At 72.6% G+C, this 56,138-nt stretch carries 51 protein-coding genes (2 of these 51 cut by a window edge); 19 read left to right on the top strand and 32 right to left on the bottom strand.

Going from position 1 to position 56,138, the window contains the following annotated elements; all coding sequences use genetic code 11:
• Positions 1 to 378, bottom strand: partial view of a hypothetical protein gene (locus tag ACIP5W_RS03735; protein ID WP_401466199.1) — the 5' portion only. 114 nt of this gene lie to the left of the window's left edge; only the first 378 of its 492 coding nucleotides appear in the window; the start codon lies at positions 376 to 378; the stop codon falls past the left edge of the window.
• A gap of 123 nt (positions 379 to 501) precedes the next feature.
• On the opposite strand from ACIP5W_RS03735, the gene rpmF reads away from it, so the two are divergent.
• Both rpmF and ACIP5W_RS03725 read left to right on the top strand, forming a co-directional pair.
• The gene (rpmF, locus tag ACIP5W_RS03730; protein ID WP_401466196.1) at positions 502 to 672 is read left to right on the top strand and encodes a 50S ribosomal protein L32; all 171 of its coding nucleotides are present in this window, start codon (positions 502 to 504) and stop codon (positions 670 to 672) included.
• Positions 673 to 780: 108 nt separating this feature from the next.
• Positions 781 to 1,797, top strand: coding sequence for an LLM class flavin-dependent oxidoreductase (locus tag ACIP5W_RS03725; protein WP_401466193.1), 1,017 nt, complete (start codon positions 781 to 783; stop codon positions 1,795 to 1,797).
• A gap of 63 nt (positions 1,798 to 1,860) precedes the next feature.
• On the opposite strand, the gene ACIP5W_RS03720 is transcribed toward ACIP5W_RS03725, so the two are convergent.
• The 5 genes from ACIP5W_RS03720 to ACIP5W_RS03700 form a co-directional block, all read right to left on the bottom strand.
• Entirely contained in the window at positions 1,861 to 2,733 is an 873-nt protein-coding gene (locus ACIP5W_RS03720; protein ID WP_401466190.1) for a lysophospholipid acyltransferase family protein, read from the bottom strand.
• Entirely contained in the window at positions 2,733 to 3,506 is a 774-nt protein-coding gene (locus ACIP5W_RS03715; protein WP_401466187.1) for a GNAT family N-acetyltransferase, read from the bottom strand. Before ACIP5W_RS03715 ends, ACIP5W_RS03720 begins: the two co-directional genes overlap by 1 nt.
• A 274-nt stretch (positions 3,507 to 3,780) precedes the next feature.
• Positions 3,781 to 4,530: a succinate dehydrogenase/fumarate reductase iron-sulfur subunit gene (locus tag ACIP5W_RS03710; RefSeq protein WP_401466184.1), complete on the bottom strand. Its 750-nt coding sequence runs from the start codon at positions 4,528 to 4,530 to the stop codon at positions 3,781 to 3,783.
• On the bottom strand, positions 4,527 to 6,476 hold the full coding sequence (locus ACIP5W_RS03705) for a fumarate reductase/succinate dehydrogenase flavoprotein subunit (RefSeq protein ID WP_401466181.1): 1,950 nt from the start codon (positions 6,474 to 6,476) through the stop codon (positions 4,527 to 4,529). Before ACIP5W_RS03705 ends, ACIP5W_RS03710 begins: the two co-directional genes overlap by 4 nt.
• Position 6,477: 1 nt before the next feature.
• Positions 6,478 to 7,149, bottom strand: coding sequence for a succinate dehydrogenase (locus ACIP5W_RS03700; protein ID WP_401466960.1), 672 nt, complete (start codon positions 7,147 to 7,149; stop codon positions 6,478 to 6,480).
• Positions 7,150 to 7,269: 120 nt separating this feature from the next.
• Here ACIP5W_RS03700 and ACIP5W_RS03695 point away from each other — a divergent pair, with 120 nt between their 5' ends.
• Positions 7,270 to 8,154 (top strand): LysR family transcriptional regulator, encoded by an 885-nt coding sequence (locus ACIP5W_RS03695; protein WP_401466178.1) that lies wholly within the window; start codon positions 7,270 to 7,272, stop codon positions 8,152 to 8,154.
• A 149-nt stretch (positions 8,155 to 8,303) separates the two neighbouring features.
• On the opposite strand, the gene ACIP5W_RS03690 is transcribed toward ACIP5W_RS03695, so the two are convergent.
• The 4 genes from ACIP5W_RS03690 to ACIP5W_RS03675 all read right to left on the bottom strand — a co-directional run bounded on the left by ACIP5W_RS03690 (position 8,304) and on the right by ACIP5W_RS03675 (position 13,001).
• Positions 8,304 to 8,636: a DUF4440 domain-containing protein gene (locus ACIP5W_RS03690; RefSeq protein WP_401466957.1), complete on the bottom strand. Its 333-nt coding sequence runs from the start codon at positions 8,634 to 8,636 to the stop codon at positions 8,304 to 8,306.
• Between the two features lie 104 nt (positions 8,637 to 8,740).
• On the bottom strand, positions 8,741 to 10,876 hold the full coding sequence (locus ACIP5W_RS03685; RefSeq protein ID WP_401466175.1) for a putative bifunctional diguanylate cyclase/phosphodiesterase: 2,136 nt from the start codon (positions 10,874 to 10,876) through the stop codon (positions 8,741 to 8,743).
• Positions 10,873 to 11,685 carry an SAM-dependent methyltransferase gene (locus tag ACIP5W_RS03680; protein ID WP_401466172.1) on the bottom strand — a complete coding sequence of 271 codons (813 nt, stop codon included), beginning with the start codon at positions 11,683 to 11,685 and terminating at the stop codon, positions 10,873 to 10,875. The genes ACIP5W_RS03685 and ACIP5W_RS03680 overlap by 4 nt, the downstream gene beginning before the upstream one ends.
• A 338-nt stretch (positions 11,686 to 12,023) precedes the next feature.
• Positions 12,024 to 13,001 carry an SCO0930 family lipoprotein gene (locus tag ACIP5W_RS03675; RefSeq protein ID WP_401466169.1) on the bottom strand — a complete coding sequence of 326 codons (978 nt, stop codon included), beginning with the start codon at positions 12,999 to 13,001 and terminating at the stop codon, positions 12,024 to 12,026.
• Positions 13,002 to 13,943: 942 nt separating this feature from the next.
• Here ACIP5W_RS03675 and ACIP5W_RS03670 point away from each other — a divergent pair.
• The 3 genes from ACIP5W_RS03670 (at position 13,944) to ACIP5W_RS03660 (ending at position 15,664) form a co-directional block, all read left to right on the top strand.
• Positions 13,944 to 14,072 carry a hypothetical protein gene (locus ACIP5W_RS03670; RefSeq protein WP_401466166.1) on the top strand — a complete coding sequence of 43 codons (129 nt, stop codon included), beginning with the start codon at positions 13,944 to 13,946 and terminating at the stop codon, positions 14,070 to 14,072.
• A 21-nt stretch (positions 14,073 to 14,093) separates the two neighbouring features.
• Positions 14,094 to 14,858 (top strand): hypothetical protein, encoded by a 765-nt coding sequence (locus ACIP5W_RS03665; RefSeq protein WP_401466163.1) that lies wholly within the window; start codon positions 14,094 to 14,096, stop codon positions 14,856 to 14,858.
• A 269-nt stretch (positions 14,859 to 15,127) separates the two neighbouring features.
• On the top strand, positions 15,128 to 15,664 hold the full coding sequence (locus ACIP5W_RS03660; protein ID WP_401466161.1) for a hypothetical protein: 537 nt from the start codon (positions 15,128 to 15,130) through the stop codon (positions 15,662 to 15,664).
• 101 nt (positions 15,665 to 15,765) lie between these two features.
• On the opposite strand, the gene ACIP5W_RS03655 is transcribed toward ACIP5W_RS03660, so the two are convergent.
• A complete protein-coding gene (locus ACIP5W_RS03655; RefSeq protein ID WP_401466158.1) occupies positions 15,766 to 16,635 on the bottom strand; it encodes a hypothetical protein in 870 nt (289 codons plus the stop codon).
• A 333-nt stretch (positions 16,636 to 16,968) separates the two neighbouring features.
• Between ACIP5W_RS03655 and ACIP5W_RS03650 the strand changes: the two genes are divergently transcribed.
• Complete coding sequence (locus ACIP5W_RS03650; RefSeq protein WP_401466155.1) at positions 16,969 to 17,640, top strand: class F sortase; 672 nt, start codon at positions 16,969 to 16,971, stop codon at positions 17,638 to 17,640.
• A 200-nt stretch (positions 17,641 to 17,840) separates the two neighbouring features.
• Here ACIP5W_RS03650 and ACIP5W_RS03645 read toward each other — a convergent pair whose 3' ends face one another.
• Positions 17,841 to 18,680 (bottom strand): polysaccharide deacetylase family protein, encoded by an 840-nt coding sequence (locus ACIP5W_RS03645; RefSeq protein ID WP_401466152.1) that lies wholly within the window; start codon positions 18,678 to 18,680, stop codon positions 17,841 to 17,843.
• A gap of 389 nt (positions 18,681 to 19,069) precedes the next feature.
• Between ACIP5W_RS03645 and ACIP5W_RS03640 the strand changes: the two genes are divergently transcribed.
• The gene (locus tag ACIP5W_RS03640) at positions 19,070 to 19,531 is read left to right on the top strand and encodes a universal stress protein (RefSeq protein ID WP_401466149.1); all 462 of its coding nucleotides are present in this window, start codon (positions 19,070 to 19,072) and stop codon (positions 19,529 to 19,531) included.
• A 21-nt stretch (positions 19,532 to 19,552) separates the two neighbouring features.
• On the opposite strand, the gene ACIP5W_RS03635 is transcribed toward ACIP5W_RS03640, so the two are convergent.
• Positions 19,553 to 20,710, bottom strand: coding sequence for a CapA family protein (locus tag ACIP5W_RS03635; protein ID WP_401466146.1), 1,158 nt, complete (start codon positions 20,708 to 20,710; stop codon positions 19,553 to 19,555).
• Between the two features lie 221 nt (positions 20,711 to 20,931).
• On the opposite strand from ACIP5W_RS03635, the gene ACIP5W_RS03630 reads away from it, so the two are divergent.
• From ACIP5W_RS03630 to ACIP5W_RS03620, 3 genes are all read left to right on the top strand, one after another.
• Positions 20,932 to 21,480 (top strand): sigma-70 family RNA polymerase sigma factor, encoded by a 549-nt coding sequence (locus ACIP5W_RS03630; protein WP_401466143.1) that lies wholly within the window; start codon positions 20,932 to 20,934, stop codon positions 21,478 to 21,480.
• A 149-nt stretch (positions 21,481 to 21,629) separates the two neighbouring features.
• Entirely contained in the window at positions 21,630 to 22,142 is a 513-nt protein-coding gene (locus tag ACIP5W_RS03625) for a hypothetical protein (protein ID WP_401466140.1), read from the top strand.
• Positions 22,143 to 22,292: 150 nt separating this feature from the next.
• The gene (locus tag ACIP5W_RS03620; RefSeq protein ID WP_401466137.1) at positions 22,293 to 22,949 is read left to right on the top strand and encodes a zf-HC2 domain-containing protein; all 657 of its coding nucleotides are present in this window, start codon (positions 22,293 to 22,295) and stop codon (positions 22,947 to 22,949) included.
• A 503-nt stretch (positions 22,950 to 23,452) separates the two neighbouring features.
• Here the strand turns inward: ACIP5W_RS03620 and ACIP5W_RS03615 are convergent.
• Positions 23,453 to 25,558, bottom strand: a complete 2,106-nt coding sequence (locus tag ACIP5W_RS03615) for a SpoIIE family protein phosphatase (protein WP_401466134.1) — start codon at positions 25,556 to 25,558, stop codon at positions 23,453 to 23,455.
• Positions 25,559 to 25,677: 119 nt separating this feature from the next.
• Here ACIP5W_RS03615 and ACIP5W_RS03610 point away from each other — a divergent pair, with 119 nt between their 5' ends.
• Positions 25,678 to 27,099: a lipase maturation factor family protein gene (locus ACIP5W_RS03610; protein WP_401466131.1), complete on the top strand. Its 1,422-nt coding sequence runs from the start codon at positions 25,678 to 25,680 to the stop codon at positions 27,097 to 27,099.
• Here the strand turns inward: ACIP5W_RS03610 and ACIP5W_RS03605 are convergent.
• From ACIP5W_RS03605 to ACIP5W_RS03585, 5 genes are read right to left on the bottom strand one after another with little or no spacing between them, the layout of a single operon-like run.
• Positions 27,087 to 27,926, bottom strand: coding sequence for an amidohydrolase family protein (locus ACIP5W_RS03605; RefSeq protein WP_401466128.1), 840 nt, complete (start codon positions 27,924 to 27,926; stop codon positions 27,087 to 27,089). The two genes, ACIP5W_RS03610 and ACIP5W_RS03605, sit on opposite strands and share 13 nt — an antisense overlap.
• On the bottom strand, positions 27,923 to 28,081 hold the full coding sequence (locus tag ACIP5W_RS03600; RefSeq protein ID WP_401466125.1) for a hypothetical protein: 159 nt from the start codon (positions 28,079 to 28,081) through the stop codon (positions 27,923 to 27,925). Before ACIP5W_RS03600 ends, ACIP5W_RS03605 begins: the two co-directional genes overlap by 4 nt.
• On the bottom strand, positions 28,078 to 29,088 hold the full coding sequence (locus ACIP5W_RS03595) for an aldo/keto reductase (protein WP_401466122.1): 1,011 nt from the start codon (positions 29,086 to 29,088) through the stop codon (positions 28,078 to 28,080). Before ACIP5W_RS03595 ends, ACIP5W_RS03600 begins: the two co-directional genes overlap by 4 nt.
• A complete protein-coding gene (locus tag ACIP5W_RS03590) occupies positions 29,085 to 29,840 on the bottom strand; it encodes an SDR family NAD(P)-dependent oxidoreductase (RefSeq protein WP_401466119.1) in 756 nt (251 codons plus the stop codon). Before ACIP5W_RS03590 ends, ACIP5W_RS03595 begins: the two co-directional genes overlap by 4 nt.
• On the bottom strand, positions 29,819 to 31,180 hold the full coding sequence (locus tag ACIP5W_RS03585; protein ID WP_401466116.1) for an enolase C-terminal domain-like protein: 1,362 nt from the start codon (positions 31,178 to 31,180) through the stop codon (positions 29,819 to 29,821). Before ACIP5W_RS03585 ends, ACIP5W_RS03590 begins: the two co-directional genes overlap by 22 nt.
• A 145-nt stretch (positions 31,181 to 31,325) precedes the next feature.
• Between ACIP5W_RS03585 and ACIP5W_RS03580 the strand changes: the two genes are divergently transcribed.
• Together ACIP5W_RS03580 and ACIP5W_RS03575 are read left to right on the top strand one after the other, a co-directional pair.
• Entirely contained in the window at positions 31,326 to 32,060 is a 735-nt protein-coding gene (locus ACIP5W_RS03580) for a FadR/GntR family transcriptional regulator (RefSeq protein WP_401466113.1), read from the top strand.
• 73 nt (positions 32,061 to 32,133) lie between these two features.
• Complete coding sequence (locus ACIP5W_RS03575; RefSeq protein ID WP_401466110.1) at positions 32,134 to 33,483, top strand: amidase; 1,350 nt, start codon at positions 32,134 to 32,136, stop codon at positions 33,481 to 33,483.
• A 101-nt stretch (positions 33,484 to 33,584) separates the two neighbouring features.
• Here ACIP5W_RS03575 and ACIP5W_RS03570 read toward each other — a convergent pair whose 3' ends face one another.
• The 6 genes from ACIP5W_RS03570 to ACIP5W_RS03545 all read right to left on the bottom strand — a co-directional run bounded on the left by ACIP5W_RS03570 (position 33,585) and on the right by ACIP5W_RS03545 (position 41,071).
• Positions 33,585 to 33,758, bottom strand: a complete 174-nt coding sequence (locus tag ACIP5W_RS03570; RefSeq protein ID WP_401466107.1) for a hypothetical protein — start codon at positions 33,756 to 33,758, stop codon at positions 33,585 to 33,587.
• Between the two features lie 929 nt (positions 33,759 to 34,687).
• Positions 34,688 to 36,181 (bottom strand): SDR family NAD(P)-dependent oxidoreductase, encoded by a 1,494-nt coding sequence (locus tag ACIP5W_RS03565; protein WP_401466104.1) that lies wholly within the window; start codon positions 36,179 to 36,181, stop codon positions 34,688 to 34,690.
• Between the two features lie 103 nt (positions 36,182 to 36,284).
• Positions 36,285 to 37,625 (bottom strand): wax ester/triacylglycerol synthase family O-acyltransferase, encoded by a 1,341-nt coding sequence (locus ACIP5W_RS03560; protein WP_401466101.1) that lies wholly within the window; start codon positions 37,623 to 37,625, stop codon positions 36,285 to 36,287.
• Positions 37,626 to 37,828: 203 nt separating this feature from the next.
• The gene (gene glgC, locus ACIP5W_RS03555) at positions 37,829 to 39,049 is read right to left on the bottom strand and encodes a glucose-1-phosphate adenylyltransferase (RefSeq protein WP_401466098.1); all 1,221 of its coding nucleotides are present in this window, start codon (positions 39,047 to 39,049) and stop codon (positions 37,829 to 37,831) included.
• A 50-nt stretch (positions 39,050 to 39,099) separates the two neighbouring features.
• The gene (gene glgA / locus ACIP5W_RS03550; RefSeq protein WP_401466095.1) at positions 39,100 to 40,269 is read right to left on the bottom strand and encodes a glycogen synthase; all 1,170 of its coding nucleotides are present in this window, start codon (positions 40,267 to 40,269) and stop codon (positions 39,100 to 39,102) included.
• Positions 40,270 to 40,315: 46 nt separating this feature from the next.
• On the bottom strand, positions 40,316 to 41,071 hold the full coding sequence (locus tag ACIP5W_RS03545) for a (2Fe-2S)-binding protein (RefSeq protein ID WP_401466092.1): 756 nt from the start codon (positions 41,069 to 41,071) through the stop codon (positions 40,316 to 40,318).
• 304 nt (positions 41,072 to 41,375) lie between these two features.
• Here ACIP5W_RS03545 and ACIP5W_RS03540 point away from each other — a divergent pair, with 304 nt between their 5' ends.
• The gene (locus ACIP5W_RS03540) at positions 41,376 to 42,629 is read left to right on the top strand and encodes a DMT family transporter (RefSeq protein ID WP_401466089.1); all 1,254 of its coding nucleotides are present in this window, start codon (positions 41,376 to 41,378) and stop codon (positions 42,627 to 42,629) included.
• Here the strand turns inward: ACIP5W_RS03540 and ACIP5W_RS03535 are convergent.
• Positions 42,619 to 43,812 (bottom strand): transglycosylase family protein, encoded by a 1,194-nt coding sequence (locus ACIP5W_RS03535; RefSeq protein WP_401466086.1) that lies wholly within the window; start codon positions 43,810 to 43,812, stop codon positions 42,619 to 42,621. The two genes, ACIP5W_RS03540 and ACIP5W_RS03535, sit on opposite strands and share 11 nt — an antisense overlap.
• 317 nt (positions 43,813 to 44,129) lie before the next feature.
• On the opposite strand from ACIP5W_RS03535, the gene gndA reads away from it, so the two are divergent.
• Positions 44,130 to 45,569, top strand: a complete 1,440-nt coding sequence (gndA, locus tag ACIP5W_RS03530; protein ID WP_401466083.1) for an NADP-dependent phosphogluconate dehydrogenase — start codon at positions 44,130 to 44,132, stop codon at positions 45,567 to 45,569.
• Between the two features lie 455 nt (positions 45,570 to 46,024).
• Here the strand turns inward: gndA and ACIP5W_RS03525 are convergent, their stop codons facing one another.
• The 4 genes from ACIP5W_RS03525 to ACIP5W_RS03510 form a co-directional block, all read right to left on the bottom strand.
• Complete coding sequence (locus tag ACIP5W_RS03525) at positions 46,025 to 46,657, bottom strand: aspartate/glutamate racemase family protein (protein WP_401466080.1); 633 nt, start codon at positions 46,655 to 46,657, stop codon at positions 46,025 to 46,027.
• 9 nt (positions 46,658 to 46,666) lie between these two features.
• Entirely contained in the window at positions 46,667 to 47,014 is a 348-nt protein-coding gene (locus ACIP5W_RS03520) for a GNAT family N-acetyltransferase (RefSeq protein ID WP_401466077.1), read from the bottom strand.
• Positions 47,015 to 47,044: 30 nt separating this feature from the next.
• Positions 47,045 to 47,464 (bottom strand): aspartate 1-decarboxylase, encoded by a 420-nt coding sequence (gene panD, locus ACIP5W_RS03515; RefSeq protein ID WP_401466074.1) that lies wholly within the window; start codon positions 47,462 to 47,464, stop codon positions 47,045 to 47,047.
• A gap of 787 nt (positions 47,465 to 48,251) precedes the next feature.
• Positions 48,252 to 48,647: a hypothetical protein gene (locus ACIP5W_RS03510; RefSeq protein ID WP_401466071.1), complete on the bottom strand. Its 396-nt coding sequence runs from the start codon at positions 48,645 to 48,647 to the stop codon at positions 48,252 to 48,254.
• Positions 48,648 to 49,429: 782 nt separating this feature from the next.
• Between ACIP5W_RS03510 and ACIP5W_RS03505 the strand changes: the two genes are divergently transcribed.
• Together ACIP5W_RS03505 and ACIP5W_RS03500 are read left to right on the top strand one after the other, a co-directional pair.
• Positions 49,430 to 50,071, top strand: a complete 642-nt coding sequence (locus ACIP5W_RS03505; RefSeq protein WP_401466068.1) for a TMEM175 family protein — start codon at positions 49,430 to 49,432, stop codon at positions 50,069 to 50,071.
• Positions 50,072 to 50,254: 183 nt separating this feature from the next.
• Entirely contained in the window at positions 50,255 to 51,679 is a 1,425-nt protein-coding gene (locus ACIP5W_RS03500) for an IS1380 family transposase (protein WP_401466065.1), read from the top strand.
• Positions 51,680 to 52,004: 325 nt separating this feature from the next.
• Here ACIP5W_RS03500 and ACIP5W_RS03495 read toward each other — a convergent pair whose 3' ends face one another.
• Positions 52,005 to 54,581 carry a heavy metal translocating P-type ATPase gene (locus ACIP5W_RS03495; RefSeq protein WP_401466062.1) on the bottom strand — a complete coding sequence of 859 codons (2,577 nt, stop codon included), beginning with the start codon at positions 54,579 to 54,581 and terminating at the stop codon, positions 52,005 to 52,007.
• 37 nt (positions 54,582 to 54,618) lie between these two features.
• The gene (locus ACIP5W_RS03490) at positions 54,619 to 55,095 is read right to left on the bottom strand and encodes a general stress protein (protein ID WP_401466059.1); all 477 of its coding nucleotides are present in this window, start codon (positions 55,093 to 55,095) and stop codon (positions 54,619 to 54,621) included.
• 502 nt (positions 55,096 to 55,597) lie between these two features.
• Between ACIP5W_RS03490 and ACIP5W_RS03485 the strand changes: the two genes are divergently transcribed.
• Positions 55,598 to 56,138: the 5' portion of a PspA/IM30 family protein gene (locus ACIP5W_RS03485; RefSeq protein WP_401466056.1), read on the top strand. Its footprint extends 236 nt past the window's final position; only the first 541 of its 777 coding nucleotides appear in the window; the start codon lies at positions 55,598 to 55,600; the stop codon falls past the right edge of the window.

Raw genomic sequence — 56,138 nt, 5'->3', positions numbered from 1 at the left:
GTCGTCCACCAGGACCCGCACCTCGCGCTCCCGGGCGAGCCGGCGCAGGACCTCCAGCTTGGTGCGGCGGGCCGGCCGGCGGTCGCCGTCACGCCGCATGTACACCCGCCCCTCCGGCAGCCCGTGCCGGTCGAGCCACTCGCGGGTGTCCCGCAGGCAGCGCTCGGGGCGCCCGGTCAGGTAGACCACCTCGCACTCCCGCGCGCTCTCCAGGGCCAGCGCGATTCCCTCCGCGAGCGGCGGGTCCTGCGGCGCCGCCGCGAAGAAGGCGTCCCAGTCCCGCGGCCTGCGCTCCAGGAACCGCTGCCGGTGAGCGGTGCCGGCGAGGGTGTTGTCCAGGTCGAACACGGCGAGGGGTCGCTTGCTGCTGTCGGTCACGGCATCACCCTAGAGACCTCCCGCGTCCGGGCGGGCGGGCACACGACCGACCGGCCGATCAATTGTTAATGGGATCCATTTTCATATAGCGTCCTCGGTGTCCAGCCGACGAGGAGGATCCCCATGGCCGTGCCCAAGCGGAAGATGTCCCGCAGCAACACCCGTCACCGTCGCGCCCGGTGGAAGGCGACCACACCGGCACTCGTGCACGTCACCGTGGACGGCGTCCGCCACCTCGTCCCCCAGCACCTGGTGCGGGCGTACGAGCGCGGCCTGCTGCGTCCCGAGGGCTGACCGGAAGAAGGCCCGGGGCGGGGCCGGCGCCCCGGGGGAATCCGTGCGGCCCGGGGCGGGGCCGGGACCCCCGGGGAATCCCGGCGTCCGCCACGCGTTGAACACCGTGTGAGTTCTGTGATCGAAGCCGCCCGGTTCTCCGTCCTCGACCGCTCCCGCACACGCGAGGGCCATCCGGCCGACGCGGCCCTGCGGGACACCGTGGCACTGGCGCGGGAGGCGGAGGCGCTCGGCTACCACCGGTTCTGGGTGTCCGAGCACCACGGCGTACCCGGCGTCGCCGGCTCCGCGCCGACCGTTCTCGCCGCCGCCGTGGCCGCCGCGACGGCCACGATCCGGGTCGGCACCGGCGGAGTCATGCTGCCCAACCACCGGCCGCTGGTCGTCGCCGAACAGTTCGGGGTGCTGGAATCGCTGTTCCCCGGCCGCATCGACATGGGCCTGGGCCGGTCGGTCGGCTTCACGGACGGGGTCCGCAGGGCACTGGGCCGCGGCAAGGACGACGCCGAGGACTTCGGCGCCCAACTGCGGGAACTGCTCGGCTGGTTCCGCGGCACCTCGCCGACCGGCGTGCACGCGCGCCCCGCCGAGGGACTGACCGTGCCACCGTTCGTGCTGGCCATGGGCGAGGGCGCGCGGATCGCGGCGGAGGCGGGCCTCCCCATGGTCATCGGCGATCTGCGCGACCGGGACCGGCTGCGGCGGGGCGTCGACGACTACCGCGCCCGGTTCCGCCCCTCCCCCTGGGCCGCGGAGCCGTACGTCGTCGTCTCGGGGACGGTCGCCGTCGCCGGGACGCCCGAGGAGGCCCGCCGGCTGCTGGTTCCGGAGGCCTGGTCGATGGCCCACTCCCGCACGCACGGCACGTTCCCGCCGCTGCCGCCGGCGGACCGGGTCGAGGCCCTGCCGATGACAGCGCGGGAACGCGGTTTCTACGAGGCGGGGTTGGCCGGTCAGATCGCCGGCACCGAGGAACAGGTCGCCCGCGCACTGGAGACGGTGCTGAAGGACACCGGGGCCCAGGAGGTACTCGTCACCACCAGCACCTACGACCGGCGGGCGCTGCTGGACTCCTACCGCAGGCTGGCGGCCGTCGTGCACGGGGGCCGGGAGCAGCGCGCCTGAGCCGGGGGCGGGTCGCGGGGCCGAGCCCGGTACGGGCGGCGGCCGGTACCGCCGCCCGCCGCGTCACCCGACCGGACCGCCGCCCGACCGGACCGCCGACGTCACCGTGCACTCCGGCGCCTCCCGCGCACCGGGCGCCGCGTGCCCCGGCCCCGCCGGGGCGGGCCCGGTCCGGCGCTGGGCCGCCCGGGCCAGCGACCGGCGGTCGGCGTGGGCACCGGGCCGGAGCGCGGGGCGCACCTCGGCCTCGGCCACCAGTCCGTCCGCCATGACCACCCGCCACAGCGAGGCGAGCAGCGAGTCCTCCCCCACGAACGCGGGGACGGTCGTGGGCGCGCCCCCGGAGAGCCGGTAGCGGATGCGGACGGGCTGGACGGGCACCCCGGCGTCCAGGGCGGCCTGGAAGACGGCCCGGCGGAAGGTGCCCTGGGCCCGGCCGCACCACGTGCTGCCCTCGGGGAAGACGCCGACGGCCGCCCCCGAGCGCAGCAGCCCGGCGATGTCGGCGACCGTGTCCGGGAGGCCGCGCAGCCGGTCCCGGTCGATGAAGAGGACGCCGCCGCGGGCGGCCAGGGGCCCCGCGACGGGCCACCGCCGTATCTCGGCCTTGGCGATCATCCGGGCCGGGCGGACCATGGCCAGCAGCGGGACGTCCAGCCAGGAGATGTGGTTGGCGACCAGCAGCAGGCCGCCGTCGGGCACGGCGGCACCGCCGAACCGCGGCCGGACCCCGGCGGCCCGCACGACGGCCCCCGCCCACCGGCGCACCAGCCCGGCCGGGACCCTGCCGCCGACCGGCAGCAGCGCGATCCCGGCCAGCAGCAGCGCCACGACCGCCACGAGCCGCAGCACCGCCCGCGGTACGGCGGTGGCGGAGCCCGACACCTCCACGCACGCCCCGGGGGTGCAGGGCGCGCTGGGCGGCCAGGCGCCCATCAGGCCGGGACGAGCGAGAGGAAGTGCCGCAGATAGCGCGGGTTGACCCGGCGCATCGACAGCAGCACGTACAGGTCTGCGACCCCGAAGTCCGGGTCGTGGGCGGGCTCGCCGCACACCCAGGCGCCGAGGCGCAGATAGCCGCGCAGCAGGGCGGGCAGCTCGGTGCGGGCGGGCAGGGCCAGGTCCGCCCGCGGCACCCACGGCAGCCGCGGGCGGACCCGGAACTCCTCGGGCGCCAGGTGCTTGTCCCGCACCCGGTCCCAGGCGCCGGCCGCGGTGGCGCCGCCGTCGGCGAGCGGGACGGAGCAGCAGCCGGCCAGCCATTCGTGGCCGTTGTCCACCATGTAGCGGGCGATACCTGCCCATATGAGGCCGATGACGGCGCCGTCGCGGTGGTCGGGGTGGACGCAGGAGCGGCCGACCTCGACGAGGCCGGGCCGGATGCCGTGCAGCGGCGTCAGGTCGAACTCGGCCTCCGAGTACAGCCGGCCGGCGACCGCGGCGCGCTCCGGCGGCAGCAGCCGGTAGGTGCCGACGACCTGGCCGGTGTCGGCGTCGCGCACCAGCAGGTGGTCGCAGTGGGCGTCGAAGGGGTCGACGTCGAGGCCGGGCCGTGAGGACGTGAGCAGGGCGCCCATCTCCCCGGCGAAGACGTCGTGCCGCAGCCGCTGCGCGGCCCGCACGTCGGCCTCGTCGCGGGCGAGGGTCACGAGGTAGCGGGAGGGGACCGCGGGCAGCGGCGGGGCGTCCGGAGCGGTTGCGGTGGTCATGGCTCTCTCCAGGTCACGGGCCGTTCGGCCGGAGGGGACGGACGGGCCGGTGGTGTGCGGGCCGCCCGGTCCTGTTCTTCCGATGCCGTCTGGCGGGCGCGTGACCTGTGCCCGGAGCCGGGATGTGGGGTTGTTGAACGGCACGGGCGGCGAGCACCTCGAGGACCGCCGTACGGGGGAAGCGAGACGGGACCGGGGATGAGCACCACTCCCGGTCCCGCCCGTCCGCGCCCTCGGCGAACGTCTCTTCCCTCACGCGGCCGGCGCCCGGGCGTCAGCGCTTGGCCGCTTTGCGGGTGGCCCGCAGCCACTCCTTGTTCATGCCGGTGATGGAGAACAGCGGAATGCCCTTCGGGCAGGCGGTGGCGCACTCGCCGGCCAGTGTGCAGCCGCCGAAGCCCTCCTCGTCCATCTGCGCCACCATGTCCAGCACCCGCGTCTCGCGCTCCGGCGCGCCCTGCGGGAGGACGTTCAGGTGGTTGATCTTGGCGGAGGTGAACAGCATCGCCGCGCCGTTGGGGCAGGCGGCCACGCAGGCCCCGCACCCGATGCACTCGGCGTGCTCGAACGCGAGGTCGGCGTCCGGCTTGGGCACCGGCGTGGCGTGCGCCTCCGGGGCGGCACCGGTGGGCGCGGTGATGTAGCCGCCCGCCTGGATGATGCGGTCGAGGGCCGAGCGGTCCACGACCAGGTCCTTGATCACGGGGAACGCGGAGGCCCGCCACGGCTCGACGTCGATCGTGTCGCCGTCCCGGAAGGACCGCATGTGCAGCTGGCAGGTGGTGGTGCGCTCCGGGCCGTGCGCGTCGCCGTTGATGACGAGGGAACACGCGCCGCAGATGCCCTCGCGGCAGTCGTGGTCGAAGGCGACCGGGTCATCGCCCTTGAGGATGAGTTCCTCGTTGAGGGTGTCGAGCATCTCCAGGAAGGACATGTCGGGGGAGATCCCGTCCACCTCGTACGTGGACATGGCGCCTTCGGCGTCGGCGTCGCGCTGCCGCCAGACGCGCAGGGTGAGCTTCATGCGTAGCTCCGCTGGGTGGGGTGGACGTACTCGAAGACCAGGTCTTCCTTGTGCAGGACGGGCGCTTCGCCGGTGCCGGTGAACTCCCAGGCGGCCGCGTAGGCGAACTCCTCGTCCCGGCGGGCGGCCTCGCCGTCGGGGGTCCGGTACTCCTCGCGGAAGTGGCCGCCGCAGGACTCGGCGCGGTGCAGCGCGTCGAGGCACATCAGCTCGGCCAGCTCCAGGTAGTCGACGACGCGGTTCGCCTTCTCCAGGGACTGGTTGAACTCCTCGCCGGTGCCGGGGACCTTGATGCGCCGCCAGAACTCCTCGCGGATCCGGGGGATCCGTTCGAGGGCCGTGCGCAGGCCGGCGTCGGTGCGGGCCATACCGCAGAACTCCCACATCAGTTCGCCGACCTCGCGGTGGAAGGAGTCGGGGGTGCGGTCGCCGTCGACGGACAGCAGCAGGTTCAGGCGGTCCTGGGTCTCCGCCAGCACCTCCTGCACCACCGGGTGCTCGCCGCTCACCTCGCTCTGGTGCGGGTTGCGGGCAAGGTAGTCGTTGATGGTGGCGGGCAGCACGAAGTAGCCGTCGGCCAGGCCCTGCATCAGTGCGGACGCGCCGAGCCGGTTGGCGCCGTGGTCGGAGAAGTTGGCCTCGCCGATCGCGAACAGGCCCGGGATCGTGGTCTGGAGGTCGTAGTCGACCCACAGGCCGCCCATCGTGTAGTGCACGGCGGGGTAGATCCGCATCGGCACCTGGTACGGATCCTCGTCGGTGATCCGCTGGTACATGTCGAAGAGGTTGCCGTACCGGGCCTCGACGGCCTTGCGCCCCATGCGCTCGATCGCGTCCGCGAAGTCCAGGTAGACGCCCTGCCCGCCGGGGCCGACGCCCCGCCCCTCGTCGCAGACGTTCTTGGCGGCGCGGGAGGCGATGTCGCGCGGGACCAGGTTGCCGAAGGAGGGGTAGATGCGCTCCAGGTAGTAGTCGCGCTCGTCCTCGGGGATCCTGTTCGGCGGGCGGGTGTCGCCCTTCGCCTTCGGGACCCAGATCCGGCCGTCGTTGCGCAGCGACTCGCTCATCAGCGTCAGCTTGGACTGGTGGTCGCCGGTGCGCGGGATGCAGGTCGGATGGATCTGCGTGAAGCACGGGTTGGCGAAGTGGGCGCCGCGCCGGTGCGCCCGCCAGACCGCGGTGGCGTTGGAGTTCATGGCGTTCGTCGACAGGTAGAAGACGTTGCCGTAGCCGCCGCTGGCGAGGACGACGGCGTCCGCGAAGTACGTGTCGATCTTCCCGGTGATCAGGTCCCGCGCCACGATCCCGCGTGCCCGGCCGTCGACGACGATCAGGTCGAGCATCTCGGTGCGCGGGTGCATCTCGACGGTGCCGGCGGCGATCTGCCTGCTGAGGGCCTGGTAGGCGCCGAGGAGCAGTTGCTGACCCGTCTGGCCGCGGGCGTAGAAGGTGCGGGACACCTGGACGCCGCCGAAGGAGCGGGTGTCGAGGAGGCCGCCGTACTCCCGGGCGAAGGGCACGCCCTGCGCCACGCACTGGTCGATGATCTCGACGGAGATCTGCGCGAGGCGGTGGACGTTGGACTCGCGCGCCCGGAAGTCGCCGCCCTTGACGGTGTCGTAGAACAGCCGGTGGACGGAGTCGCCGTCGTTGCGGTAGTTCTTCGCCGCGTTGATGCCGCCCTGCGCGGCGATCGAGTGGGCGCGGCGCGGGGAGTCCTGGTAACAGAACTGGACGACGTGGTAGCCCTGTTCGGCGAGCGTGGCGCCGGCCGAGCCGCCGGCCAGACCGGTGCCGACGACGATCACCGTGTGCTTGCGCCGGTTGGCGGGGTTGACCAGCCTGGCCTCGAAGCGGCGCTTGTCCCAGCGCTCGTGGATCGGGCCGGACGGTGCCTTGGGGTCGGCGATCGGCTCGCCGGTCGTGTAGTCGGTGTAGGAGGTCATGTCAGCTCACCACTCCGGTCATGACGGCCACGGGTACGGCGACGAAGCCGGCCGTGAGCAGCAGCGCGAGGACGTTGGCCGTGGTCTTGAGGGCGCGGTCGCGGGTGCGGCCGCCGGCGCCCAGGGTCTGGGCGGCGCTCCAGAAGCCGTGCCGGATGTGCAGGCCGAGGGCGAGCATCGCGACGATGTAGACGGCGTTGCCGTACCAGGTGGAGAAGGTGTCCACGACGTTCTGGTACGGCCGGCCCTCCTGGAAGCCGCCGGCGTGCACGGTGCCGGTCGTCAGGTCGAGGAGGTGCCAGACGATGAACAGGCCGAGGATGATCCCGCCCCAGCGCATGGTGCGCGTCGCGTAGCTCGCCCGCGGCTTCCTGTGGACGTACCTGGTCGGGCGGGCCTTGAGGTCGCGGCGGCTGAGCTGGTACGCGGACACGGCGTGCGCGACGACCGCGACGACCAGCACGACCCGGATCAGCCACAGCGTCCACTCGTAGTGCATGAACGGCTCGCCGACCGTGCGCAGCCAGTGCGCGTAGTGGTTGAACTCGCCCGGTCCGAAGAAGATCTTCAGGTTGCCGATCATGTGGGCGACCAGGTACAGCAGCATGACGATCCCGCTGACGGCCATCACCGTCTTCTTGCCGATGGAGGAGTGCCACACGGTGCGCGCCATGGAGGACCGTCGGTCCGTCCGCGTTCCCAGAGCCATGGAACAGGACGCTAGGGCCGAACGGCCCCATCAGTCCAAGACATGGTCCGCCTCGTTTCCATAGGCAGGCCCTATCATGGCTGGATGCAGTTCCAGCAGCTCCAGTACTTCGTGGCGGTCGCCGAGACCCGGCACTTCACCCGGGCCGCCGAGCTGGTCCACGTCGCCCAGCCCTCGCTGTCGCAGCAGATCAAGGCGCTGGAGCGGGAGCTGGGAGCCGATCTCTTCCAGCGGGCCCGTGGGAACATCACACTCACCGACGCCGGTGAGGCGCTGCTGCCCCTGGCCCGCCGGATCCTGGCGGACACCGAGACGGCCCGGTACGAGGTGCAGGAGCTGGTGCAGCTGCGCAGCGGCCGGGTGCGGCTGGGCGCGACGCCCAGCCTGTGCACCGGGCTGCTGCCGGACGTGCTGCGCGCCTTCCACGACCGCTACCCCGGCATCCGGCTGATGATCGAGGAGGGCGGCTCGCACGACCTGGTGCGGGAACTGGCCCGCGGCGCGCTCGACCTCGCCCTGGTGGTGCTCCCGCTGCCCACCCCCTCCCCCGCGCTGACGACGGTGGAACTGCTGCGGGAGGACCTCGTGGTGGTGTCCTCGCCGGAGGCGCCCCCGCCCGGACACGGGCGCCGGGCCGTACGGATCGCCGACCTGGAGGGTGAACGCCTGGTGATGTTCCGGCACGGCTACGACCTGCGTGAACTCACCGTCGCCGCGTGTCGCGCCGAGGGGTTCGAGCCGGACTTCGCGGTGGAGGGCGGGGAGATGGACGCGGTGCTGGGGTTCGTGCGGGCGGGGCTCGGCATGGCCGTCGTGCCCCGGATGGTCGCCGCGCGGTCGGAACGGGGCCTGCGGGTCACTCCGTTGGTCCGGCCGGGGCTGCATCGGGTGATCGCGCTGGCGCACCGCAGTGATGTGGCTCCGCCGCGGGCCGCTCGGGAGTTGCAGCGGATGCTGCTGGAGCGGTAGGGCTGCGCCGCTTGGGCGGGGTGTACGTGCGGGGGCTTGTACGGGGGGGCGGCGGGGGTGTTGTCGGAGTGCGGGTCGGCCGGGGCGGGGTGCGCGGTTCCTCGCGCCCCCGGGGCTGCGGGGAACCCGCAGCCCCGGGTGGGGTGTCGTCAGGGGACGTCGTGGGGCACGGGGGTGGCCTGGTGGTGGTACATGCGCCAGCCCGTCTGTTCGTCCTTCTTGCGCCACAGGGAGCTGCGGCGGGCTCGTCGACCGGCGAGGCGGGTCTCGTAGGTGAGGTGGACCAGGCCCGGGGCCAGGAGGGTGCCGGTGATCTCCGACGGTTCGTAGCGGGGGCCGGTCGGGGAGCTGCCGGGGTGGTCGGGGAGTTCGGCCACCGTCTCGGCGTACGTGTAGCGCCGGCCGGAGGCGCCCACCTCGGTGAACTCGGGGTCGAGCAGGCGTACGGTCTCGGTGCGGGAGGAGCGGACGGCGGGGTCCATGAGGCTCAGTTCGCCGGCGATCGCCGCGGCGACGTCGTCTGGTTCCTGGGTCACCCGCACATGATCGCGTGTGGCCCGGCCCCTCCCGCAACCGGGTCGTGCCGTCAGCCCGTGGCGTCCACCAGGGCCAGCTCGTGGAGGCGGTCCGGGGGGCCGGGACGGGCGTAGTACCAGCCCTGGGCCGTGTCGCAGCCCAGTATGCGCAGTTGCTCGGCCTGGGCGCCGGTCTCCACGCCCTCGACCGTGACCGTGAGGTCCAGGCTGTGGGCGAGCGAGACGATCCCCTCGACGATCTTGAGGTCGACGGGATCCGCGGGGAACTGCTGCATGCTCTGGGTGAAGGAGCGGTCCAGCTTGAGGACGCTCACCGGCAGCCTGCGCAGGTTGGCGAGGTTGGAGTAACCGGTTCCGAAGTCGTCCAGGGCGATGTCGACGCCCATCTCGGCGAGCCGGCGCAGCGGCTTCAGGAGGTCGTCGTCCGCGCCGATCAGGGCCGACTCGGTGACCTCCAGGCAGAGCGCCTCCGGTGCCACGCCCGCGCGTTCCAGGATGTCGACGGTGTCCTGCACCAGCCCGGGGTGGGTGAGCTGGCACGGCGAGAGGTTGACGTTGACGCGCAGCGGGCCGGTGTCGCCGCTGCGCCGGCGCCAGTCACGGGCCTGGCGCACCGACTGCTCCAGGACCCAGCGGCCGAGCGGCACGATCAGCCCGGTGTGCTCGGCGAGCGGGATGAACCGGTCGGGGCCGAGCACCCCGTGCTGCGGGTGCAGCCAGCGCACCAGCGCCTCCGCGCCGCGCACGCTGCCGTCGCCGAGGTGGACGAGCGGCTGGTACTCGATGAAGAACTCGCCCCGCTCCAGCGCCGCCGGCAGGGCCGTCGTCAGACCGTGCCGGGTGATCGCGCGGGCGTCGGCCTCGGGGTCGGCCAGCTCGAAGCGGTTGCCGCCGGCCGACTTGGCCCGGTACATGGTGATGTCGGCGCTGCGCAGCACCTCCGCCGGGCTGCGCTCCCCCGCCGGACCCTCCACGATGCCGATGCTGCCGCGCACGGTCAGCTCCCGGCCCTCGATGCGCACGGGCGCGACCAGGGCGTTCATGATGCGCGCGGCGAGGTCGTCGACCTCGCGGTGGGTGTCGGGGCCGGTGGTCAGCGCCACGAACTCGTCGCCGCCGAGCCGGGCGACCATCTCGCCGGGCGCGGTGGCGCAGGACTGGAGCCGGTCGGCGACCTCGACGAGCAGCCGGTCGCCGGCCGCGTGCCCCAGGCTGTCGTTGATGGTCTTGAAGCCGTCCAGGTCCAGGTAGCACAGGCCGAAGCGCTGACCGTCCCCGGCGGCCAGGACCTTCTCCAGGCGTTCGAAGAACAGGGTGCGGTTGGGCAGGCCGGTGAGCGCGTCGTGGGTGGCCTCGTAGCGCAGCCGGAGGTTGAGCAGCCGGCGCTCGGTGGTGTCCTCCATCAGCGCCAGCTGGTACTGCGGCCGCCCGTCGGCGTCGCGCAGCAGCGAGACCGTGAGATTGGTCCACAGGACCGTTCCGTCGGGGCGGTAGAACGCCTTCTCCACGTGGTAGTGCTCGCGTTCGCCGCGCACCAGTTCCTCGTAGAGCCGCCAGACCTGGGGGGCGTCGTCGGCGTGCGTCCACTCGCTGACGTTGCGTCCGCGCACCGCCTGCTCGCCACCGCCGAACATGCGCACCAGGGCGCCGTTGACCTCGAGGATGTTGCCCTCCAGGTCGGCGATGCCGATCCCTATCGCGGCGCCCTCGAAGACCGCGCGGAAGCGGGCCTCGCTGGCGTGCAACGCCTGCGCCACCACCCCCTGGGCCCGCAACGCGGCCTGCGCGATGGCCTCCTGCTCGGCCAGCGTGCGCTCACGCAGCGCGTGCGCGAACCCGGCGGCCATGGCGTGCTGGAGCCGGGAGCAGCGGGTGTGCAGGTCCTCCTGGGGTCCGTCCTCGCCGCAGTAGAGCACCAGGTAGGCGTCGATGCAGTCCAGGCTGTGGGCGAGGGCGTCCGGGTCGGTGCAGTGGGTGCCGACGAGGGCGGCCCCGACCGCTCTGGCCGCCTCCGCGTCGAAGTTCCTGGCGCGCAGCGCCTCGCTCAACCGCCGGGCCAGTGGCAGCAGTTGCTCCTCGAACTCCGGCCGGGTCAGCGACGTGGAGGTGACCGGGAAGACCGCCCGGCTCCAGATCGTCGCGAACCGCCGCAGTCTGTCCTCCGGCCCGTCCGGCTCGGCGGTCACGAAGTGCGCCCCACGCCCGCGAAACCGGAGAAGGCATACGGGTCCTCGTCCTCCGGTGCCGTCTCCGGCCGCCAGTGCGGCATCGGCACCAGTCCCGGTTCCACCATGTCGTACCCCTCGAAGAACCGCGCGATCTCGTCACGCGAACGCATGACCAGCGGGTTGCGAATGTCCTTGTACACGTCCACCGCGCCCTCGGCCCGCCCCTGCGGCAGGGGGATTCCCTCGTACGAGGCATGCGTGAGGACGAGCAGGCTGCCGGGCGCGAGCGCGGCGCTCAGCTCGGCGACCGCGGCGTACGGGTCGTCTGCGTCTTCCACGAAGTGCAGTATGGCAACCAGCAGCAGCGCCACGGGCCGCTCCAGGTCGATCAGTTGCTCCACCTGGGGACTGGTGAGGATCTCCCGCGGCTTGAGCAGATCGGCGGCGACGACGCCGGCGTCCGGGTTCTCCCCCAGCACCACCTGGCTGTGCGCGACGGCGACCGGGTCGTGGTCGACGTAGACGACGCGGGCGCCGGGACGGGCCGCCTGGGCCACCTCGTGGACGTTGCCGAAGGTGGGGATGCCGGAACCGACGTCCAGGAACTGCGTGACGCCCGAGTCGGCCGCGTAGCGGACCGCGCGGCGCATGAAGGCCCGGTTCGCCTGCATGATCTTGGGGAGTCCCGGCATGAACTCCATGGCCCTGCGGGCCGCTTCCCGGTCGACCTCGAAGTTGTGCGAACCGCCCAGGTAGTAGTCGTAGATCCGCGAGACACTGGGCACGGAGATGTCGATGCTCCGTGGGGCCCAGGCGGGACGATCCATCTATCTCTCCAAGGCGTAGGCGATCCGGTGTTCGAGCAGAGGCTACTGATCGCCCGCCAACAGGGCGAGCGGAAACGGAAATTGACCGTCCGTTCCCGGTCACTGCCTGCGGCACGTGCCGAAATGACATACCCGAATGTGCTCACGAAAAGTACCCGATGCGCTCCGGAGCGTTCACGACCGGATCGAACACGGCGAAGTCACCCGCACCCGGCGGGTGAGGCCGGCGGGTGCCGCCCGCAGCACAGGGGTCCGCCCCCTCCGTGCGGCGCGGAGGGGGCGGACCGGGGGTCGTACGAGCCGTCGCAGGAGCGGGATCAGCCCTGGGAAGGCGATCTCTACTGCTTCGGCGCGCCGACCAGCTTGCCGTCGGGGGCCACGGCGTACCAGGTGCCGCCGACGCCCTGGCCGTTGATGTCCCCGGGAGACTTGTCGCCGGAAAAGGTGTAGATCGGCGAGCAGTTGACCGTCATCTGCTTGACGCCGTCGGGCCGGGTGAAGCTCATCAGGCCCTTCTTCTGGACGCCCTCGGTGTCGTTGGTGGCGACCGGGGCGACGGCGGGCCACTTCTCGAGGCAGGCGCCCAGGCACGCGGTCACCGGCTTCGGCCACGCCTTGTCCTTGACGAAGCGGTAGACCGTCATGCCGTTCTTGTCGACGACGATGTCACCGAGGTTGGGGTCCTTGCGCACGGACAGACCGGGCGCGGCGGCGGAGCCGGAGCCGGAGGCCGACTTGGCCTTCTTGCCGTCGGGGGCCAGCGCGAACCACTTGCCGTTGACGCCCTGGCCGTTGGTGTCACCGGCGTTGGTGTCCTTGGCGTAGCGGTACACCGGCCAGCCGTCGACGGTCAGCTGCTTGCTGCCGTCGGAGCGGGTGACCTCGCCGAGCAGCGACTTGTCGATGCCGTCGCCGGCGGTGGCGTCGTCGGCCGGCACGGGCGGCCAGGCCGTCGCGCAGTCGCCGTCGCAGTTGGACTTGGGCGGTTCCGCGGTGTCCGCGTCGAAGCGGTACAGCGTCATGCCGGCGGCGTCGATCAGCACCTTGCCCAGCTCGGCGTTGGCGGAGACGGCGAGCTGACCCGCCGTGCCCGCCTGCGTGCCGCCCGCGGCCGCCGGCGCGCTCGCGCTGGGGCTGGTGCCCGCGCCGACGCTTCCGTAGCCGCTGCCCGCGCCCGCAACGGTGCCCGCCGGAGCCGTGACACCCACGTTCTGGCTGGACGCCGCGGTACCGCCTTCCTGACCGCACGCCGTCGTCAGCGCCAGAACAGACACAGCGCTCGCCACGAGTGAGGCGCTCCGCCAGGAGGTCTTCATCTTCAACTCCCCGATCATCCCAAGCGTGTTGCAACGCCCTGCTGCGCCGCCGCACGGCCATGGGTACGCACGGCGGGGGGCGCCGTGTTCAAAGGCGGCACGAAATTCTTTTCGCGACCTGTGCCGCCGCCCGCTCCGGGCCACTCCTCGGCACCGGCACACGCGGTGCACCCGCGAACGAGCGAGCGCGGCAGGCCCGCACTCGTGCGCGGGCGCGGTCCGCCCGCGCACCACCCGCCCGTGCATCACCCGTCACCGCCCGCGCACCACCGCCCGCGCACCACCGCGCGCGGTCCGCTCGCACGCGAGTGCGTGCGGCCGGACGCATGAGCGCACCCCGGGCAGACCTCGCGCGGCGGGCTTCCCCCGTTCGGGGCAATCGTCCCGCGCGCCGGCGTGTACCCGCGTGCGAGGCCCCATGATCTCGTCGTGCATGGATCCGAACCGACCCGATCCGCCCTGCTGGACAGGGCGTTGGCCCTGGTGACCGTGGCCTGGATCCTCCTGGCCGTACCGGCCGGGACGGCCGTGGCCGACGCCTGCGCGTACGCCTCGACGGGCCCGGACGGCACCGAGGCGGTGGCGGTCGCGGGGAACCTCGGACGGCCGGCCCCGCCGGGGTGCCCGACACCGACGCCGCCGGAACCCGAGCCCCCGCCACCTCCGAAACCGACGCCACCCCCTCCGGAACCGACACCACCGCCGCCGAAGCCCTCACCCAAGCCGCCCCCCGAGCCGGCGCCGGAGCCCACGTCGCCGCCGGCCCCACCGCCACGGGCGCGACCCGAGCCCCCGCGGCCCGCACCGCCGAAGCCCGCACCGCCGAAGCCCGTGGCCCCTCTCCCGCCGCCGCCCTCCGCGCCGAAGCCCCGTCCGGAGCCCACGTCCACGCCCGCGCCCGCACCGCCGCCCGCACCCGCCCCGCGGCCGTCCGCGTCGCCCGTGACGTACCCGGCCCACCACGCACAGCCACGCCGGGCGCCGGTCCGGCACCACCGGTCGCCGGTCACGTACGTCCTGCTCATCACCGCGCCCGCGGTCATCGCCGTCGCCGCGCTGCGGCCCCGCTGACGCCCCTCCAGGAGGCATCTCTTGCCGGAATGGCTTGTTCTCACCCTCGCGATGGTCGCCGCGTGCGTGGTGGTGATCGCCGTCACCTTCGTCCGGCACCGCAGGGTGTCCGACGACGAGGACCCGTCCGAGACCCCGGACGTCATCGAGTACATGACGATGTGGATCGGCGTGGTGTACGCCATCGTCCTGGGCCTGGCGATCGCCGGCGTCTGGGAGGCCCGCAGCATCGCCCAGGACCACGTCCAGGCGGAGGCCCAGTCGCTGCACGAGATCTCGGAGCGGGTCCGGGTGTACCCGCCCGGCGTCCGGGAGCGCATCCGCGAGGACGTGGAGGCCTATGTCGGCCACGTCGTCACCATCGAGTGGAAGGCCATGGCCGACAAGGGCGAGGTGACCGAACGGGGGGACGAACTCCTCGAACGGCTCCGCGTCGACCTCACCGACCACCGGCCCGCCTCGGACTTCGAGGCCCAGGCCTACCAGCCGCTCCTCGACCAGCTGGCCGCCGCCGACCAGGCCCGCAACAACCGGGCCGGCTCGACCGGGGCGACCATGCCCGGCGTGGTCTGGTTCGGGCTGATCACCGGCGCCGTCGTCACCGTCGGCATGGTCTTCGCGCTCCAGATCCGCCGCACCCCCCGGGAACTGGTCCTGGCGGGGCTGTTCTCGGCGCTGATCGCCTTCCTGCTGTTCCTCATCTGGGACTTCGACGCGCCCTACAGCCGGGGCATCGCGACGTCGGCCGAGCCCTTCCTGCGCCTCTTCCCCGACGCCAGGGGCTGAGGACTCTCGTTCGGGTCGGCCCCCGCGAGCCCGGCCAGGCCCGGACGAAGGGCCGTACCCGCACCGGCCGGGGCGACGGCGGGCGACACGCCGGTTCCGTACCCCGGTCGCGGGACCCGCACCACCCGTCCGGCCCACCCGCTTGCCCCGTTCGCGCGACAGGAATCGCGGGAGCGCACACACGTTCCTAGCGTTTCGGTCATCGAGGCGCATTCGACGACACGCGCGGAGAAGAACCGCGGCTGCTCCTCGGAAACCGGAGGACACACATGCACGCGATACGCGTCGCCTCGGCCGCACTGCTGGGCCTGGGCGCCCTGGCCCTCCCCGCGCCGTCCGCCGTCGCCGCCGACGGCGGCGGCACCACCCCGTTCGGCTTCAGCGTGCTGCCGTCGACGATCGTGGCGGGCGGCCGGGTCACCCTCCGGATCGACCGGGGCGACGGCGGCTGCAAGGGCGACGTCACCATCACCTCGGGGATCTTCGACTCGGTGCGCATCGCCGCGCACCGCTCCTCGGCCACCACGACGGTCGACTTCGGCATCAAGGTGGGCGCGGTGCACCGGGTGACGTTCACCTGTGACGGCGTCAGCGGTTCCACCGGGCTGACCGTCGCCGGCGCCCGCCCGGCCACCCCCACCCCGGTGCCCGACGCGGTCCCGCGCGCCGTGCGGGCCGGTGCGGGCGGGACCGTCGCCGGGTTCGACCTGCGGGAGGTCGGGCTCGGCGCGGCGCTCGTCGCGGGGTCGGTCGGTGCGGCGTACCACTTCTCGCGCCGGCGGGCGGGCGAGGACGGCGGCGCCTGACGGCATCCGGGCGGCGGGCCTTCGCCCCGGTTCCCGGAAAGGGAGGGGGCGAAGGCCCGTGACGTGCGGTGGCAGTGCTCCGAAGGGGCCGGAGAAGGTCGTCAGGCGCGGCGTTCCGCGCGCCGGCGCATCCAGAACACGCCGCCGCCGATGACCGCGGCGGCCACCAGCCCGCCGCCGATGGCCATGTCGGTGGGGGTGGCGCCGCTGGAGCTGCTGCCGCCGAGACCGCCGCGGACGCCGCCGATGACGGTGAAGGCGGTGGGGTTGGTGAGGGTACGGCCGTTGCAGTTGACGGTGATGCTGTGCGAGCCGGGGCGCGCGTTGCTGTTGACCGTCGCGGTGCCCTGCGCCGTGTGGTGGGCGCCGTTGACGGGCCTGAGGCCGGTCGTCCGGAAGGCGTCCGAACTCATGGTGCCGCCGCCCCGGCAGCCGTCGACGGTGACGGCCAGCTGACCGCCGCGGGCGACGACGCTGGGCAGCGCGACGATGTTGCTCGGGGAGATTCCCTCGTGGCCGCCACCACCGTTGCCGCCGCCGTTGCCGCCGTGGTTCCCCCCGCCACCACCGTTGCCCCCGCCGTTGTTGCCCCCGTTACCACCGTTGCCGCCGCCGTTGCCCCCGCCATTGCCGCCGTGGTTCCCCCCGCCACCACCGTTGCCCCCGCCGTTGTTGCCCCCGTTACCACCGTTGCCGCCGCCGTTGCCGCCGTTGTTCTCCCCGTTACCACCGTTCCCCCCGCCCCCGCCGTTGCCGCCGTTGTTCTCCCCGTTGCCGTTGTTGCCGTTGTTCCCGTCCCAGTTGTCGTTGCCCGAGTGGCCTCCGCCGTTGTTGTTTCCGGGGGCGACCCAGTTGTTGTCGTTCTGGCTGCCCGGGTTGGGTGGCATCCCGTCCGCGACGGCCACGGGGGCGGCGAGCCCGAGGACGGCGACCGCTGTGGCCGCTGCCGCCAGGGCGCGTGAGTTTCGCATGTGATCCTCCGCGGAAGGCGCCCCGGGGCCCGTCCCCGGTCTGTCGGCGAGAGAGCGCCTCCCGGATCGACCCTCAGATGCCGTGCACGGGACCGCATTTCGGGAATGGTCCGTCCTGGTGAGAGGACACGCCGAGGAAAATGCACACAATCGGATATAGCCGCAGGTCACGGTCCGTCAGAAAATTCCTGTGCGCGGAAACTCGGATGGCGGACCGAAGGACACGCGGGCCACCCGTTCGCCGCCGCCCCGTCGCCGGTTCCCGTTGCGGGACTTAGCGTTCTCGTATGCGCGAAAGGACGTGGCGACGGCCGCGTCGAAAGGGGATGGCGAATGTCTGGGTACGAGCTGTCCGGAATGGCGGAAGAGGAGGAGCGGCCGAAGAAGCGTGCACCTTGGGGCGTGATAGCGCTTGTTCTGCTGACCGGGCTCGCGCTCATCCGGAACGGTTCGGGGGAGTTCGACGCGGGCCCGCCGCAGCCCGCCTCCGCGGCGTCCGCCGACGCCCGTGCGGCCCAGGGAACCTTCGGGAAGACCGTCCAGGCCCTGCCGTTCGCGGAGCCCGACCGGGTCAGGATCCCCGCCATCAGGGTCGACGCCCCGGTCATGCAGGTCGGCCTGGACACGGACGGCTGGGTCGGCGCGCCGCCCCCGGAGGACCCGAATCTGGCCGGCTGGTTCACCGGCGCCGTCTCCCCCGGTGAGAAGGGGACGGCGGTCGTCGTCGGCCATGTCGACAACATGCAGGGGCCGGCCGTGTTCTACGGTCTGGGTGCCCTGAAGAAGGGGAATCACGTCGAGGTGGCCCGCCGGGACGGGAAGACCGCGGTGTTCGAGATCTACGGCGTCGAGGTCTTCGAGAAGAACAACTTCCCCGGCGACCGCGTCTACGCCTCCAAGGGCGCCCCCGAACTCCGGGTGATCACCTGCGGTGGCGGTTTCTCCAAGGCGAACGGCTACGACGGCAACGTGGTCGCCTTCGCCCGCCTGGTCGAGGTCCGCTGAACGGAAAGCCGGCCGGGCGGGTGACCACCCCGCGGGACCTCGGCCGGCCGGGCGGGCGCCGGACGCGGATGCCGCCGTACGGATCCGGTCGAAGCCGTCGTACCCCTCGGTGCCGAGGTGCTGGGCCCGGCGGAGTCCGGCGCGCACCGCCGCCCGCGGGGAGGCCGTGTTCGCCGGACGGACGCGTGCGACGAGCGGCCCTAGGTGCGCTGCCGCTGCGGCACCGTGATGTGGTAGCCGGAGTCGAGGAGTTGGGGCAGATAGCGGCGCAGGGCCCGCACGCTCTGGGTGCGGTCACCGCCCGCGTCGTGCGAGAGGACGACGACGCCGGGGGCGGCGCCGTTCTCGACCCGGTCGACGATGGTGCCGGTGCCCGGGGTGGTCCAGTCCAGGGTGTCCACCGTCCAGGCCAGGGGCTCCATGCCGAGTTCGGAGCCCAGTTGGAAGGCGGCGCGGTTCCAGGCGCCGTAGGGGGCGCGGAACCAGCGGGGCCGCTCTCCGTAGGCGTTCTCGATGACCTCGCTGGTGCGGCTCATCTCGGAGTGGATCTGACGGCGCGTCATTTTCGTGAGCAGGGGGTGGGACCAGGTGTGGTTGCCGACGGTGTGTCCCTCGTCGGCCATCCGGGCCAGCAGGTGGGGGTGGTCGGCGGCCATCTCCCCGCACACGAAGAACATCGCGTGGACGCCGTACTCGGCCAGGGCGTCGAGGATGCCCGGGGTGTAGCGGGGGTCGGGGCCGTCGTCGAAGGTGAGCACCATGGTGCGGCCGCGGCCGGTGATCCGCAGCAACGGTTCGCGCCGCACGGGGGTGCGGGCCGTGGTGCGCGGGGGGCCGTAGCCGGTCAGCGGCTGGAGGCGGTAGGCGGAGGGTCCCGTCGGGAGGCGGTACGCGGGGGCACCGGCCACCGGGGCACCGGTGCGGGCCGGTGTCCCCGCGCCCGTCCCCCACGCGAACAGAGAGGCCGTCCCGGCCGCGCCGACGGCGGCGGCACCGGCGAGCAACGCCCCGCGCCGCGTGAACAACTGATCCTTCTGCATGTGTCATCAGTCGCCCGGCCGGGCCCCGACGCACCACAACGCCACCGACCCGGCGGCACGAATCCACCCGCTCGGCGCAGCAGGCCGACCGCCCCGTCGTCACTGTCGGGATCAGCGGCGACGCGAGCCCGCCGGGCGCGGCCGAAGGCGCGGCGGGACGACGGCCGGCGGGACGCGGCACAGGACGCGGACACCGAAGGCGCCGGGGGCTGCCGGAGGCGCCCGCGGCGGCGTCCGGCACCCGGCAGGGGAAGCCGCTTCCGGGCGGCCGTGCCGGACCGGGTGTCCTCGGTCGGGGTGGCCCCTGCCAGGGCGCTCGTGGTCGCGGCCGCGGGAGACCGCCGGGCCCGCGCGGCGGTGGGACCTGCGGGTTCCGATAGCCTCTCGTCGTGACGGAACAGCACCCTTCCCCGTTCGAACGGGGCACGGACGGCCCGAAGGTCGTCCTCGCCGGCGTGGACGGCTCCGATCCCTCGCTGCGCGCCGCGGCCTACGCCGCCGGTCTGGCCCGGCGCCAGGGCGCCCTGCTCGCCGTGGTGTACGTGCAGCCGGTGATGGCGGCGGGCGCGGCGCTCGGGGCGCCGGTAGCGGAGGCGACCGACGAGATCGCCCAGGACATCGTGGCGCAGATCCGGGAGGCCACCGAACGGACCCGGGGGATATTCGACGTGCGCTGGGAGTTCCACACCTTCCAGGGCGACCCGTACAACGGGCTGGTGAAGGCCGCGGACCAGCTGAAGGCCGACGCGGTGGTGGTCGGCGCGTCCGAGCAGGCCGGTCACCGGATCGTGGGGTCGGTGGCGGTGCGGCTGGTGAAGGCGGGGCGCTGGCCGGTGACGGTGGTGCCGTAGTCGCCCCTCCCCTTACTCCCCTTACTGCCCGTACTCCCCTTGACCCTCTTGTTCCCCCGTCACCAGCCCGTCCTGTGCCGCTCCCCTGCTGAGCACGAGGTCGCGGATGCGGTCGCGTACGCCCCCCACGTCGGCGCCCTGGGCGAGGGCCCTGTCGAGGTCGACGACGCGGCCGGCGTCGAGGTCGAACAGCCCGGGGACGAAGGCGGCCCTCGTCACCTCCCAGCGGGCGCCGGGCCGGGCGGGCGGGGAGAAGGTGAAGCGGGCGACGCTGGACTGGTTGGCGCGCGGGTCGACGACGCCGGCGCGGTTCGGCGTCTCGCCGGCCACCTGGTCCCCGAGGCCGTAGACGACCCAGGTGCCGTTGACCTTCTCGTACGCCTGCGGGACGTGGGCGTGGCTGCCGAGGATCAGGTCGATGTCGGGGCGTCCGCCGGTGCGGGAGGCGGTGAGGGTTCTGGCGAGGGCGAGCTGCCGCCCGTCCGGCGCGTCCTGCCACTCCGTGCCCCAGTGCAGGGAGACGACGACCACGTCGGCCCCGGCCCGGCGGGCGTTCCGGGCATCGGCGACGATCTTGTTCTCGTCGATCAGGGAGAGCGCCCAGGGCTGTCCGTCGGGGAGCGGACGGCCGTCGGTGTCGTAGGTGTAGGCGAGGTGGGCGACCTTCGCGGGGCCCGCGCTCAGGAGCGGGACGGCGGCGGCCTCGGCCTCGGAGCGGGCGGTGCCCGCGTGCCGTACGCCGGTGCCGTCGAGGGCGTCCAGGGTGCGGCGCACGCCGTCGGGGCCGTCGTCGAGGGCGTGTTCGGAGGCGGTGGAGCAGCCGTCGTAGCCGGTGGTGGCGAGGGCTGCGGCGAGCCGGGGCAGGGAGTCGGCGGCCGGGTCGGCGGCGACGCGGACGGTCTCCAGATGACAGAGCGCCAGGTCGGCGCCGGTGACGACGGGTTGGATCCCGGTGAACATCGGGCCGAAGTCGTAGCCCGTGCCACCGGCGTCGAAGCGGGCCCGGTCGACGACCGAGGCGTGCGGGACGATGTCGCCGGTGGCCACCAGGGTGAAGCCGCGGCTGGGCGAGGGGGCCGGGTGGCCGGAGGCGGGTTCGCGGTCGTGGGCCTGGCAGGCCGCGGCCGCCGCGAGGAGGGCCGTGAGGGCCAGGGCCACCTGGTGTCTGCGTGCGATCACTGCATCACCCCGTTGCACATGACTCATCACATTTACGCATGTATCACTACTAATCCATGCGCGGACGCGTAGGGCTCCGGCGCTCCCGCCACCGGACCGGATGCGCGCGATCGGCGTAGCCCGGACCGTTCGTCGAACCGTTCGTCGACGCGATCGACCGTCCGCCGCAGACCCTTGTGCGCACCCTGTCCCGAACCGGCGCCCTGGGGTGCCATACGCGCATGACCGCCGGGACCACCCTCACCGCCCAGACGACGACCGCCGAACACGAACTCGCCGCGCTCCAGCGTGAGCACGGCCGGCCGCTCTTCGCGCTGCTGCTGAGGCTGTGCGACGGCGACCGCCAGCGCGCCGAGGACCTCGTCCAGGAGACCCTGGTGCGCGCCTGGCAGCATCCTGAGGCCCTGCGCGCCGACGCCTTCGACTCCGTACGGCCCTGGCTGCTCACCGTCGGCCGGCGGCTCGCGATCGACGCGCGGCGGGCCCGGCAGGCGCGGCCGGCCGAGGTCGGGGACGCGGTACTGGAGAACGCGCCGGTCTGCGGCGACCACGCCGACCGGGCCGCCGCGGCGCTCGATGTCCGCGAGGCTGTGAAGACACTCACTCCGGAACACCGTGAAGTCCTGGTGCTGGTGTATTTCCGAGGGGCGAGTGTGGCGGAGGCCGCCGAAACCCTCGGCATCCCGCCCGGTACCGTGAAGTCGCGCGCGTACTACGCGCTGCGCGCCCTGCGCCGGGTGCTTCCCGGTTACGCGCCCGACCTGGGCTGAAACCCACGGTCGAGTCAAACCTCCGTAAAGCGCCTTGCCGTGGACCCCGGTTGAGTAATCGGGTGTCCTTATCCGTGTTCCGGATGGGGCCCGGTCGCCGGTTTTCCGGCGCCGAAAGAAGCGCACGCACCGGAGGAAGGCAGGAAGGGATGCTGCACAGAGGTCATCAGAGCACGGACGGCACCGGCGGCGGGGAACTCACCGTCCCCATGGCATGGTTGTACGCCGAGTACATCGCCGACGAACTGCTGCGGACCGGCGATCTCATGCCGCCGACGTCCTTCGAGTTCCGCGCCGGGCGGGACGCCCTGGCACTGACCGTCTTCCTGTCCGACACCGACGGCGAACTGCCCGGGATCCGGGTGGTCACCCAGCTGGAGACATGGCTTTCGCTCACGGCGTACGACCAGCCCTGGCAGGACTGGGTCGCCGAACGTATGTCACAACTGACGGCCGAGGCGGCCGAGTTGGAAGACCCCGACCCCGATCTCGAGCTGGCGTCGGCGGCCTGGCGCTGGCTCGAGGAGACCGAACTGCTCGCCCCCGACCTCAACGCGGTGCCGGGCGGCGCGCCGGCCGGCGAGGACGAGGAACCCAAGGTCTGGACGCCCGCCTGGCAGCTCGGTCTGCCCCTCGGGCACCTCGCGATCCATCTTTTCTAGCTTTTTCGCATCCGGACCAATCCACGGGCCGGACCGCTCCGAACATCTGGGTCACGATTCGGTACGTGCCTTGAGTGATTCCGCTGCCTGGTCCGTACCGATGGGAGCAAGGAGTAACCCCACTGGCACTCAACGGCGCGAGGTTTCGGCATGAGGTCCCTGGAGAGGCATCGCGACGTCGGCGCGTACGCGCTGGGCGTGCTGGACGAGGCGGAGGCCTTCCGTTTCGAGGACCACCTCATGGAGTGTCCTCGCTGCGCGGCGGAGGTCACCGAGTTCGGCGCCACCACCCGGCAGCTGATGCTGTACCGGAGGGCTACGCCGCGCGCCGTGCATCCCTTCGCCGGCCCCGGCCCGCAGCTCCTCGACCGCCTCCTCGACGAGGTCGCCGCCCGGCGCAGGGCCGTCAAGCGACGGCTGCTGTACGCCGTGGCCGCGGCCGTGGTGGTCGCCGTCGCGGGACCCGCGCTCGCCATGATGGCCGGTGGCGGCGGTGAGGAGCCGGTGCGGGTGGTCACGGCGACCGACCAGAAGTCGGGCGTGTGGGCGCAGGTGACGACCGAGGACGAACTCTGGGGCAGCCAGGTCGAGCTCGAGGTGAAGGACGCCGCCGGTCCGCGCGCCTGCCATCTGATCGTCATCGGCCACGACGGCTCGGAGGAGATCGTCACCAGCTGGATGGTCCCCGACCACGACGCCCGCCCCAACACCATGAAGGGCGGCGCGACCATGCAGACCGACAAGATCGCGCGCTACGAGGTGCGGACGATGACCGGCGAGACCCTCGTCGTCCTCAAGCCCCGCTAGGGGGTGCCCGACAAATGCCCGCGGCGTCACGGCGTCCGGCACGCACGCTCCTTCTCCCGCGCTCATTTGTCGGACACCCCCTGGGGCAAAACTCACCTCGGTCGCGAAGGACCCGGCCGTCCCGGTGCTGATCCTGGCCGCGCCGGTGCACCTGGTCGGCGCGCCTCACCGGTGAGCTGCTCCGGCAGTCGTGACCTCCGCCGGCCGGCGGTCTGCCGCCCGTCTGGCACGTCGGGCGGTCTGCCGCCCGTCTGGCACGTCGGGCGGTCTGCCGCCCGTCTGGCACGTCGGGCGGTACGGGAGCCAGGAGTCGCCGGTCGAAGCCCGCCCCGGTCTCCGGGGGGACGCGCAGGGCCGACGGGCCCTTGCCGGGGCGAACCGCCGGGGAGGCGGTCCTTCCGGTGCAGCCGGACCGCTCGGGCCTGGCGGGTGACGAGGTGGAGGCCGCCGGCGGTCTCGGAGAGGTCCGGCATCCGTCCGGAGCGCCGTCGGCGGCCCGGTGCTCAGGTCCGCTCCGGCACGTCGAACTCGCACCACACGCACTTGCCGCCGCCGCGGGCCTCCACTCCCCACCCGTCGGAGAGCAGGTCGACCAGGAGCAGACCGCGGCCGGAGACGCCCGAGTCCCCGGCCTCGCGGCGGCGCGGCAGGGCGCTGGAGGAGTCCTCGACCTCGACGCGCAGCCGGCGGTCGGCGCCGGTGAGGAGGCGCAGGGTGACGACGGCGGCGCCCTCGGTGTGCATGAGGGCGTTGGTGATCAGTTCGTCGGCGGCCAGTTCGACGTCGTCGGAGCGGTGCCGGGCGCCCCAGGAGCGGACGGCCGCGCGGATCATGTGCCGGGCGTGGGTGAGGGCCTCGGCGTCGCCGGGCGCCACGTGCTGCTGGAGCCGGCTGCCGGTCCGGGAGGCGTCCGTGCCGTGCCGGCGGAGCAGGAGGAGGGCCACGTCGTCGTCACCGCCGCGTTCCTCGGCGACGTCGATGAGCCGGTCGGCGAGCTCCCGTACGTCGTCGGGGCCGGTGGCGATCAGCTCGGCGAGGATCCGCATGCCGTCGTCGAGGTCGGCGCCGGGCTGTTCGACGAGCCCGTCGGTGCACAGCAGCAGGGTGTGGCCGGGGTCGAGTTCGAGGGTGGCGACGGGATAGTCGAGGCAGCCGAACTCGGCGGACAGGCCGAGCGGCAGTCCGCCGGGGACAAAGAGGCGCCGGCAGGTGCCGTCCGCCCCGCGCACCAGCGGGTCGATGTGGCCGGCCCGGACCATCTGGACGACGCCGGTGGACAGGTCGGCCTCGGCGTAGAGGCAGGTGGCGAAGCGGTCGGTGTCGAGTTCGTGGAGGAAGACGGAGGCGCGGGCCATCACGGTGGCCGGGGTGTGACCTTCGGAGGCGTACGCGCGCAGGACGATGCGCAGCTGGCCCATGACGGCGGCGGCGTGCGTGTCGTGGCCCTGGACGTCGCCGATGACGGCGCCGACCCGGCCTCCCCCGGAGGGGGTACCTCCGGGCAGTGGGATCAGGTCGTACCAGTCGCCGCCGATGTCGCGGCCGTGGGAGCCGCCGATGGTGGCGGCGCGGTAGCGGACGGCGACGTCGGCGCCGGGCACGCTGGGGATGGTGCGCGGCAGCATGGCCTGCTGGAGGCCCTGGGCGATGTCCTTCTCCTGCTCGTAGAACATGGCCCGTTGCAGGGACTGGGCGATGCTGCTGCCCAGGGCGACGAGGATGTTGCGTTCCTCGGGGGTGAAGCCGCGCCGGTCGCTGTAGAGCAGGCCCATCGCGCCGATCGGACGGGCCTGGACGATGAGCGGCAGGTAGGCGGCCGAGGTGATCTTCAGGCCGGTGATGTGCGGCCACAGCACGGGGTAGCCGGCCGCGAACTCGTCGGGCGACTCGATGAACCGGGGGGTGAGGGTGCGCACCACCTCGCTCATCGGGTACGGCTCGTCGATTCCGGTCACGAGGGTGCCGGGCACGAAGCTGCCCTGGGGGCCCTCGGCGATCAGCCGGATCCGGCCGGCCTCGACCAGGCCCATGACCAGGCTGGTCGCGCCCAGGTGGATGAGACCGTGGGTGTCCTTGAGGACGTCGATGACGTCCTTCACGGTCCGGGCGTGCGCCAGGGCGGCGGTGGTGAGCTGTACGACGTTGGTCTGCTCGCGGCGCGCGTCGTCGAGGGCGGCCGCCTCGCGGTGGGCGGCGAGGTCGCGCAGTTCGTCGGTCGCGTCCCGGACGATGCCGATGATCCGGCGGGGCCGGCCCGTGTCGTCGCGCCGGATGCAGCCCTGGGTGTGGGTCCAGCGCAGCCCGCCGTCGCGGCGGCGGACGCGGAAGTAGGCGCCGTAGTGCTCGCTGCCGTCCTTGATGGCCTGGGTCACCAGGGTGTCCAGACGCAGGGCCTCGGCCGGGGGGATGCGCGGGGAGAGGCTCTCGGGGTTGCCGTCGTACTCGTCGGGGGTCACGTCGAAGATCTCGTGGGCGCGGGCGTCCATGGCGAACAGACCGGTGTCCAGGTCCCAGTCGAAGCCGCCCATGCGGTTGAGTGCCAGGATCGGCTCCGGACGGGCGGGCCAGTCCTCCGGGAGGGACGGTGCGCTCGCTCCCCGATCGACCATGCGCCCACCTTGCCAGGATTTGCCGGATTCTTCGACTGGGAGGGGAACGCGTGCGTGATGCCTCCCGGCGTGGAACACGAGGGGTGTCAGGACGGGGGACGCGAGAGGAGCGGGCATCCGTGGAGTGGTTCACCGCACCCGACCACTGGCTGAGCCGGACGGTCTTCCAGCGGGCTCTGGCCTGCGTGTATCTGGTCGCCTTCGGCACTGCGGCGCTCCAGTTCCGGGCGCTGCTCGGCGAGCGCGGAATGCTGCCGGTCGCCCGGTTCGTCGAGCGCGTGCCGTTCCGGCGGGCGCCGAGCGTGTTCCACCTGCGCTGTTCGGACCGGTTCTTCGCCGGGTGCGCCTGGACGGGCTGCGCGGTGTCGGCGGCGCTGGCCGTCGGCGTGGACTCGCTGCTGCCGCTGTGGGCGGCGATGCTGCTGTGGCTGGTGCCGTGGGCCCTGTACGTGTCGATCGTCAACGTCGGCCAGACCTGGTACGGCTTCGGCTGGGAGTCGCTGCTGCTGGAGACCGGGTTCCTCGCCGTGTTCCTCGGCAACGACGAGGTGGCGCCGCCGTTCGTGGTGCTGTTCCTGCTGCGCTGGCTGCTGTTCCGCGTCGAGTTCGGCGCGGGTCTGATCAAGATGCGGGGTGATCCCTGCTGGCGGAGGCTCACCTGTCTGGACCACCACCACGAGACCCAGCCGATGCCCGGTCCGCTGAGCTGGTTCTTCCACCATCTGCCGAAGCCGCTGCACCGGGTGGAGGTGGCCGCCAACCACGTCACCCAGCTGCTCGTGCCGTTCCTGCTGTTCACCCCGCAGCCGATCGCGACGGTCGCCGCGTCCCTGATGATCCTCACCCAGCTGTGGCTGGTGCTGTCGGGCAACTTCTCCTGGCTGAACTGGATCACGATCGTGCTGGCCGTCCCCGCGCTCGGCCTTCCCGGCGACGCTCCCCCGACGCCCGACGCCCCGCTCTGGTACGTGGTGGTGGTCCTGGCGGTGGCCGCCTTCCTGCTGTTCCTCAGCCACCGGCCGGTGCTCAACATGCTCTCGCGCGGGCAGGTCATGAACCGCTCCTTCGACCCGCTGCACCTGGTCAACACCTACGGCGCGTTCGGCAGTGTGAGCCGGGTGCGCCACGAGGTGGTGATCGAGGGCACCCTCGACGAGGTGCCGCGGGAGGACTCCGACTGGCGCGAGTACGAGTTCCGGGGCAAGCCCGGCGATCCACGGCGCTGGCCGCGTCAGTTCGCCCCCTACCATCTGCGGCTGGACTGGATGATGTGGTTCGCCGCGCTCTCCCCGGCCTACGCCGGGCCCTGGTTCGGGGCGCTGGTGGAACGGCTGCTGGAGAACGACCGGGCCACGCTCCGCCTGCTGCGCCGCTCCCCGTTCCCGCCCGGCGAACCCCCGCGGCACATCCGCGCCCGCCTCTTCCGCTACCGGTACACGAGCCCGCGGGAGCTGCGGGAGACGGGCGCGTGCTGGAAGCGGACCTACGTGCGGGAGTACCTGCCGCCGACGCGGCTGGCGGGGTCGGCTCAGAGGCCGTAGACGCGGGTGGCGGTGGCCTCGAAGACCTGTCCGCTCTCCTCGGCGCTCAGGTGGCCGGTCAGCTGCCTGGCCGTCTCCAGGACCTGTCCGTAGCCGGCCACGAGCGTGCACACCGGCCAGTCCGAGCCGAACATCAGGCGGTGCGGGCCGAAGGCGTCCAGGGCGGCGTCGGTGTACGGCCGCAGGTCGGCGGCCGTCCAGGTGGCGGGGTCGGCCTCGGTGACCAGGCCGGAGAGCTTGGCGACCGTGTTGGGCAGGGCGGCCAGCGCGCGCAGGTCCGCCTCCCAGGACGCGCGGGCGCCGGAGGCGACGGGTGGTTTGCCGAGGTGGTCCAGGACGAACGTGAGACCGGGATGCGCGGCGGCGGCCCGTACGCAGGCGGGGAGCTGGCGGTCCAGCACGACCAGGTCGTACACCAGGCCGGCGTCGGCGACGGCGGCGAGTCCCCGGGACACGTCCGGGCGCAGCAGCCACTCCGGGTCGGGTTCGCCCTGGACCTGGTGGCGGATGCCCTTGAGGTGGCGGCCGCCGGGGAGCTCCCGCAGCCGGGCCAGTTCGTCACCGACGCCGGGGCGGGTCAGGTCGGTCCAGCCGACCACGCCCGCGACCAGGTCGTGGGCGGCGGCGAGGGCGAGGAACTCGGGGGTCTCCTCGGCCACGGTGACCGTCTGCACCAGGACGGTGCGGTCGACGCCGGCGGCACGGGCCTCGGGTGCGAGGTCGGCGAGGGTGAAGTCGCGCCGCAGCGGCCGGAGTCCGGGGCCGCCGAGCCAGTCCTGGTCGCGCACGGACAGGTCCCACACGTGGTGGTGGGCGTCGACGGTCACGGCAGCTCCCGTACCGCGGGCAGGCCCGCGTCGGCGTCTCGGCCCGGGTGGTCGTGCCCGATGCGGGGCGGTTCGGCCGTGCGGGGCTGCCGGGCCGCGCCGGCCGGGAGCCGCCGGCGTCCGGCGCGGCGGCGGGCGTGCCGAGCCGCCCTCATGACGGCTCCCGCGCCGGGTTGCGCGGTGCCTTCTCGCCGGGGACCGGGGCGTCGGGCGGCAGGAGACCGGTCTCCCGCAGTTCCCGCCAGAGCGCCGGGGGGACCATGGCCCCGAACTGGTCCGCGCAGTCGTCGGCTTCGGCCGCCGAGCGGGCGCCGACGAGGACGCTCGCGACGGCCGGATGGGCGGCGCAGAAGGCGAGGGCGGCGGCGCGCAGGGTGCTGCCGTGGCGCTCGGCGACGGTGCTGAGATGCTGGGCGCGTTCGATCAACTCATCAGGTGCTTGGGCATAGTTGTAGGTGGCGGTCGGTTTCGGGTCGGCCAGCAGGCCGGAGTTGAAGGCGCCGCCGATGACGACGGACGTGCCGCGCTCCTGGGCGGCCGGCAGCAGATCGGTGAGCGCGCTCCGGTCGAGGAGGGTGTAGCGGCCGGCGCACAGCACCACGTCGACGTCGGTGTCGCGGACGAAGCGGGTGAGCATGGCGGTCTGGTTCATGCCGGCGCCGATCGCCCCGACGACGCCCTCGGAGCGCAGCCTCTCCAGGGCGGGGTAGCCCTCGCGGAAGGCCGCTTCGGCGTGGTCGTCGGGGTCGTGGAGGTAGACGACGTCGACGCGGTCGAGGCCGAGGCGGGTCAGGCTCGCCTCCAGGGTGCGGCGGACGCCGTCGGCGGTGAAGTCCCAGACCCGGCGGTGGGTGGCGGGGACGGCGAAGCCGTGGGCGAGGTCGTCGCCGCCGGCCGCCGATGGCTCCAGTCGGCGGCCGACCTTCGTGGACACCGCGTAGTCGGCGCGCGGGTGCTCGCGCAGGGCGGCGCCCAGGCGGCGTTCGGAGAGGCCGAGGCCGTAGTGGGGCGCGGTGTCGAAGTAGCGCACGCCGCGCCGCCAGGCGGCGGCCACCGTGGCGTGGGCCTGTTCGTCGTCGACCTCGGTGTACAGGCCCGCGAGGGGGGCGGCGCCCAGGCCGAGCCCGGTGACCCGGACGCCGCTGCGGCCGAGGGTGTTCACGAGCCCGCCGGACGCAGCCGCAGGCCCTGCATGCCGCCGTCGACGGCGAGGGCGGTGCCGGTGGTGGCGCCGGACAGGGGGCTCGCCAGGTAGGCGATGGCGCCCGCGACCTCGGCGGCGCTGACGAGGCGGCCGCTGGGCTGACGGGCCTCCAGGGCCGCGCGTTCGGCGGCCGGGTCGTCGGCGGCGTCGAGCAGGCGGCCGATCCACGGGGTGTCGGCGGTGCCCGGGTTGACGCAGTTGACGCGGATGCCCTCGCGGACGTGGTCGGCGGCCATCGCGAGGGTGAGGGCGTGCACGGCGCCCTTGGTGGCGCTGTACAGCGCGCGCCGCGGCAGGCCGGCGGTGGCCGCGACGGAGCACGTGTTGACGACGGCGGCGTGCGCGGAGGCCCGCAGATGGGGCAGGGCGGCCCGGGCCGTACGGACCATGCCGACGACGTTGACGTCCAGGACGTGGTGCCATTCGGCGTCGTCGTTGTCCTCGACGGTGCCCTGGGCGCCGATGCCCGCGTTATTGACCAGGACGTCCAGGCCGCCCAGTTCGGCGACGGCGGCCGCGACGGCCGCGCGCACGGAGGCGTCGTCGCGGACGTCGGCGCGGTGGGCGAGCAGGGGCTCGCCGACGCCCGTCGGGTCCAGGTCGAGGACGGCGACGGTGGCGCCGCGCTCGGCCAGCAGTTCGGCGGTGGCCCGGCCGATGCCGGAGGCACCGCCGGTCACCAGGGCGGTCAGCCCCTCGAAGTCGTGCACGCCGCCTGCTCCTTCCGGCCGGTGGGGTCGGCGGCCCAGAAGGCGCCGCCGGGGTAGGTGTACCGCGCGATCGACTCCGGACGCATGGCGGCGGAGAAGCCCGGCGCGGTCGGTGCCGTGTAGTGGCCGTCCCTGATCACGACCGGGTCGAGGAAGTGGTGGTGCAGGTGGTCGACGTACTCGATGACGCGGTCCTCGGTGGTGCCGCTCAGGGCGACGTAGTCGAACATCGACAGGTGCTGGACGAGTTCGCACAGGCCGACGCCGCCGGCGTGCGGGCAGACGGGCACGCCGAATCTGGCGGCGAGCAGCAGGATCGCGAGGTTCTCGTTGACGCCTCCGACGCGGGCGGCGTCGAGCTGGAGGACGTCGAGGGCGCCCGCCTGGAGGAGCTGCTTGAAGACGACGCGGTTGTGGACGTGTTCGCCGGTGGCGACCTTCACCGGGGCGACGGCCTCGCGCACGGCGGCGTGGCCGAGGATGTCGTCGGGGCTGGTGGGCTCCTCGATCCAGTAGGGGTCGAACTCGGCGAGGGCGCGGGTCCAGCGGATCGCCTCGCCGACGTCCCAGCGCTGGTTGGCGTCGACGGCGAGCCGGATGTCGGGGCCCACGGCGGCGCGGGCCGCGCGGCAGCGCCGGATGTCGTCGTCGAGGTCGGTGCCGACCTTCAGCTTGATCTGCCGGAAGCCGTCGGCGACGGCCCCGGCGGCGAGGCGGGTGAGCTTGTCGTCGTCGTAGCCGAGCCAGCCGGCGGAGGTGGTGTAGGCGGGGTAGCCGCGTTCGAGCAGGTGGGCCCGGCGGGCGTCGGCGCCCCGTCGGCCGCGGCGCAGCAGGGTGAGGGCCTCGTCGGGGGTGAGGGCGTCGGTGAGGTAGCGGAAGTCGATCTGCCGCACCAGCCACTCGGGGTCGGCGTCGGCCAGCAGCCGCCACAGGGGTTTGCCGGCGCGCTTGGCCGCGAGGTCCCAGGCGGCGTTGACGACGGCGCCGATCGCCATGTGCATCACGCCCTTCTCGGGGCCGAGCCAGCGGAGCTGGCTGTCGCCGACGAGGTCGCGGCTGAGGGTGCCCGGGTCGGCGCAGAGGTCGTCGACGGACCGGCCGACGACGTGCTCGCGCAGGGCGCTAATCGCGGCGACCTGGACGTCGTTGCCCCGGCCGATGGTGAAGGCGAAGCCGTGGCCCTCGTGGCCGTCGGCCGCGTCGGTGCGCAGGACGACGTAGGCCGCCGAGTAGTCGGGGTCGGGGTTCATCGCGTCGGAGCCGTCGAGTTCCCGGGAGGTGGGGAAGCGGATGTCGTGGGTGTCGACCGCGATGACACGGGCGGGGTTCGGGGGCACCATGCCCGCATACTTATCAGACCACTTGCCGTCCCGGGCACCCCTCGGACGCGAAAATCGCGCCATCGGTGCTGGATTGGTCGGACCAGTTCGGTGGTTAGACTGCGCGCACCGGCGAACCGCGCCCACCGGTGACAGGAGAGGTGACGTGAACGAGTCCCCGCCAGGCGGGCCGCCCGCCGCCCCGAAGGGCACGGTGACGCGGCGCGCCATCGAGCGGATCAAGGCGATGATCGGCGAGGGCCTGCTGGAGCCGGGCCAACGGCTGCCGACCGAGCGCGACCTCGCGGCGGAGCTGGGCATCTCGCGCAGTTCGGTGCGGGAGGCGGTCCGGGCGCTCACGGTCATGGGCGTGCTGGAGGCCCGGCACGGTTCGGGCATCTACGTGACCCAGCTGCGGGCCGGCGATCTGCTGGAGACGTTCGGCGTGATGGCCGACCTCTCGCGGGGCCCGCGTCTGGTGGAGCTGCTGGAGGTGCGGCGCGTCCTGGAGTCGACGGCCGCCGCCCTGGCGGCCGCCCGCATCACCCCGGAACAACTGGAAGCCGTGGAAGGCCACTTGGCGGCGATGAACGCCACCGACGACCCGGAGGAGATCCTCGCCCGCGACCTCGCCTTCCACCGCGAGATCGCCGCGGCGGCCGGCAACGAGACGATGGCGGCGATCCTGGAGGGCCTGTCCTCACGCACCTTCCGCGCCCGCGTCCGGCGCGGCCGGCGGGAGGAGGGCGCCTTCGCCCGGACCCGCCGGGAGCACGCCGCGATCCACCGCGCCCTGGCGGCCCGCGACCCGGAGGCGGCACGGGCGGCGGCCGCCGCCCACGTGGGCGGGGTGGAACAGTGGCTGCGGGACGGGGCGGGCCGCGAAGACCCCTCGACGTGACGCGCTCCGCGGGGCACAGTTCTCCCTGTACTCGCCAGTAGCACCCCGCACGCCCGCACACCGAGGAGCGCCTGTGACCGAGTGGGTCGGCCGGACCGCCGTGGAGATCGCCGCCGCCGTACGCGAGAAGCGGGCCGAGCCCCGGGCGGTGGTGGCGGAGCATCTGGAGCGGATCGCGCGGCTGGACGGGCGGATCGGGGCGTTCCGGGCGGTGCGGGCCCAGGCGGCGCTCGCCGAGGCCGACGAGGTGGCGGCCCGCGCCGACCGGGACCGGCTGCCGCTGGCCGGCGTACCGGTGGCGGTCAAGGACAACCTCGCCGTGCGGGGCGAGTCGACCCGTGTCGGTTCGGCCGCGACCCCCGCTGCGCCCGCCGGCGCCGACCATGTCACCGTGGCCCGGCTGCGCGCGGCCGGAGCGGTGGTGGTGGGTCTGACGAACGTGCCGGAACTGTGCGTCTTCGGCACCACGGAGGGCGTGCACGGCACCGCCCGCAACCCGTGGGACACGTCGCGCACGGCGGGTGGTTCGTCCGGCGGCAGTGCGGCGGCGGTGGCGGCCGGGATGGTGCCGATCGCCCTCGGCAACGACGGCATGGGCTCCTTGCGCATACCGGCGGCCAACTGCGGACTGGTCACGGTCAAGCCGGGCCACGGCGTGGTCCCGGCGGGGATCGGCGACGGCGACTGGTTCGGGATGTCGGAGAACGGTCCGCTGGCGACGACGGTCGAGGACGCCCGCCTGATGCTGTCGGTCCTGGCCGGCGCCGAGGCAGCGGGGCCGGAGGAGGAGTACGGCGCGTTGCGGATCGCGGTGTCGGTGCGCAGCCCGCTGGCCGGAGTGCGGGTGACCGGACCGTACGTGGCGGCGGCGCGCGAGGCCGCCGGGGCGCTGGCGCGGTCGGGGTGTCAGGTGCGGCGGGCCGAGCCGCCGTATCCGCTGACGCTGGGCGTCACCTCGCTCGCGCACTGGACGGCCGGTACGGCGGTCGACGCGCGGTCGCTGGACCCGCGCCTGCTGGCCCGCCGCACCCGCGTGCACGCGGCGCTGGGGCGGCGGTTCCTGGGCGGGGTGCGCGGCGGGACGGCGCGCGAGGAGCTGCGCCGGCGCCTGGAACCCTTCTTCGCGGAGTACGACGTGCTGCTCACCCCGGCGCTCGCGCGGCGGTCGCCGAAGTCGGCGCCGTGGCACGAGCGGGGCTGGCTGCGCAATGTGCTGGCGAACACGAACTACTCGCCGCTGACGCCACCGTGGAACCTGACCGGCTGGCCGGCGATGGCGGTCCCGGTCGGCACGCTCCCGTCGGGCGCTCCCACCGCCGTCCAGCTGGTGGGGCTGCCCGGTACGGAGGCGCGGCTGCTGCGGGTGGCCGAGCGGCTGGAGGAGCTGCGGCCGTGGCGGCGGACGGCACCGCTCGACCGATGAGCGGCCGGGGTCCGCGGGCGCGGTGCCGCCGGGGCCTCGTGTCGCACGGGCGTGCTGTCCGCACGCCCATGCGCCCGGCGGTCGCGAGCGGTCCGCCGACGTCAGTCGACGCTGGGCAGGATGTGGGGTTCGTTGAGGTCGTCCTCGTACCCCGCCAGCCGGATGGGGGCCGAGCGGGCCCACACGTCGAGGCTGCCGATCTCTCCGGGCCGGCGGCCCGCACGCTCGACGCGTTCCTTGGGGCGTTGCTCGCTTTTCGTCTTCTCCGGTGTCACCGCGCACTCCTTATGTGTCGGTCACCCTCGGGGCGTGCCGGTCGGTCTGCGGATCCGGCGTCTGGCGCCCCTCGGGTCTGGCTCAAGGGCAGTTCTGACGCGGTGGCGCCGGCAAACTCCAGAAGGAGCAGGCCGCTGTGAACCGGCTTGTCCCATGACGGACGGTGGGTGTGGGGTGGCACTCCGTCCTGCTGCCCGTCGGCTACAGAGTAACCAGATGAGCGGCATACCGCTCGATCGGGCTGAAAATTTGGGGTAACCATGGCAAGTCACCCATGTGTCCCCGCAGATGATTCAACCCTTTCCTCCCTGGAAGCACCCTTTGACCTTCACTCGTACGGCGTACACGGACGTGCAGGCGTGCCGTCACCGTCGCGCGGTTCAGGTCCCGTTGACGCGGCCGCGAACTCGCCGTGCTCCGCTGACGCACCGCTACGGCTGTCCCGCGGGAGGGACCGACGCATGGAGCTGCGCGGCATCGGTGCGCGGCATCGGTGCGCGGCATCGGTGCGCGCGGCGTAGGCGCGCACGACCCACGCGCCGCAGACCGCCGCGCTGCTCGGTGGGCGGGTGGCGGGGCTGGTGCGGCGGCACCGTCGGCACGGGCCGGCCGCCGCCGACCTGGCCGTGCCGCGGCAGGCCGACGAGGACGGCCGGGTCGCCGGGTTCGACGCGGGGCTGCTGGAGGACCGGCGGACCGTGCTGGAGCCGGTGGCGGCCCGCACCTCACGGCTGTGCGCCGTCGACCGGCACAAGGCCGCCGGCCGCCGGCCGTCAAACGGCCGGGGTCGGTCGGCCGTCAGACAGGTGGGGCAGTCGACCGTCTCACGGCCGGGGGCCGTCGGCCGATTCGCGGCCGGGAATGGCCGACTCGCGCCCGGGGGCGGCCGGCTGACGGCCCGTCACCCACTGCCCGCCGAGTGCCGCCGTCACCACTTGCCGGGTGCGTAGTCCTTGAGGAAGACGCCGTACAGGTCCTCGCCCGACTCGCCGCGCACGATGGGGTCGTAGACGCGGGCCGCGCCGTCGACCAGGTCGAGCGGGGCGTGGAAACCCTCCTCGGCCAGGCGCAGCTTGTCGTAGTGCGGACGCTCGTCGGTGATCCAGCCGGTGTCGACCGAGGTCATCAGGATGCCGTCGGTCTGGAACATCTCCTGGGCGCTGGTCCGCGTCACCATGTTCATCGCGGCCTTGGCTGCGTTGGTGTTCGGGTGGCCGGCACCCTTGTAGCCGCGGCCGAAGACGCCTTCCATCGCCGAGACGTTCACCACGTAGGCGCGCTTGCCGGAGGCCCGGCGCGCCGCCTCGGCCATGGCCGGGCGGAGTTTGCTGATCAGGATGAAGGGCGCCGTGTAGTTGCACAGCTGGGTCTCGAGCAGCTCGACCGGGGAGATCTGCTCGATGGTCTGCACCCAGGTGTTGGTGTCGACTACGTCGGGGACCAGGCCGCCCGCGTCGATGGCGGTGCCGTCCAGGTGCCGGGCGACGCTGGCGTTGCCCGCGACCAGGGCGAGGTCGGCGACCCGCTGCGCGTCCATGCCGCTGGTGCCGAGGGGCAGCGCGGCGAGGCCGTCGACCGCCCCGGAGTTGAAGGCGCCGATGACGTGGTGGGCGGGCAGCTCACCGGCGGGCAGCGGGGCGCCCTCGCCGTCGACCAGGGCGGCGTAGGCGGAGGGCAGCCGGCGTACGGTCTGCGTCGCGTTGTTGATCAGGATGTCGAGCGGGCCCTGCTCGGCGACCCGGTCGGCCAGCGCCACGGCCTGTGCCGGGTCGCGCAGGTCGATGCCGACGACCTCCAGGCGGTGGATCCAGTCCGCAGCGTCGTCCATCGCCTTGAAGCGGCGGATCGCGTCCTTCGGGAAGCGGGTCGTGATCGTGGTGTGCGCTCCGTCGCGCAGCAGCCGGAGCGCGATGTACATGCCAATCTTGGCGCGGCCGCCGGTGAGCAGCGCGCGCTTGCCGGTGAGGTCGGCGCGGGCGTCGCGGCGGGCGCGGTTCTCGGCGGCGCAGTCCGGGCAGAGCTGGTGGTAGAAGTAGTCGACCTCGACGTAGCGCGTCTTGCAGGTGTAGCAGGAGCGGGGGCGCTGGAGTATCCCAGCGATCGCCCCCTCCTCCGTGCGGGAGGAGGGCAGGATGCCCTCGGTCTCGTCGTCGATGCGCTGGGCGGAGCCGGTCGCGGTGGCCTCGGTGACGGCCCTGTCGTGGGCGGTCTTGGCGGCCCGGCGCTCCTGGCGGCGGCGCTGCTTGACCGAGCGGTAGATGCCGGCGGTGGCCCGGCGCACGGTGATCGCGTCGGGGTGGTCGACGTCGAGCTTGTCGAGTTCCTCCAGTACGGCGAGGCAGACCGCCAGCCGCTCCGGGTCGATGCCGGGCCCGTGCACGACCTCGTCCATGGCCGCCGGGCCGTCCTCTGTCACCGTCATCGCGCTGCCGTTCCCCTGCTGCCCCGTGCGGCGCTCCGACCGCGCCCGCTTTCGAACCGGGAATTCTACGGAGCGCCGGGCCACCCCTCCAAACCCGCGCGGGTCAAGAGCCGCAGGCCGTGATGAGCGTCTCCACCTCCGTGGCCAGCGCCCGCGCGAACCGGTCGAGATCGGGGACCGCCTCGGCGTCCGCGACCAGGCCGAAGTGGACGAGGCCGCGGTACGTCGAAATCGCCACCGCCAGGGACTGGCCGCGGGCGAGCGGGGCGTAGGGGTAGATCTCGGTCACCGGGTTCCCGGCGAGCTTCAGGCCGATGCCCGGCAGCGGGACGCTGGTGACGAGGATGTCGAACCAGAGCCGGGCGGCCTGACCGACCAGGGGGCCGCCGAGGCGGTGGCCGAGGGCGGGGACGTGGTCGGCGAGCAGGGCGACGGCGCCCGCGCCGCGGCCGGGTCCGGCGTCCTTGTTGCGGTCCATGGCGGCGCGGACCGCGCCGAGCCGGCCGAGCGGGTCGGGATCGTCGACGGGCAGCCTCATCAGGTACCCGGAGAGCCGGTTGCCCTGCGGGTGGGCGGTGCGCGGACGGCGCTGGGAGACGGGGATGAGGGCGCGCGGGGTCACGCCGGCGCTGCCGTCGCCGCGCTCGTCGAGCCAGGTGCGCAGCGCCCCGGCGACGACCGCGATCAGTACGTCGTTGACGGTGCCGCCGACGACCTTGCGCACCCGGTGCACGTCGTCGAGATCGACGGCCACGCCGCCGGTGCGGCGGGTGCCGGTGGGCCCGGCGGTGAGGGCGGTGGTGGAGCGCACGCCGAGGGTGTGGACGGCGACGGAGGCGCCGATGTCGAGGGCGCGGCCCACGTCGGACAGGGCGTCGGACAGGGCGCCGCGCAGCAGGCCGGGCAGTGCGCGCACCTCGGGCAGGCCACGGGCCGGCGCCGTCGGGCGGGGCCGGGGCGCGGGCAGATCCATGGGGTCCAGGACGGCGGCGGCGAGGGTCAGCGCGCGCAGGCCGTCGGCGAGGGCGTGGTGGAACTTGAACAGCACGGCGAAGCCGTCGCCCGCCTCGCCCGGCAGGACGTGCGCCTCCCACGGGGGCCGGCCACGGTCCAGCGGGTGCTCCATGAGCCGCCCGGACGCCGCCTGGAAGTCGGCGGTGGGCGCGTGCAGGTGCACGTGGTGCAGCGGGTCGAACTCCGGGTCGGGCTCGCGGACGGCGCCGCCGAGGGAGAACGGCGCGGTGAGCGGCCCCCACACGTCCCGGATCCGCATGCGCAGTCCGGGGACGGCGGCGGCCCGGCCGGCGAGCAGGTCGGCGGCGTGGGCGGCGGCGGTGGCCGAGGGCGCCGCGAAGACACCCAACGCGCCGAGGTGCATCGGGTTCCCGGGAGTCTCGATGTTCCAGAACGCCAGGTCGAGGGGTGCGAGCGGATCAGCGGTCACGGGCTTGCCTCGCGTCGACGGGGAAGGAGCCAGTAGTCAATCGCCCCCGCACGATCACGGTCAAGCACGATCAGGCTACGTACAGTTAAGAACTCGTTGCGTATGCGTCAAAAGGAGTATCGGCTTCGAAATGGTGATCGACCGGGCCGCCCGGCCGGCGCCGCTGCCGTGTACGGCACTTCCCCGTCTTCTCCGTACTGCGCTCACGACACCCGCTGCCCCTTGCCCAGGGCGATGACGCCCGCCTTCGACACCGAGTACAGCTCCGCGTCGCGCTCCGGGTTCACGCCGATCGTCGCGCCGGGCGGCACCTCGACGTTCTTGTCCAGGATCGCCCCGCGCACCACCGCGCCCCGCCCGATGTGGACGTTGTCGTGCAGGATCGAACCCTGTACGACCGCCCCCGGGTCGACCAGGACACCCGGCGACAGCACCGAGCGGGAGACCTGCCCGCGGATGAGGCAGCCCGCACTGATGATCGACTCGCTGGCGATGCCGCCCGCGTTGAAACGGGCCGGGGACAACTGGCCCGAGTGGGTGTAGATCGGCCAGCTGCGGTTGTACAGGTTGAAGGCGGGCCGCTCGGCGATCAGGTCCATGTGGGCGTCGTAGTACGCGTCGAGCGTGCCCACGTCCCGCCAGTAGCCCTGGTCGCGGGTGGTCTCGCCCGGCACGTGGTTCTCGCTGAAGTCGTACAGCTGGGCCTCACCGCGGTCGGTGAGCTGGGGCAGGATCGAGCCGCCCATGTCGTGCACCGAGCGTTCGTCCTCGGCGTCCCGCTGGAGCGCCTCGATGAGGGCCTTGGTGGTGAAGACGTAGTTGCCCATGGAGGCGAACACGCACTCCGGGTCGTCCGCGAGGCCCGGCGGGTCGGCGGGCTTCTCCAGGAACCGCTCCACGGTCTGCCCGTCCGAGCCCGGCGTGATCACGCCGAAGGACGCGGACTCGGTGCGCGGCACCCGGATGCCGGCCACCGTCACGCCCGCGCCGCTGTCGATGTGCTGGGCGAGCATCTGGCGCGGGTCCATGCGGTACACGTGGTCGGCGCCGAACACCGCAACGTACTCGGGCCGCTCGTCGTAGACCAGGTTCAGCGACTGGAGGATGGCGTCGGCGCTGCCCAGGTACCAGCGCGGGCCGAGGCGCTGCTGGGCCGGGACCGGGGTGACGTAGTTGCCGAGCAGGCTCGACATCCGCCAGGTCGTGGTGATGTGCCGGTCCAGCGAGTGCGACTTGTACTGGGTCAGGACGCAGATGCGCAGGATGTCGGCGTTGACGAGGTTGGACAGCACGAAGTCGACGAGACGGTACGTCCCGCCGAAGGTGACCGCGGGCTTGGCGCGGTCCGCCGTGAGAGGCATCAGGCGTTTGCCCTCGCCGCCCGCCAGCACGATTCCGAGGACCGAAGGTCCACCACGACGCATGGCCGCTCCCCTCACCCTGATTGATCCATTGCTGCCCCGCTCGGGGCGCGCTACGCCTGTTTGAGGGTGTCCTCGTACAGCCGGACGGTCCGCCGGGCGACCGCGTCCCAGCCGAACTCCTCGACCGCGCGCACCCGCCCGGCCTCGCCCATGCGGCGGGCCGTCGCCGGATCGCCCAGCACGGAGTCCAGGGCCCGCGCGAGACCCGCCTCGAAGGCACCGGCCCCCTCGTCCCCCTCCGCCACGGGGACCAGCAGTCCGGTCGCGCCGTCCTCGACGACCTCCGGGATGCCGCCGACCCGGGAGGCCACGACGGGCGTGCCGCAGGCCATCGCCTCCAGGTTGACGATGCCGAGCGGCTCGTACACCGAGGGGCAGACGAAGACGGCCGCGTGGGTGAGGAGCTGGATGACCTCCGGACGCGGCAGCATCCGCGGGATCCAGTGCACGCCGTCCCGGGCCCGGCTCAGTTCCGCGAACAGCTCACGGAACTCGCGGTCGATCTCGGGGGTGTCGGGCGCGCCCGCGCACAGCACGACCTGGGCCGCCGGGTCGATGTCCCGGACGGCACGCAGCAGGTGCGGGACACCCTTCTGGCGGGTGATGCGGCCGACGAACAGCACGTACGGGCGGGCCGGGTCGACGCCGATCCGGTCGAGGGCGTCCGTGCGGTGGTCGGGCCGGTACAGGGCGGTGTCGATGCCGTTGTGGACGACGTGGACCCGGGCCGCGTCCAGCGCCGGGTAGCAGGCGAGGATGTCCTCGCGCATCGCGCCGGACACGGCGACCACCGCGTCGGCGGCCTCCAGGGCGGTCCGCTCGGCCCAGCCGGAGAGGCGGTACCCGCCGCCCAGCTGCTCGGCCTTCCAGGGCCGCAGGGGCTCCAGCGAGTGCGCGGTCACCACGTGCGGGACGCCGTACAGCTCCTTGGCGAGATGGCCGGCGAGGTTGGCGTACCAGGTGTGGGAGTGGACCAGTTCGCGGTCCTCCAGCGCGGCGGCCATGGCGAGGTCCACGGAGAACGTGCGCAGCGCGTCGTTGGCGCCGTCGAGGACGGGCCAGGAGCGGTGGCGCCGGACGCCTTCGGCACGGCCCTCGCCCCAGCAGTGCACCTCCAGGTCGACCAGCTCGCGCAGCTCCCGGGCGAGGAACTCGACATGGACGCCCGCCCCGCCGTACACGTCCGGGGGGTACTCCCGGGTCAGCAGTCCCACTCGCACCCGGCAACCCCCTGGATTCGCATGTGAAGGCCGGTCCCCTTCATGGTCACCCAGACGGGCCGCGGAGGAAAGAGCGCAGGGGCCGTGGGAAGCAACAGTCACCGCAGACCCCGCCGCCGGGCACCCGGTAGTAGAGACAGCAACTGCGGCGGCGGAAGGCCGTGCCGGTGGAAATTCCGGTGCCGGTCAGGAGGGGGTGGACGAGGAGTTCGGCGGTGAGGGCGCGGGAGCGGGCGGCGGCGTCGGGGCGGCCGTTCGCCCGCGCCCAGCCCTCGAGCTGCCGGGCCGCGCCGGCCAGCGCCGAGGCGGCGTTGCCGCGCAGCAGACCGGGGGCGACGCGGTGGCGGGCGCGCAGGGCCGCCGCCAGCGGTTCGAGGTGGCCGTGCAGGACCGTCGCCGCCAGGGTCCGCGCGTCGCCCGGCCGGGCACGGACCTCCGTCAGCCACAGGTCGTCCGGGGCGCTGCCGTCCGGATCCCAGCGCAGCAGTCCCGGCGCCAGGTCGGGCTGGCCGCCGTAGAGGACGGCGCAGCCGAGCGCGACCGACCAGAGCCGGGCCGCGAGACCCTGGTGGGCCAGGGAGGCGGCGACGCGCGGCTCGGGCGCGCGCAGGGCGCGGGCCACCTTGCCGACGCGGAGGGCCAGGGGGTCGCCGTGCGCGCCGGTGGGCGCGGCGGAGTAGGCCTGCGCGAGCGTCGGCAGGAGCCGGTCCGGCTCTCCTGCGGGGGCGGTGGGCGGTGTCGTGCGCAGGGCGAAGAAGCCGCCCAGGGCGCGCAGTGCCGTCAGTCGGGGGTCGAGGTCCACGACGTGCAGTAGTACCAAGGAGGGCCGGGGCCGCCGTCGGGGGGATGCCGCAGGCACGGGGCGCCGCCGCCCCGGGGACCGCTGCCGTCGGGGAGATCCCCGGGGTGTCCCGTCGGGGAGATCCCCTGCGTGTCCCCCCACCCTGGGGAGGAGTGGAGGCGCTTCCTACTCCATCGGTAGTAGGACTCATTGAGTGCTCAGGGACGACGACGGGAACAGATCGACAAGGCATCGTGTTTGCCATGAGAGCCGACCGTTCACCGCGCCGGGCCCCGGGCCCCCGCCTCACGCAGAGGAGCAGCTCATGAGCGCCCTCGCGTTGTCCGTGGTCCTGTCGCTCGTCTCCGCCGTGGCGTACGCGGCCGGGGCGATCGTGCAGGAGCAGGTCGCGGTGTCCTCCCCCGACGAGCAGTACGCCCCGCTGCGGCGGCCCGGCTGGTGGGCGGCGGTCGGGCTGAACGGTCTCGGCGGCCTGCTGCACGTCGTGGCGCTCGCGTACGGTCCTCTCAGCCTGGTCCAGCCGCTGGGCGCGCTGACCATCGTCTTCGCGCTGCCGATGGCCGCGCTGTTCGTGGGCCGCAGGGCCGGGGCGACGGCCTGGCGCGGCGCCGTCATGGCGACCGTCGGCCTGGCCGGTCTGCTCTCCCTGGTCGGCGCGGCCGACGCGCAGTCGCTCAGCACCCCGCAGCGGGTGGGCGCGGCGCTCGTCACGGGCGGCACCGTCGTGGCGCTGATGGTCGCCGGCCGGGCCGCGCACCGGCACCCGGCGGTGCGCAGCATGCTGCTGGCGACCGGCTCCGGCATAGCCTTCGGCATGTCGTCGGTGTTCACCAAGACCGTAGCGGTCGACTGGACCGACGGTGTCTCGGCGGCCGACCTGCCCTCCCTGGCCGTGATCGGCGTCCTGGCCACGGCCGGCATGCTGCTGTCGCAGGCCTCCTACCGCGGCGCGGGGCTCGCGGCCCCGCTGGCCACGCTGACCGTGGTGAACCCCGTGGTGGCGGCGGCCGTCGGTATCACGATGTTCGGCGAGACCTTCCGCCACGGCACCGCCGGCACCGTGCTCGCCCTGAGCTGCGGTGTGGTGGCGGCGGGTGGCCTGATCCTGCTGACGACCGAGCGGCTGGCGAGCACCCGGCCGGAGATCGCCGGCCCGCGGCACGAGGAGACGCGGGCGGTCCCCACGGGCGTCGTGGCGCCCGCGGCCGACCTCCTCGTCGCGTTTCCGGAACCTGCTGACGGCGCTGTCGCGGCGCGGCCGCTCGCGGAGTTCGCCGCAGCGGCCGCCGCGGAGCGGATGGCTCTCGCGTTCCCGGAGCTGTCGGCCGGACCGGCCGTCGTCCCGGCGTCCGCGGAAACCTCCCCGCGGGTGACCGACGCCGTGCCGGCCCGGGTGGTGGCGCAGGAGCCGGTGGTTCCCGAGGAACCGCTGGTGCCGGTGGCGTCGGTGGTGGCGGATCCCGCGCCCGTGCCGCTGCCGCTGTGCGGGCCGTTCTACGGCGGGCCGTACGTCCCGATGCCGGTCCTGGACCGGCACCGGGTGCGCATCAGATCCTGACGCCGCCGGCCCGCAGATAGGCCAGGGGATCGATGTCCGAGCCGAATCCGGGCCCCGTCCGCACCTCGAAGTGCAGATGCGGGCCCGTGCTGTTGCCGGTGGAACCGGAGCGGCCGATGCGCTGACCGGCGCCCACGGACTGCCCGTCCCGCACGGAGATCGCGGACAGGTGGGCGTACTGCGAGTAGCGCCCGTCGGAGTGCCGGACGACCACCTGGTAGCCGAAGGAACCGCCCCAGCCCGCGCTGACCACCGTGCCGGGGGCGACGGACTTCACGGACGTGCCGGTGGGCACGGGGAAGTCGACGCCGGTGTGGTAGCCCTTCGACCAGGAGGAACCCGTCGCGTGGTACGGCGTGCCGAGCCCGGCGTCGACAGGAGCGACGAGGGAGTGGCCGGCCGACTTCTTCTCCGTGGCCGACTTCTTGCCCGTGGACTTCTTGCCCGTGGACTTCTTGTCCGCGGTTTCCGTTTCCGTGGACTTCTTCTCGGCCGGCTTCTTCTTCCCCGGGGCCTCGGTGGCCACGGCCCGACCGCGCAGATCCAGCCGCTGGCCGGGCACGATGAGGTCGGGATCCGTTCCGATCGTCGTCCGGTTCGCGGCGTACAGCCGCCGCCAGCCGCCCCGGACGTCCTTGGCGTCGGCGATCCCCGAGAGGGTGTCGCCGTGCACGACCGTGTACATCCGGGCGGTGCCGGCCCGCGACTGGGGTGTGGTCTGCGGCTGGACGTCCTTGAGAGTGCTCGCCGGTCTCGCGGCGGTCTTCGCGGACGCGCCGGCCGGCTCGACGTCGGGGGCGTCGCCGCCCGCGGTCAGCCCCGCCCGGACCGAGCAGGCCGGCCAGGCGCCCGGCCCCTGGCCGTCCAGCACCCTCTCCGCCACGGCGATCTGCTGGTCCTTGGTGGCCAGATCCGCGCGCGGCGCGTACCGGGTGCCGCCGTACGCCTCCCAGGTGGACCGGGTGAACTGCAGGCCGCCGTAATAGCCGTTGCCCGTGTTGATGTTCCAGTCGTTGGTCGACTCGCAGGCGGCGACCTTGTCCCAGGTGTCCACGTCCGCCGCCTCGGCGGCTCCGGCGCCGATGAGCGGGATCGCCATGCCGGCGCCGCCGACCGTGACGGTGAGCGAGGCCCGGTTGATCCTGTTCGGCTGATACCGGCGGTGCCGGCCGCGTGCGGCCATGGAGATCCCCCTCGACATGCGTCAGGAGGGGCAAAAGTACGATCCGCTCACTGCACGTGACAAGACGACAATCGGCCGCACTGGCTCAACTGAGCCGGATCACCGGCTTGTTGCGTGAATCCTGAGACGGGTGGGGCCCTGTGTCCGTATCCGGGTGGGCGACTTCGCGTGTCCAGCGCGTGCGATGGGTGCACCGACACGACAGGATGTGCACGGGCCGGAACCGGCGTCGACGAGCACGGGTCGCGCACGGATCACGGGCCGACCGACCACAGACTCTTGCCGACCTACCACAGACTCTTGAGGAGCCAACCGCAATGACCAACTCAGCCCAGATCGGCGTCACGGGACTCGCGGTCATGGGCCGCAACCTCGCCCGCAACTTCGCCCGCAACGGCTACACGGTCGCCCTGCACAACCGGACAGCGGCGCGCACGCACGCCCTCGTGGAGGAGTTCGGCGGCGAGGGCGAGTTCATCGCGACCGAGACCGCCAAGGAGTTCGTGGCGGCGCTGGAACGCCCCCGCCGCCTGGTGATCATGGTGAAGGCCGGGGAGCCGACCGACGCGGTGATCCAGGAGTTCGCGCCGCTGCTGGAAGCCGGCGACATGATCATCGACGGTGGCAACGCGCACTTCGCGGACACCCGGCGCCGTGAGCGCGAGCTGCGGGAACAGGGCATCCACTTCGTCGGCACGGGCATCTCCGGCGGCGAGGAGGGCGCGCTGCACGGCCCCAGCATCATGCCGGGCGGCTCCCCGGAGTCGTACGAGTCGCTGGGTCCCATGCTGGAGAAGATCTCCGCCAAGGCGGCCGACGGGGCGCCCTGCGTGACGCACGTGGGTCCGGACGGCGCCGGGCACTTCGTGAAGATGGTCCACAACGGCATCGAGTACGCCGACATGCAGCTGATCGGTGAGGCGTACCAGCTGCTGCGGGACGTCGCCGGGTACTCCCCCGCCGAGATCGCGGACATCTTCCGCACCTGGAACACGGGCCGGCTGGACTCGTACCTGATCGAGATCACGGCCGAGGTGCTGTCGCACGTGGACGCGGCGACGGGCGAGCCGTTCGTGGACGTGGTGGTGGACCAGGCCGAGCAGAAGGGCACCGGCCGCTGGACCGTGCAGATCGCGCTGGACCTCGGGGTGCCGGTGTCGGGCATCGCGGAGGCCGTCTTCGCCAGGTCGCTGTCGGGCCACGCGGCGCTGCGGGAGGCCTCGCGCGGCCTGTCCGGGCCGAAGGCGGCGGCACTGGACCGGGCCGAGGCGCAGGCCTTCGCGGACCGGGTCGAGCAGGCGCTGTACGCCTCCAAGATCGTCTCGTACACGCAGGGCTTCCACGAGATCGCCGCGGGCGGCGCGGAGTACGGCTGGGACATCGACCTCGGTGCCGTCTCGGCGATCTGGCGGGGCGGCTGCATCATCCGGGCGGCCTTCCTCGACCGCATCCGGGCCGCCTACGACGCCCGGCCGGACCTGCCGAGCCTGCTGTCCGACGAGACCTTCGCCGCGGAGATCGGGGCCGCGCAGGACGCGTGGCGCGAGGTGCTGGTCGCCGCCACGCTCCAGGGCGTGCCCACGCCCGGCTTCGCGGCGGCGCTCGCCTACTACGACGCCCTGCGCGCCGAACGGCTGCCCGCCGCCCTGACGCAGGGGCAGCGGGACTTCTTCGGGGCCCACACCTACCGGCGGGTGGACCGGGACGGGTCGTTCCACACGCTGTGGGGCGGGGACCGGTCGGAGGTTTCGGCGTAGCCGTCCGCCCTTGAGGGGGGCTGTCGCGGTGGGCGGCGTCCTGCGGGGTGCCGCCCGCCGCTCGCCGGTCCGCGAACCCCGGGTCAGCTGAGCGGTGGGCCCGGCTCCGGGTTCGGGACCGGCTCCGGGCCCGGCGGGATCGGGGACGGGTCCGGTTCCGGCGGCGGTGGGCCCGGATGCGGCGGGGCCGGCGGCGGAGTCGGCTGCGGACCCGGTCCGGGAACCGGCGGAGCGGGCTCCGGCCCCGGGGGTGGTTCGGGGTTCGGGACCGGGCTGGGGTACGGGTCGGGAACCGGCGTCGGCTGCACGGGGTCGGGGTACGGGTTCGTCATCGTGTCCTCCGGGCCGGGGGGCGAGCTTGGCTCTGGACTACTCCCCCGCCTACCCGACGGCGGCGCACGCAGTCACCCGGTGGTGGCACGCGGTGCGCCCGGCCGGGTCCCCGCCGCGCGGAGTCAGCGGCGGCGCGCTGCCTCCGCGCCCGCGGCCAGACCGGGCCCGGGACTGCTGAACACCGGTACCGCGGTGGTGGTGAGGTGCTGGGCGGGGGCCATGGAGGCCTGGGCCAGCACGATCGCGTCGGCGCCGGTGACCGCGTCGGCGGTGGCGGCGACGAGGCGGACGTAGGCCTCGGTGTCACCGGCCTCGAAGCGGTCCCAGGCGCCGTCGACGAGCAGTGTGCGCACGGCGACGGGACGGCCAGCGCGGGCCGCCTCCTCCGCCATCAGCGCCGCGGTGGGGCCGAGGGTGCTCTCCAGGGCCGCCAGGACGACGACCCGCGGGCCCGCGGCGACCGCGGCGGCGGCCATCGGCCGGTCGACGCGCAGCACGGGGACTCCCGGCGCGGCCGACTCCGCGACCGCGCCGAGGGTGGAACAGGTGCACAGCACCGCCCGCGCCCCGTCGGCGACGGCACGCGCGAGCACGGCCCGTACGTCCGCGGCGACCGCGTCGGGTCCCCGGTCCCGCGCCCGGATCAGCAGGTCCTCGTCGACGAAGTGCCGCAGTTCCAGGCCGGGGTGGGCCCGGTCACGCAGGGTGTCGAACACGGGGACGTGGACGGGCGAGGTGTGCAGGAGGGCGAGCACCGGGGCCGCTCAGAACCGGCCGGGGTGGGCGCGCAGCCACTCCTTGGCGGCCCTCAGCAGCGCGGGGTCGGCCGCCGGAGCCTGCTCGGGGTGACGCGCGGCCCACTTCACGACGTACGGGCAGAGCGGGGCCACGGGGACGCCCTCGCGCTCGGAGAGGGCGTACAGCTCGCGGGCCAGGGAGCCGGCGATGCCCTTGCCCTCGTGGGCCGGCTCGACGATCGTGTGCACCGGCACCAGGGCGGGCGCGGGCGAGTCCAGCACGAAGTACTCGATGCGGCCGACGACCTCGCCGCCCTCGCCGAGGGCCTCGAGGCGGCCGGCCGGCCGGTCGTCGCGGATGCCGATGTCACTCATGGACGCTCCTGGTGGCTGCTGGTGCGGTGGTCAGGCGGACACGGCCTGCGGGCTGCGCTCCTGGTCCGACCCCGGCACCGGTTCCGCCGGGTCGGCGCCCAGGGCCACGATCCGGTTGCCGCGGTCCACGTGCACGACGCGGGGCTCCAGCTCTCGCGCCTCCGCATCGGTGACCTGAGCGTAACTGATGATGATCACCAGGTCTCCGGGGTGCACGAGATGGGCGGCGGCCCCGTTGATCCCGACGACCCCCGAGCCGCGCTCGCCCTCGATGACGTACGTCTCCAGCCGCGCGCCGTTGGTGACGTCGACGATGTGCACCAGCTCACCCGGCAGCAGATCGGCGGCGTCCAGCAGGTCCGCGTCGATGGTCACCGATCCCACGTAGTGCAGGTCGGCCTGGGTGACGGTGGCACGGTGGATCTTGGACTTGAACAGAGTACGCAGCACTTTGGACTCCTGGAGGACGGCTCCCTGCCAGCTTTCTGCAGGTCAAGGGCGGTCTTCACTGTACACCGGCACTCCTCGGACTCGAAGATTCCGAGGAACATCGGTTCACTCCGAGGAGAGGGTTGCCTGTCTGCGCTTCCGCGCGAGCGAGGCCGTCATCACGCCACGGACCAGGCGTCTGTTCGGACAGCCGTGCCGGAATGGGCGGGGCTGATGCTGACCAGCCGCTGACTTATCTGACGATGCGTCAAGTAAATGAGAGGCGCAGGACGACTCGTCTCCCGGGAGCACCTGAGACGTGCCCGCCTTGCGCAAACAGCCAGCTGCTCCGGGGGCGGCTGCGCTCTCCACTGTCCCCGACCCGCTGCCACCGCACTGCACCCTGCTCGCTTGACGGATCAGCAGCAGACCTCGCCAGTCCGACATCATTCAAGTTCGATAGCCTGCGTTCTCATCTGTTGGAGCAAACAACCGGCGCCCCGGAGAGGATTCCAGGCCACCGGTAGCCGTCGTTCAGACCCAGATCCACAAGATTCCCGGAATTTTTACAAGATCTCCATAGGCCAGAACACGAAGCAGTCGCTCCGAAGCCGTTTCAAGCCCACCTCAGGTGTGATCCACAACTCGACGGACGAGGTCGAGGGTTCAAGTTCTGCAACAGCTTCGGAGCTGAACCGGAAGCTTATCCCGCGCACGGTAAGGAAGACCTGCTCAAGTCACCCTTAGGGCACCCCTCGCCTTGCTCCGCCCGCAATAGCTGTCCAACCCGAGCTTGGGAGAATGCTCGTCAGATGCCGCCGAACCGCATTGAGTCGTTGCACGAACTGCCCACCGCCATCAATTTCAGGGCTTCCCGAGCAATAGCCATCACCGATCCCCACGGCCTCGAGCAGATCATTTCGACGTCACCACCAGAGTCGCCTCGGATTGCTTGTTCGATGATGGAGTCGATTTTTCGCACGATTTCTGCCTCTCTTTCGTCACGGAGAATGAACCCAATTCTGCCGACAGGGTCGTCCAGCACTCCGGTGTCGTCAAAGAAGTCCAGCATGCGATCCAGATCCACACTCCCCGGCGAAGCCCAGTTCTCCTGCAACCAGCCTATATCTCCTAACTTCAGGAGCCATTCGATTAATTGGTCGCGCAACCAGGGTGTTTGCAGTTCTGTATTATCAGGTGCCATTTCAGCCCCTCCACTTCTGCCACTCGCTCAATGGGATGTGAACTTCGGCCGGGCATTTCTGGACTTTGGCGCAGGTGGCAGCAGTGACCGTTTCGTGGTCCTCGTTCCACGTCAGTACTTCGCCCTTGCCCGGCTTCGCCAGTCACTTCAGGTCGAATCGGACCTCGCTCGGGATACCCCGCCGGCAGACGTCACCGTGGACGTGGGCCGCCTAGCCTCGCCGTTTCACTTGGGGACGGCTGGCTGTGGGGCGGAAACGCGAAAGTGCCTTCCTGAACTGGAACGATGAACCTTGCTGAGGGGTTCTGTCGGTCCAGGTGGAGGGCACTTTCTACGTGCAGGCTATCGGGTTGCGTCCCAGGGTCCAGGTCAGTGCCGATGGTTCGGGGGTAGTCGGTCATGCCGGGTCACGGTTGCTGGCTGATCTCGCTGATGCCACCGGGCTCACCGCCGCGTACTCCTTCCGGCGCACCGTGGCGTCATGATGGATGAGGCTGACTGTCCCCTTACCGAGATTGCCAACCAGTTGGGTCACGCCGACACCAATGTCACGGCCGGTTATCTCGGCCGAAAGACTCAGCCCACGAGAGCGGCCGACGTGATGGCCCCACCTGTCGGGACAGCACGGCTGCGCGCCGTCTGACTGGGCGTGTCCCTGTTGCGGCAAGAGCGGTCACGCGATGCCGTACTGACAGCGGCATGTGAGTGCTTTGGCGGACGACATCCTGAGGAGAGAGGGTTCCCGCCAGAGGCGGCCCCCTCACCAGCGGTAATGTCCCCACATGACTGAGCCCAAGGACACTAACCGCGCTCCCGGATACCGGACCGGGCGGATGAATGCCTTCAGCGACGGGGTGTTCGCTATCGCGATCACCCTGCTCATCCTCGAGATCGCCGTCCCCGCTGGATCCGGGGACGATCTACTCAGCGCGCTGGGCGACCAATGGCCTTCCTACCTGGCCTACTTCGTGAGTTTCGCAACCATTGGAGCAGTCTGGTTCGCCCACACCGTGATCACCGAGTACCTCGATCATGCGGACTCGGTGCTGATCCGGCTGAACCTGCTGCTGCTGCTGGTGGTGTCGTTCCTGCCCTTCCCCACCAAACTGCTAGCGGAGTACGTCCACGAGGCGGATGCGGAGCGCGTCGCCGCCACCGTGTACGGGATCAACCTGTTGCTGGCAATCCTGATGGTCTCGGTCACGTGGCGCTACGCGGTCCGCGGACACCTGGTGAAGCCCGACATGGCCGACGAGGACGTGAAGACGCTCACCAAGCGGCTGACACCGACTCTTGGCCTGTACGTCGTGATGATCCTCTTGGGCCTGTTCCTACCCCTTGCCGCCGTTGTCGGCTACCTCGCGCTCGCCCTGTTCATCCTCATCCCCTTCAGCGCCATCCGCCATCGGCCAAGCGAGGCCTGATCAGACTCCTCGTGGCCGGTAAATCGTGTCTGCCCGCGCGGAGGGCGTCAGTAGGGACACACTCGGCGAGGGCACTACCGTTTGATTAGTGGGGAATTTCTGGGGAACGAACCGAAATAGCAACAGGGCCTGATCTGCGTTACCTGGAACGATGAACCTTGCTGAGGGGTTCTGTCGGTTCAGGTGGAGGGCACTTTCTACGTGCAGGCTATCGGGTTGCGTCCCAGGGTCCAGGTCAGTGCCGATGGTTCGGGGGTAGTCGGTCATGCCGGGTCACGGTTGCTGGCTGATCTCGCTGATGCCACCGGGCTCACCGCCGCGTACTCCACCGCGCTCAGGCCGCTCCGGCCGCGCGGGACCGGGCACGATCCGGGCCGGATCGCCACCGATCTGGCGGTGATGCTCGCCGACGGCGGCGAGGCCATTGCGGATCTGGCAGTACTGCGCGACCAAGCAGAGGTGTTCGGCCCCGTCGCCTCGACACCGACGGCCTGGCGACTGCTCGCCGACATCGATGGGAGGACACTGTCTTCTCTGCGCTCGGCCCGTGCCCAGGCCCGGGAAGTGGCCTGGCTGCAAGCCGCCGAGCAAGGCGAGGGCATTCCCACAGTCCGGGCCGCGGGACGCATTCTGCCCGGGCTGGTCCTGGACCTCGACGCCACGCTGGTCACCTGCCACTCCGAGAAAGAGCAGGCCGCACCCACCTATAAGGGCGGCTTCGGCTTCCACCCGCTGCTGTGCTTCCTGGCCAACACGGGCGAGGCGCTGTCCGGCCGGCTGCGGCCCGGGAACGCCGGCGCCAACACCGCCGCCGACCACATCACGGTGCTCGACCAGGCACTCGCGCAGATCCCCGACGCCCACCGGCACGGCACCGACATCCTGATCCGCACCGACAGCGCCGGATCCGCGAAAGCCTTCCTTGCCCACGTCCGCGACGTGCGGAAACGAGGAATCCGTACCTTCTTCTCGGTCGGATACGCGGTCACCGCGCCGGTCCGCCACGCTGTCCGGGCCATACCCGACCGTCTATGGCATCCCGCTCTGGACCAGGACGGGACTCTGCGTGGTGGCGCCGAGGTCACCGAGCTGACCGGCATGGTCTACCTGACCGGCTACCCGGCCGGCACCCGCGTCATCGTGCGCCGAGAGCGGCCGCACCCCGGTGCCCAGCTGTCCCTGTTCGGCCAGGACGAGGGCCTGCGGCATCAGGTGTTCCTCACCGACACCCCATCCTGCGGTGGTGGTTCCGCCCAGTTCCTGGAGGTCCGCCACCGCGGGCATGCCACCGTCGAGGACCACATCCGGTGCGGCAAGAGCACCGGCTTCGGCCGCTTCCCCTCCCGCGACTTCGGCATCAACACTGTCTGGCTCGAACTCAGCCTCGCGGCAATCGATCTGCTGGCCTGGACCCGTGTCCTGCTGCTGGACGGCGAACTCGCCACTGTCGAGCCGAAGAAGCTCCGCTACCGGCTGCTGCACGTCGCCGCCCGCCTCACTCGCGGCGGTCGACGCCTACGCTTGCGGATATCGGTGACCTGGCCCTGGAGGAACGAACTGGCCACGGCTTTCCACCGCCTTGCCGCACTGCCCCGACCTGGCGGCTGACCGGCAGCCCCTCGTCCGCCCACGACCCGATAGACCTTGGAGAACCCGACCACCGCGCCGGGACTCAGCCCTGCCCAAGCACCGAAATCGCGTCGACCACCCCAGAGCTGCTGATCGTCGACGCCGCCTCATCCCAACCGAAACGGCGAGGCTAAGCACCTGCTCCGTCCGCCTTCAGCGATTGGGCCTGCACAGACCGCCGTCCAGACAGCGCTTCGACACCCTGTGCAGGGTCGCCGATGGGCGACGAACGGAAGTCGTGATCTGCTCCACGGCGGCGGTGTCGCCGGGCAGGTCGTACGCGGCCTGCCCGTGGCCCGGGAGGTCAGGCGGCACGGCGTCCGATGTCCGGCCCGGCGCTTTCACCGGTGGCGGGGGCAGCCGCCGCGCTGGGGGGTTGGTCGGCGGGCGAGGGTGCCGCACCGGGGAGGTGCAGGCGTTTGAGCGCGAGGGCGTTGACGGCGACGATGATGCTGGACCCGGACATGGACAGCGCGGCGATCTCCGGCCGCAGTACGAGACCGGTGGCGGGTTCGAAGACGCCGGCGGCGATGGGCAGGGCGATGGCGTTGTAGCCGATGGCCCAGCCGAGGTTCTGCCGCATCTTGCGCAGGGTGCCGCGGCCGATGCGCAGCGCGGTCGGTACGTCGAGGGGGTCGGAGCGCATCAGGACGAGGTCTGCGGTCTCGATGGCGACGTCGGTGCCGGCGCCGATGGCGATGCCGAGGTCGGCCTGGGCCAGCGCCGGGGCATCGTTGACGCCGTCGCCGACCATGGCGACCTTGCGGCCGCCGCGTTGCAGTTCGGCGACCTTGGCCGCCTTGTCCCCGGGCAGGACCTCGGCGATGACGGTGTCGATGCCCAGACGGTCGGCGATCCGTTCGGCGGTGGCCTGGTTGTCACCGGTGAGCATGACCACTTCGACATCGAGGGCGTGCAGTTCGGCCACGGCGGCGGCGGAGGTCTCCCGGGGTGCGTCGGCGATGCCGATCAGGCCAGCCGCCCGTCCGTCGACGGCGGCGATGACGACGGTACGGCCGGTGGCGGCCAGCGCCTCGCGCCGGACGGCCAGTCGGCCGAGGTCGACGCCTTCGCGCACCGCCAGTGCGCGGTTGCCGACCGCGACCCGGTGGCCGTCGACGACCGCGGTCGCACCGTGGCCGGGGACGTTCTCGAAGTGCCGCGCGCTCACTGCCGTCACGGCCCGGCTGTCGGCGTACCGTACGACGGCTTCGGCCAGCGGGTGCTCGGACTCGCGCTCCACCGCCGTGACCAGCCGCAGCAGTTGGTCCTCGTCCGTTCCCGGGACGGTGATCAGGTCGGTCACCTCCGGCTCGCCCTTGGTCAGGGTGCCGGTCTTGTCCATGACCACGGTCCGGATCCCCGCCGATGCCTCCAGGGCGACGGCGTTCTTGAACAGCACCCCGCGCCGGGCTCCCAGTCCCGTGCCGACCATGACGGCCGTGGGGGTGGCCAGACCCAGTGCGTCCGGGCAGGTGATGACGACGACGGTGATGGCGAACAGCATCGCGGTGCCCAGCGAGCGGTCGGTGGCCAGCAGCCAGACGGCCAGCGTCGCGGCGCCGCCGATCAGGGCGACGAAGACCAGCCAGAACGCGGCCCTGTCGGCGAGCCGTTGGCCCGGGGCCTTGGAGTTCTGGGCTTCCTGGACGAGCTTGACGATCTGGGCCAGCGCGGTGTCGGAGCCGACCTTGGTGGCGCGTACGCGGAGCGTGCCGTTGGCGTTGATGGTCGCGCCGACGACCTGTGCCCCGGGGGCTTTGTGCACGGGCAGGCTCTCCCCGGTGACCATCGACTCGTCGACCTCGCTCTCCCCCTCCTCGACGGTTCCGTCGACGGCGATCTTGGCTCCGGGCCGGACCAGCAGCAGATCGCCGGCCACGACATCGGCGGTGGGCACCTCGACCGGCTCGCCGCCCCGTACGACGAGTGCCTTGGGCGGGGCCAGGTCGAGCAGGGTGCGGATGGCGTCGTTGGCGCCGCCCCGGGCCCGCATCTCGAACCAGTGGCCGAGCAGCACGAACGAGGCCAGCACGGTGGCCGCCTCGTAGAAGACGTCGCCGCCCCCGGTGAGCGTGATGATCAGCGAGTATGTCCAGCCGGAGCCGACGGCTACCGCGACCAGCACCATCATGTCCAGGGTGCGGGCACGCAGGGCCCGCACCGCGCCGTCGAAGAAGATCGAGCACGAGTAGAAGATCACCGGCAGGCTCAGCAGCAGCGCCCAGACGTCCTGGCGCAGCCCGAAGGGCACGGGGGCGTCCAGACCGAAGACGTCCTCGCCGATCGGCGACCAGACGACGATGGGGATCGAGAACAGCAGCGCCACGAGGAAGCGGTTGCGCATGTCGGCCACCATCGCCGCCATCGACATGGCCTCGTGGCCGCCGTGCCCCATCAGCTCGTGGGGGGTCGGCATCTCCTCGGCTTCGGCGGGAGCCGCGGCCGCGGTGTGCTCGGTGTGCTCGGTGTGCTCGGTGTGCTCCGCGGGTGCGCTTGGAGCCGCCACCACCGCGGCACGGCCCTCAGGAGTCGTACGACGGCCCTCGGTGGCTCCGGCGGCAGGGTCCGGTTCGGCCATCGGATCACAGACATGGGACGGCACGGACTGGCCCGCGCAGTGGTAGCCGCATTCGGTCACCCAGCGGCGCAGCTCCGCCAGTGACGTACGCCGCGGATCGAAGGCCACCGTCGCCGACTGCGCGACCGGGTTGACCTCGACCTGAAGTACGCCGGGCCGCCGGCCCAACGCAGCGGCGACGGTGCTCTGCTGGGACGCCCAGGCCAGACCGCGCACGTCCAGAACCGCCGTGGTCCGCTCCTTACCGGGATCTTCGCGCCCGGACGTTTCGTGATCGTGATGATCCGCGTGGTGGTGCACGGTCACTCCTCCTTCAGCGAGTGAGACCGGGACGACTTCAGGGGCAGCGCCGTCGGGCACGTGGAGCCGGGCCGACAGGTGGCGAAGCCCTTGCGGGAGACAGGGGTGTCCGCAGCGCTGCGCGGGTGGCAAGGCCGAGAGCGGGCCACTCTTCGCGCCAGGCGAGTTTGATCAGCAGGTTCTTGGCCTCCTCGGCGACTTCGGTGTCGGCGACCACGTCGTACCGGGCGGCCACGATCTGGCTGCGGGAGGAGAAGTCGCGATGGCCGCCGCTGAGGGCATGACCGGCGAAGCCGAAGACCGCACCGAAAACGGCCCCGTAGGCCAGACCGCTGAGCATCAGGACCAGGACGTGATGGTTGCCTGCGGCGAACACCGACAGCAGCAGTCCGATCAGCAGCCCGAACCAGGCGCCGGTGCCGGCCCCGGCCAGGGCGGCCCGTCCGCGTGTGAGGCGGCCGAGGACGGTCTCGACCATGCGGAGGTCCGAACCGATGATCGCGGTGTGTTCCACCGGGAATCTACTGCCGGACAGAAAGTCGACCGCGCTGGGCGCCGGTGCAGGTCGGGTACGAGCCGACGACCGGACGATCGACCTCTGCGGTGGGCGGGCGCTGGGGCATCGAAGGACTCCCCTCGTCATCAAGCAGCCTGCGCCCGTGCCACCGCTCGTGCAACGCAGGCTGCCGTAGGTGAGCGCATGGGGGCGGAAGAGCAGGTCGGCGACATCGAGGTTCTGTAGAACGCGGGCCGGCTTGCCGGCGGCCGAGCAGGAAACGCTGCCGCAGCGGTACTGGTCGGCTTCGTCGAGCCTGCTCCTGGGGTGCGGACCCGGTGCAGGTTCCGACCGGCCCCGCCCAGGGACCGCTGGTCCCCACCCCGCTGGGTATCGCGGGGCAGGGATGGCTGGGAGCACCAGGGATCGCGGTTGCGGCCCGGACCACCGGGCCGGAGCCTGAAGGTGTCCGCCGAGTGGCCTGGCTGATTCCTCACCCCATCGAGAGGAGGCGGCCGTCATGAGCAGCATCGCTCACCGCATCGCCGCCCTGTTCCGGATCAAGGCGAACAAGGCCCTGGACAAGGCCGAGGACCCCCGCGAGGTCCTGGACTACTCCTACGAGCAGCAGCTCCGGATGCTGCAGAAGGTACGGCGCGGCGTGGCCGATGTCGCGACCAGCCGCAAACGCGTCGACCTGCAGGTGAACCAGTTGCAGCAGTCCACGGGCAAGCTGCAGGACCAGGCCCAGCAGGCGCTCGCCGCCGGGCGCGAGGATCTCGCCCGCGAAGCCCTGACCCGACGCACCGCCGTGGCCTCCCAGATCACCGACCTGCAGACCCAGCAGGCGTCGCTGCAGGACCAGGAGGAGAAGCTCACCCTCGCCTCGCAGCGCCTGCAGGCGAAGGTCGACAGCTTCCGCACCCGCAAGGAGACGATCAAGGCCACCTACACCGCGGCCGAGGCGCAGACCCGTATCACCGAGGCCGTCACCGGCATCGGCGAGGAGATGGGCGATGTGGGTCTGGCCATGCAGCGCGCCCAGGACAGGACCGAGCAGC

The organism is Streptomyces sp. NPDC088766, from assembly GCF_044750845.1.
Classification (GTDB): Bacteria; Actinomycetota; Actinomycetes; order Streptomycetales; family Streptomycetaceae; genus Streptomyces.
Note: the sequence above shows the minus strand (reverse complement) of the source record. Positions and strands in the feature narration are given on the sequence as shown.

Bases quoted from the DNA above. Each gene is read 5' to 3' on its own strand.
- glgC (WP_401466098.1), bottom strand. From the start codon at position 39,049: ATGCGTCGTGGTGGACCTTCGGTCCTCGGAATCGTGCTGGCGGGCGGC.
- ACIP5W_RS03510 (WP_401466071.1), bottom strand. From the start codon at position 48,647: ATGGCACCTGATAATACAGAACTGCAAACACCCTGGTTGCGCGACCAA.
- ACIP5W_RS03620 (WP_401466137.1), top strand. From the start codon at position 22,293: ATGAGGTCCCTGGAGAGGCATCGCGACGTCGGCGCGTACGCGCTGGGC.
- ACIP5W_RS03565 (WP_401466104.1), bottom strand. From the start codon at position 36,181: ATGACGGTGACAGAGGACGGCCCGGCGGCCATGGACGAGGTCGTGCAC.
- ACIP5W_RS03615 (WP_401466134.1), bottom strand. From the start codon at position 25,558: ATGGTCGATCGGGGAGCGAGCGCACCGTCCCTCCCGGAGGACTGGCCC.
- ACIP5W_RS03505 (WP_401466068.1), top strand. From the start codon at position 49,430: ATGACTGAGCCCAAGGACACTAACCGCGCTCCCGGATACCGGACCGGG.
- ACIP5W_RS03695 (WP_401466178.1), top strand. From the start codon at position 7,270: ATGCAGTTCCAGCAGCTCCAGTACTTCGTGGCGGTCGCCGAGACCCGG.
- ACIP5W_RS03655 (WP_401466158.1), bottom strand. From the start codon at position 16,635: ATGCGAAACTCACGCGCCCTGGCGGCAGCGGCCACAGCGGTCGCCGTC.
- ACIP5W_RS03520 (WP_401466077.1), bottom strand. From the start codon at position 47,014: ATGAGTGACATCGGCATCCGCGACGACCGGCCGGCCGGCCGCCTCGAG.
- ACIP5W_RS03705 (WP_401466181.1), bottom strand. From the start codon at position 6,476: ATGACCTCCTACACCGACTACACGACCGGCGAGCCGATCGCCGACCCC.
- ACIP5W_RS03650 (WP_401466155.1), top strand. From the start codon at position 16,969: ATGTCTGGGTACGAGCTGTCCGGAATGGCGGAAGAGGAGGAGCGGCCG.
- ACIP5W_RS03630 (WP_401466143.1), top strand. From the start codon at position 20,932: ATGACCGCCGGGACCACCCTCACCGCCCAGACGACGACCGCCGAACAC.
- ACIP5W_RS03535 (WP_401466086.1), bottom strand. From the start codon at position 43,812: ATGGCCGCACGCGGCCGGCACCGCCGGTATCAGCCGAACAGGATCAAC.
- gndA (WP_401466083.1), top strand. From the start codon at position 44,130: ATGACCAACTCAGCCCAGATCGGCGTCACGGGACTCGCGGTCATGGGC.
- ACIP5W_RS03675 (WP_401466169.1), bottom strand. From the start codon at position 13,001: ATGAAGACCTCCTGGCGGAGCGCCTCACTCGTGGCGAGCGCTGTGTCT.
- ACIP5W_RS03645 (WP_401466152.1), bottom strand. From the start codon at position 18,680: ATGCAGAAGGATCAGTTGTTCACGCGGCGCGGGGCGTTGCTCGCCGGT.
- ACIP5W_RS03585 (WP_401466116.1), bottom strand. From the start codon at position 31,180: ATGGTGCCCCCGAACCCCGCCCGTGTCATCGCGGTCGACACCCACGAC.
- ACIP5W_RS03660 (WP_401466161.1), top strand. From the start codon at position 15,128: ATGCACGCGATACGCGTCGCCTCGGCCGCACTGCTGGGCCTGGGCGCC.
- ACIP5W_RS03720 (WP_401466190.1), bottom strand. From the start codon at position 2,733: ATGGGCGCCTGGCCGCCCAGCGCGCCCTGCACCCCCGGGGCGTGCGTG.
- ACIP5W_RS03715 (WP_401466187.1), bottom strand. From the start codon at position 3,506: ATGACCACCGCAACCGCTCCGGACGCCCCGCCGCTGCCCGCGGTCCCC.
- rpmF (WP_401466196.1), top strand. From the start codon at position 502: ATGGCCGTGCCCAAGCGGAAGATGTCCCGCAGCAACACCCGTCACCGT.
- ACIP5W_RS03680 (WP_401466172.1), bottom strand. From the start codon at position 11,685: ATGGATCGTCCCGCCTGGGCCCCACGGAGCATCGACATCTCCGTGCCC.
- ACIP5W_RS03600 (WP_401466125.1), bottom strand. From the start codon at position 28,081: ATGAGGGCGGCTCGGCACGCCCGCCGCCGCGCCGGACGCCGGCGGCTC.
- ACIP5W_RS03625 (WP_401466140.1), top strand. From the start codon at position 21,630: ATGCTGCACAGAGGTCATCAGAGCACGGACGGCACCGGCGGCGGGGAA.
- ACIP5W_RS03710 (WP_401466184.1), bottom strand. From the start codon at position 4,530: ATGAAGCTCACCCTGCGCGTCTGGCGGCAGCGCGACGCCGACGCCGAA.
- ACIP5W_RS03700 (WP_401466960.1), bottom strand. From the start codon at position 7,149: ATGGCGCGCACCGTGTGGCACTCCTCCATCGGCAAGAAGACGGTGATG.
- ACIP5W_RS03690 (WP_401466957.1), bottom strand. From the start codon at position 8,636: ATGGACCCCGCCGTCCGCTCCTCCCGCACCGAGACCGTACGCCTGCTC.
- ACIP5W_RS03540 (WP_401466089.1), top strand. From the start codon at position 41,376: ATGAGCGCCCTCGCGTTGTCCGTGGTCCTGTCGCTCGTCTCCGCCGTG.